We start from the raw sequence: 57671 nt of genomic DNA on the forward strand, positions 1-57671 counted from the left end.
GGCGCTCGCCGCCGACCCCGCCCAGGGGCGAGCGTTCGACGGCGGCCGGGAGCCCGCCGTCGAACGCGCCATCTGGTCCCTCATGCGGGCGGAGGCGGACATCGTGGGCGGCAGGTTCGAGGGCGCGATGCGCTCCGCGGGCGCGGTCCTGGCCCGGCCCGTGGAGGATGACGAGCACTATCCCCTCGAGGGGCACGCGCTCATGCGCTACCTGGTCGCGGCGATCCACGTGGGCGCCTGGGAGGCCGTCGACTCTGCCGTCGAGGCCTACGGGGCCGGGCGCACGTGGCCGGTCGTGGTGTGCGGCCCGGCCCTGTACACCGCCCAGGCCTACGCACTGGTCCGCCAGGAACGCGTCGACGAGGCCCTCCAGGTACTGCCCGAGATCATCGAGTGCCTCCGCGTCGGGGACCCGTACAAGCTCCTCGGCGTCACCCTCGCCCTCGCAGCCTATGCTGCGGCTGCCGCCGGGCGGACCGAGGATGCCCAGACGTGGCTCGAGGAGGCTGAAGCCGCGGCCAACGTGGGGCGCGCGCTGACCGGCTGGCTCGCCCGGCTGCACCGGATCGCCGCCGAGGTCCGGCTGGGGGTGCCCGATGCCGCGGGCCGCCTCGTCGAGTTTATCGAAACGCTGCGCCAGGACGGGCACGTCGGGATCGAGATGGCCGCGCGCGCGGTGGCCCTCGAACTGGACCTCGAGGCCGGCCACGGCCCCGATCCGCTCGAGGCCGCCGAACTGGCGCCCGCGTGCGAGGGCGGCTGGACGGCCGCGATGGGCGCCTGGGCGCGAGCGATCGTCACCGGCAAGCCCGAGGACCTCATGCAGGCCGGCGAGCTCCTGCGGGAGCTGGGCATCCTGGGACGCGCGCGGAGGGCCTTCGCCAGGGCCGCCGCGGCCTTCGACGAGGCAGGCGACCGCGCGAACGCGCGCCTCGCCGGCCAGGCAGCGCGCCGCTGCGAGGCCCCCGGCAGCCCGGCTCCTGCGGACGATCCGGGTGAGGCGGTGCTCGCTTCCTTCCAGCTCACACCCCGGGAACAGGACATCGTGGGGCTCGCGCTCGACGGACTCAGCGACCGGCAGATCGCCGAGAAGCTCCACCTGTCCGTGCGCACCGTCGAAGGGCACCTCCACCGCAGCTACGCCAAGCTCGGCGTGGCCAGCCGCGCCGAACTCGCGGCCGCTGTCGAGGACTGAGAGTCCCCCCACCGCGCCTCCGCGTAGTCGCCACGCCCATGAGTGGCTGACGCCGAGTGGTCCGCGTACCCCACCGAGGGGGCGTTCGAGTACCGTTCCGGGGTCCCCACGGGATACGCCCGGGTAATGTCGGGTACCCGCTACGGATGTGCTGCGTACAGCCCGGCGAGTGTACTGGTTGTGGGAATCCGCCGGCCGAGGCGACGACGCCGGCGGTTCCCGCCAAGTTCTCGCGGGGGCGAGCAGGACCGTACCCGCGTGAAGGAACCACTCGCAGCCAGAGGGGACCGCCATGTCGTCAGCCCCGGCCGGTGCACGCCACTCGACTCTCATGCCCACCGGCCTTCCCTTCTCCCGGGACCACGCCACTGGCCTCGGCGCCACCGGCCCGCTCAGGCGGGCCCTCCCACTCCATCCGGACCATGCGCGCATCGCGCGCTCGGCGGCGGCCTCGGCCTGGCCCCGCCGCTACGGCCTGGCACTGCGCGTGGTCGACACCGCCGTCGTCCTCGCGACCCTCTCCGTCGCTGCCGCCTCCGTGGCCGACAGCCCCAGCGCGCTGGCCCTGCTGGCCGCGCTCGCGGTCATCTGGCCCGTGGCCCTCGGTGCCTACCGCAGCCGCGAGCCCGCGGTCTTCGGGGCGGGGGCCGAGGAGTACCGTCGGGTCGCCACGGCGTCGGTCCACATCGTCGCGCTGCTGGCCCTCGTCGTCGTGCTCTCCGGGGTGGCGACGCCGCCGGCCCTCGTCGCGACGATGCTGCCCCTCGGCGTCGGGGGACTCCTCGCCGGACGGTGGGCGTCCCGCCGCTGGCTGACCCACGAGCGGGCCAACGGGCTGTGCCTCACGCCGGCCGTCGTCGTGGGGGAGCCCGAGGACGTCCGGTACGTGATCCGCCGCATCGCGGCCGCAGCCGGTGCCCCCTACAACGTCCTCGGAGCGGCGCTCCCGGGCGGCCGGCGCGGGCAGACCCTCGCGGTCGACGGCGAGCGCGTGCCCGTCCTGAGCTCGATCGACGACGTGGTGCGCACCGTCGCGCTGAAGAAGGCCGCGGCGGTCATCATCGCCGGACCCGTCCCGGGCGGGAACCAGTACGTGCGGGAGCTCGGGTGGCGGCTCGAGGAGCACGACGCCGAGCTCGTCCTCGCCTCGTCCCTGACCAACGTCGCAGGTCCGCGCATCCACTGGCGCCCCGTGCAGGGGCTGCCGCTCATGGAAGTGGACCTCCCGCAGTACTCCGGCGGCAAGCACCTCGTGAAGCGCGGCATGGACATCATCCTCTCCGCGGCGGCCCTCGCCGTGCTCGCCCCGGTCCTCGGGGTGCTCGCGCTCATCGTCAGGCTCGATTCGCCCGGGCCCGTCATCTTCCGCCAGGAGCGCGTGGGCCGCGGCGGCGCCCCGTTCACGATGCTCAAGTTCCGTTCGATGGTGCACGACGCCGAGGCCCGCCGCACCGCCCTGGCCCAGCAGAACGAGGGCAGCGGCGTCCTGTTCAAGATGCGCACCGACCCGCGGGTGACCAGGTGCGGCCGGTGGATGCGCAAGTACTCGCTCGACGAGCTGCCCCAGTTCGTGAACGTCCTCACGGGGGACATGAGCCTCGTGGGGCCGCGCCCGCCCCTGCCGCGCGAGTTCGGAGCCTACGAGTCGTACACGTTCCGCCGGATGCTCATCAAGCCCGGGATCACGGGGCTGTGGCAGATCAACGGCCGCTCGGACCTGGAATGGGACGACGCCGTGCGGCTCGACCTCTACTACGTCGAGAACTGGTCCCTCACCGGGGACCTCATGATCCTGTGGCGGACGCTCAAGGCCGTCATCACCCCGGTCGGAGCGTACTGAGGATGCGCTTCGGGCGGGCAGCCAAGGTGCCACCGGACCGGGTGGCGCGCAGCATGGGAGGCAGCATGGAGACTTCGCACCCTGTCCTCCATCTGCAGGAGCTCGAGGAGCGACTGCGGGTGGCCGTCATCGGCGCCGGCTACTGGGGGCCCAACCTCGCCCGGAACTTCCGGGCGAGCCCCGACTGGGAGCTCGCGGCGATCTGCGACCTCGACACCACACGCGCTTCGGCGCTCGCTGCCTCCATCGGCGGTGCCCGCGTCGTCGGGTCCCTGGACGAGCTGCTCGACACGGTCGAGGTCGACGCCGTCGCGATTGCGACGCCGGCCCGCACCCACCACGGGGTGGCACTCACGGCCCTGCGGGCGGACAAGCACGTGCTGGTCGAGAAGCCCCTCGCGGACAGCCTCCCGCGCGGGAGGGACATGGTCGCCGAGGCTGCCGCCCGGGGCCTCGTGCTCATGGCCGACCACACGTACTGCTACACCCCAGCGGTCCAGAAGATCCGCGACCTGGTCCGGGCGGGCGAGCTCGGCGAGATCCTCTACGTGGACTCGGTCCGCATCAATCTGGGCCTGGTCCAGCCGGACGTCGACGTCTTCTGGGACCTGGCTCCCCATGACCTCGCCATCCTCGACTACGTGCTTCCGGGTGGACTGCACCCCGCGGAGGTGTCCGCGCACGGCGCGGATCCCCTCGGGACGGGCCATGACTGCGTGGGGCACGTCACCTTCGCCCTGCCGGACGAGGCCATGGCGCACATCCACGTCAACTGGCTCAGCCCGACCAAGATCCGCCAGATGGTCCTCGGGGGCACGGAGCGGACCCTCGTGTGGGACGACCTGAACCCTCAGCAGCGCCTGAGCGTGTACGACCGGGGCGTGCAGATGCCCACTCGCGGGGCGAGCCGTCAGGACCGCCGTGCGGCCGCGATCTCCTACCGGCTCGGAGATACGTGGTCGCCGGCCCTGCCGGAGCACGAGGCGCTCTCGCTCATGGTCTCCGAGTTCGCCACATCCATCCGCCAGAACCGTCCCGCCGCCACGAGCGGGGCCTCGGGGCTGCGCGTCCTCGCCGTGCTCGATGCGGTGAGCCGCAGCGTGGTGGACGGCGGCGGCGTGGTCTCCGTGGACGACGGCGCGTTCGCACCGCCGGGGGCGCCCTCCGCGCAGACGGCGGCAGTGGGCGCTCCGGGTTCCCCGCCGCTCGCATCGCCGGCCGCGTTCGCCGCGGCGGCGGGGACGCTTCCGGCGCAGGAGGTGCTCAGATGAGCGTGCTTGCCGGAGCGGACGTCCTGGTCACGGGCGGGGCAGGGACCATCGGCTCGACCATCGTGGACCAGCTCCTCGACGCGGGCGCAGGGCGGGTGGACGTCCTCGACAACCTCGTGCGCGGGCGCACCCAGAACCTGTCCCGTGCCCTCGCGTCCGGGAGGGTCCGCCTCATCGAGGGGGACATCCGGGACCGCGACCTCGTCCACGACCTCACTGTGGGCAAGGACCTCGTGTTCCATGAGGCCGCGCTGCGCATCACGCAGTGCGCCGAGGAGCCGCGGCTCGCGCTCGAGGTCCTCGTGGACGCCACCTACACGGTGTTCGAGGCCGCGGCCCAGCACGACGTCGACAAGGTGGTGACGGCGTCGAGTGCGTCCGTCTACGGGATGGCGGACGAGTTCCCCACCTCCGAGCGGCACCACCACCACTCCAACGACACGCTGTACGGGGCAGCCAAGAGCTTCTCCGAGGGCCTGGCGCGCAGCTTCCACAGCATGTACGGCCTCGATTCCGTGGCCCTGCGCTACTTCAACGTGTACGGGCCGCGGATGGACGTCCACGGCCTGTACACGGAGGTCCTCGTGCGCTGGATGGAGAGGATCGACGACGGCCGGCCGCCCCTCATCTTCGGCGACGGGAGCCAGACGATGGACTTCGTCTTCACTGAGGATGTGGCCCGGGCGAACATCCTCGCCGCCGTCAGCGGCGTCCGCCACGGCGAGTACAACGTGGCCAGCGGCGTGGAGACAAGCCTCCTCGCCCTCTCGGTGGCCCTGCTCGGCGCCATGAAGTCCGATCTCACGGTCGAGTTCGGGCCCGAGCGGGCCGTGAACGGTGTCCAGCGCAGGCTCGCCGACACCGCCGGTGCCCGGCGGGACCTCGGCTTCGTGGCGCAGGTTCCGCTCGACGAGGGGCTCCGGAGGCTCGTGGAATGGTGGCGGCCGCTGCGCGAGGAGATCGCGGCGGCGAGAGTGCTGGCTGCCCAGTGAACGCCGCCCAGCCCGTGGACGCCGTCGAGCCCGTGGACGTCCCCCAGCCCCAGAGCTCCGGCGCCGAGCGCATCAACGTCATGAAGCCGTGGATGGGCCGCGAGGAGGGGGCGGCCGTCGCGGAGGTCATCGCCTCCGGCTGGGTGGCCCAGGGACCGCGTGTTGCGGAGTTCGAGCGGGCCTTCGCGGACTCGGTCGGCGTCGCGGAGGGCGTCGCGGTGTCGAGCTGCACGGCAGCCCTGCACCTCGCGCTCGCCGTCGCCGGTGTCAGGCCGGGCGACGAGGTCGTGGTGCCGTCCTTCTCGTTCATCGCCACGGCCAACGCCGCCCGGTACCTCGGAGCGCGCCCGGTGTTCGCCGACGTCGACCCCCTCACCGGCAACCTCACCGAGGCGAGCATCTCCGAGGCGATCAGCGGTCGGACAGCGGCGGTCGTCGTCGTCGACCAGGGCGGGATGCCCGCCGACGTCGGCCCCATCGCCGCCCTGTGCCGCCCGCTCGGGATCGCCGTGGTCGAGGACGCCGCGTGCGCGGCGGGCTCGCGCTACCGGGGGGAGCCGGTGGGGCGGGCGGCAGATGCCGCGGCATGGTCCTTCCACCCCCGCAAGCTCCTCACGACGGGTGAGGGCGGCATGCTCACGACGCCGATCCGCGCGTGGGCTGACCGTGCGCGGCGGCTGCGCCAGCACGGGGCCTCGGTGCCCGCGGACGTGCGGCACGCGAGCGTCCTCGCCCCGGAGGAGGAGTACGGCGAGCTCGGGTTCAACTACCGCATGACGGACCTCCAGGCTGCCGTCGGGCTCGTGCAGCTGGGGCGTCTGCCCGAGATGGTGGCGCGGCGCCGCGAGCTGGCAGCGGTGTACCGCGCCGCACTGTCCGACCTTCCGGGGCTGCGGCTCTCGGCCGATCCCCAGCACGGGCAGAGCAACTTCCAGTCCCTGTGGCTCGAGGTCCTGCCGGAGTTCCCCGTGGACCGGGACGGCCTTCTGGCCGCGCTCGCCCAGGACGGCATCTCGGCCCGGCGGGGGATCATGGCCGCGCACAGGCAGCCGGCGTTCGCCGGGATCGCTGCCGGGCCCGACGGCGGCGCGGCGCTGCCGCTGCCCAATACCGAGCGTCTCACCGATTCGACGCTCATCCTGCCGCTCTACCACGAGCTGCGCCGCGACGAGCTCGAGCGGGTCGTCGACTCGATCCGCCGGGCGGCCGCGTCTTCGCGGGGCCATACCCTCCGAAGGAGGACCGTGTGAGCGAGCTGCTGATGGTCGGGGCGAGCGGGCTCGCGCGGGAGGTCATGGCGTCGGTGAGGTCCGGGAGCGACCTCGACATCCTCGGACTCCTCGACGACGATCCCGCGAAGGAGGCCGCCGAGATCGACGGCGCCCACGTCCTCGGTCCTGTCACAGCCGTCACGCGGTTTCCCCTCGCGCGGGTCGTGCTGTGCGTCGGGGCCGGAATGGGCCGGGAGCGGCTTGCCCGGCGCCTCGCGGGTCTGGGGCTCGGGCACGACCGCTATGCGACCATCATCGACTCGTCCGCGCGCGTCCCGGAGGGATGCCACGTGGGTGCGGGCAGCATCCTCCTCGCCCACGTGACGCTGACCGCTGCGGTGCGGGTGGGCCGGCACGTCGTCGTCATGCCCCACGTGACACTCACACATGAGGATGACGTGGACGACTTCGTGACCCTCGCCGCCGGTGTCTCGCTCGGCGGCGGCGTCCGCGTGGGCCGATGCGCCTACCTCGGCATGAACTCATCGGTGCGCCAGCAGGTCGTGGTGGGCGACAACGCCGTCGTCGGGATGGGAGCCGCCGTGCTCGATGACGTTCCGCGCGGCGAGGTCTGGGCAGGTGTGCCGGCGCGGCAGCTCTCCGTGAGCGGCCCAGGCAGCAGCGGCTCGATCGGAAGGGAGGCGTCATGACGATCAGTGCGGCGCGTGCCACCCGTGCCTCTGTGCCGTTCGTCGACTTGGCGGCGCAGCACCGGGAGATCGCCGACGAGGTCCTCGGCGAGGTGCAGCGGGTCCTCGAGGAGGGCGCCTTCATCGGTGGCCCGGCCGTCGCGGCGTTCGAGGCCGAGTACTCAGCCTTTCTTGGGGTGCGCCACTGCGTGGGGGTGGCGAACGGGACGGACGCGCTCGAGCTGGCGCTGCGTGCCGTCGGCGTGAAGGCCGGGGGAGAGGTGATCCTTCCTGCGAACACCTTCGTCGCGACGGCGGAGGCCGTGATGAGGGCCGGTGCCCGGCCCGTGCTCGTCGACGTCGACCCGGTGCACCTTCTCATCGATCCGGGGGCTGTGGAGCGGGCCATGGGGCCTCGGACGCAGGCCATTGTCCCGGTGCACCTGTTCGGACAGACCGCCGCGGTGGAGCGGCTGGTGCCCGTTGCCCTGGAGCGCGGCGTGGCGATCGTCGAGGATGCAGCCCAGGCGCAGGGGGCGGGCCGCTTCGGCCGCGCCGCCGGGACGCTAGGGGATGCAGCGGCGACGAGCTTCTACCCCGGCAAGAACCTCGGTGCCGCAGGTGATGCAGGCGCCGTCACGACCAACGATGGCATCATCGCCGACGAGGTGCGGCTTCTGTCCGCCCATGGCAGCCGGACCAAGTACGTGCACGAGCGCGTCGGTGTGAACTCGCGTCTGGATGCGCTCCAAGCTGTGGTCCTCCGGGCCAAGCTGCGGCGCCTCGAGGCATGGAACGCACGACGGCGCGCGGCGGCCGAGCTCTACGGGCAGCTGCTCGCTGGGGTGCCCGGTCTCGTGGTGCCGCGGACCATGCCCGGCAATGAGGACGTGTGCCACCTGTACGTGGTGCGGGTGCTGGGGGAGGGGCGGCGCGAGCAGGTCCGGGCCGCGCTTGGTGCTGCGGGGATCGCGGCTGCCGTCCACTACCCCACGCCGGTGCACCTCACGCCGGCTTTCAGGTTCCTCGGCTACGGGGCCGGCACATTCCCCGTAGCCGAGGCCGCCGCCTCGCAGATCCTCTCGCTGCCGATGCACCCGCATCTGGCGGCGGAGCAGGTCGAGCGGGTAGCGGAGGCGGTCGTTCGGGCGGTGGGGCAGTGCTGAGGGCGGACTCGCGCCCGGCGGACCCGAGGTCGGTCGCCCGAGGCGCCCTTTGGAGTGGCGTGAACACTCTGGTCACCAAGCTTGCGACCATCGCGGTGACGATCTTCGTGCTCCGCATCGTCTCGCCACAGGACTTCGGGACCTTTGCCGTCGCTCTTGTCGTCTATACCGTGGTGAGTTCTTGCTCCGAGCTCGGCCTCTCGGCCTCCATTGCCCGGAGGGACCTCGACCCGCGCAAGATTGCTCCCGCGGTCGTCGCCCTCTCGATCTGCAGCAGCCTGATTCTGTCGGCCGCGATGTTCGCCTCCGCCGGACCGCTCGCCTCAATGCTGGGCGCGCCGGCGGCTGCCGACTCGATCCGAATCCTGTCCCTGTCCATCCTGTTCAGCTGTCTGACGACGGTGCCGACGGCGATGCTTACCCGCGAGTTCAGGCAAGGCCGGATCTTCACTGCCACGGCCGTGGCCTTTGTCCCGTCGAATGCCCTGCTGATCATCCTTGCGCTCTCAGGTGAAGGCGCCGTGGCCTTTGCGTGGTCCCGGCTTGCAGGGCAGGTCGTCGCTGGTGCAGTGGTCATCGCGTCGGTGCGGCCGTGGTTCTGGCCGCAATGGAACCGGGAGGCCGTGCAGCGCGCTCTGGCCTTCGGGCTGCCCCTCGCGGGCGCGAATCTCCTCAACTACACGCTCCTGAATGCCGACTACGCCTTCATCGGCGGACTGCTGGGGCCTGTCCTGCTGGGGGTCTACACTCTGGCTTTCAACATCGCTTCCTGGTCGACGTCGATCCTAGGGGCGGCGATCAACGGGGTCGGGATGCCAGCGTTCTCGGTCGTCAAGGACCAGCCTGAACTCGTAGGTGAGAAAGCGGCGCACTGGCTCGCGGTCGTCAGTCTCGTAGCATTCCCCACGTCGGCGCTCACGGCGGTGCTCGCGCCGGACATCGTCCACGTGCTCTACGGCGAGAAGTGGTCAGCGGCGGGTCCCGTCCTGTCCGCGCTCGCCGTCTACGGGGGCGTCTTCGTGGTGAGCCTCGTCGCCTCCAACATCCTCGTCGGAACGGGACACGCAGGTTGGGTCTTCATGATCCAAGCAGTGTGGCTCGGATTCCTCGTTCCCGCGGTGGTCCTCGGCGTCTCAGCCTTCGGACTGCTCGGAGCCGCCTATGCGCACGTCGCCGTGATCTGTCTCGTGGTGATTCCGGTCTACGGGTATGCACTCCGCCGGGTGATGACCAGTCCGTGGCGCACGTGCGCGGAGCCGCTGATCCGCCCGTTCGCGGCTGCGCTAGCGGGAGCCAGCATGGCGGCGCTAACCTCGCTCATCCTCCCGGCCGGCCTGCCGAGGCTCCTCGGCGCGGGACTTCTCGGTGTCATAGCTGTCACGTTTGCCGCCCGCCAGGAGATCCTCCGCCGCGTCCCGGTCCGTGCTCTCCAACGGCTGGCGCCGAAGGGCGGCCGGCATGTCCAGACCGCGGTGCTGGAGGGCCGGAGATGAGCACATACGACACTGGAAGGCCACCGCGCCTCTTGTGGTTCCGCAGTATCCGTCCCGGCCTACCGGCTTTTCTCGCAGGCCACCTTGCGGAGCAGGTCCGCACGATGTCGAGGTTCTTCGAAGTCCGCGTCGTTGACGCCTCAGGCGATTATGACGAGATCTGCGACCAGTTCGAGCCTGACCTCTGCATGTTCGAGTCCGGCGTCTACGCCGGCGAGCGGGAACTGCGGAACACCTCTGCGCATCCTCAGGTTCCCAAGCTCGGATTCCTGCATGCCGACGCGTTCGACGCATCCCGCGCGGCGTTCGTAACCGACATGGCACGGTGGGGAGTCTCCTCCTACGTCACCACGTCCATGTCAATGGGCGACTACACGCCCGAGATCGGGGAGCGACTCTTCGTCTGGCCCAACATGGTTGATCCGGGGATGTATGCCAATGTTCGCAGGCAGCACCTTGTGCCGGTGCTGCTGACCGGGAGTCGTGCCCGCCACTATCCGTGGCGAAACGCTGTATCCCGTGTACTCGAGGAGAACTTCACAACGATCTCTATGCCCCACTTCGGCTGGGCCGGTGAGCGGGGAACGGAACGCATGGCGTGGGGGCAGGACTATGCACGTCTGCTTGCCGCTGCGGCCTTCATCCCGACTTGTGGAACGGTGACGAAGGACCTCGTGCGCAAGCACCTCGAGATTCCCGCCGCGGGCGCCTGCCTGGTGACTCAGCGGACACCCGCGGTCGTCGCAGCGGGATTTCGCGACATGGTGAACTGTGTCTTCGCAGAGGCGGATGACGTCGTCGACCGGCTGGAGACCCTGCTGGCCGATCCGGACAGGCTGGCGGCCATCACTGAGGCGGGACGCGACTGGGTCCTCGAACACCACACTGCTGAACATCGCGACCAGGTGCTGCAGTGGTACCGGATCGTGTCCCATTACGGGCCCGGTACCGCGGTGACGCAGAGCTGGCCCGACGGGCGTCTTGCACCCGTCCCGAGCGAAGTCGGACCCTCCCAGCGCCTACTAGCCTCCGATGGGCTCGATCGCCACGACATCGCCGCCGGCTGGGAGGCCCTCAGCCGTCGGAATCCCGCCGCCGCCGAGCGGGCCTTCGGGCGCGCGTTGAACTATTTCTTCATCCCAGAGGCGGCAGTCGGTATGACGCACGCCTCTCTCCAGCGGGGGGACGTGCGCGCCGCGCAGGAATGGGTGTCCCGCCTCCTTGTCACCTCCCTTTCGCACTATGGCGCTCCAGAGCCCGACCCCGTGTTCTGGGCTTACCAGATTCGGGTCCACGTGTGTTCTGGCGATATGCCATCTGCGATGGAAGCGGCCGCTAGGTACCCGGCATTGCGCCACCCCGAGCTTGACCGCATTCGGGCCGCCGTCCTTGCGCGTCGTCTGGGGACTGCGGGCAGGACGGAGGAGCCTCGGGCCTCGGCGATCCGTCCGTCCATCGCCCCGCCGCCACCGGTCGACGAATCCGCGTGGATGCTGGAGCTCAAGGTGATGGTGAGCGCCTGCAGTCCCAAGCGCGTCGATCTGACCCGTGGAGTTCGTGCACTCGTGCCTGCCCTGCCGTCACCGGTAGCCGCGTCGTGGGGGCGCGGCCGCGTCGCGGCGCTCGCCTCCCGTCATGCCGCTGGGCGGGTGCGATCCGCACCAGTCGCGGCGCTGCGCGGACGACTGGCGCCGATCAAACGGCGCCTGATGAGCGACCCCGCGGCGCGTGAGGTCGCCGCGGTACTCGAGGACGAACCAGTGTCCTCCGCCGCCATCGTCGGGGCCGCACGGAGCCGAGTGTCCCGCGCGGTCAGAGAGGCGCTGACCGCCAACCCGCACGTGCGGCACATCCGTGACGACGGCCAGCTCAACCCCGCCGAGGAACGGCAGTTGGTGTTCGTCTCACGTGCTGGCTGGCCTCTCATTGGCGGGATCGGGCCGCTGCTCAACGCCAGAGTCGTGGTCCTCGAAGGCACTACTCGGCCGGATGCCGCCAGAGCGCTGGAAGACCTGATCGACCGCGGAAGGTTCGCCGTCGTAGTTCACGTGCCGCGGTACAAGGATGGCTGCGCGGTGCTTCGGCATCTGGATGTGCCGCGCGGGGCATCGGAGGTGGGCGGACCATGGAGCGACTGACCCATCCGCTGCGCGTCCGCCCAGTTCCCCTCAACGGCGCGCGAGCCGGCAGCCCGGAGCGGGTCTCCGTGGTGATTCCGTGCTTCAACTATGGGCGCTACCTGCCCGACGCGGTCTCAAGCGCCCTCGCCCAGGAAAGCGCGGACATCGAGGTCATCATCGTCGACGACGCATCCACCGACTCGAGCCGAGCGGTGGCCGAACGCCTTGCCGCGGCCAACGCGCGCGTCAACGTAATCGCCCACGCATCCAACCGTGGACCTGTTGCGACGTTCAACGAGGGGCTCGCCGCCGCCACCGGCGCGTACGTCATCCGTCTCGATGCGGACGACTTGCTGACTCCCGGCTCGGTTGCCCGCGCGCTCGCCCTCTTCAATGCCTTCCCCTCCGTGGGGCTTGTCTATGGCCACCCCGTACACTTCTCGGGACCGCGCCCATCGCGCTACAGGGCGCGCGTACGGTCATGGCAGGTCTGGCCGGGCAATGACTGGCTTGCCGGGCGGTGCGACTCGGCGAGGAACACCATCACCGCCCCGGAGGCGATCGTGCGTGCCTCGGCTCTCGACGGCGCGGGGCGGTGGCAGCGCGAGCTCCGCCACACTCACGATTTCGAGCTCTGGCTGAGGGTGGCGGCGGTAAGCGACGTGGGACACCTTGGGGGCGCCGACCAAGCCTGGCACCGGGTGCACGCAGGAAGCCTCTCGTCCTCCATAGAGCCGCTCGATGACCTCCACGAACGTTGGGCGGCCTTCCAGATGCTCTTCGGTCTGGACGGACGAGCGATCGCGGGCAGTCTCGCAATCGAAGACGGTCCCACGCTCTTGGCACGGGCGAAGATGGCGCTCGCTCGCGAAGCGGTGATGCTCGCCAGCCGCGAGTACGACCGAGGGGGTGGGAGCGTGACGGCGGCTGAGGAGTTCCGCAGGACGGCAATCTCGCTCGTTCGCGACCCCAGGACCATCCCCGGCTGGGGCGGCCTCACGCGCAGGATGAGGCGGAGACCGTCGTCCGTCTCCCCGTTCGCCCTTGCGCCGCGACTATCCCGGCGCGTGAACGCCCGCCTCCGAGAAGCCCAATGGCGGTACAGGGGGGTGAATTAGAATGGCACCCTCTCCACGTCCCAGACGACCACATCCCAGACGACTTTGCGTCGGAGGGGGAGAGATCATTGTCCTCTCAGCTGCGAACCGCTGGAATGGGATCCCGATGGCGGACCAGCAGCTCGCTGCAGCCCTTGCACGTCGGTTCCCGGTGCTGTACGTCGAGCCGCCGGAATCGGCTGCGACCCGCATCAGAAGCGGAGGGGCCAAGTGGGCGGTCCGCAGGGATCCTCTCGAGATTCTCGGACCGGGCCTGATCAGGTTCACTCCCGAGGGGCTTCCCGGCCTGTCCCGTCCAGGGATCGGAGCACTGAACGCCCGCTTGTCCGCGGTCCAGGTGCGTGCTGCCCTGAGGCGGCTCCGCGCTCGCCCCGTGGCCTGTCTCGAGGGAAATGTGATGGTGCCGGTCATGGGCCGGATCAGCGAGTGCGCCAAAGCGTACTGGGCCCAGGACGATGCGGAGGGGATGGCGCCCCTCATCGGCGGCAGGGTGCAGGCCTACGCCCGCGCAACCCGGAGGCTCGCTGAGAAGGCCGACGTCATCATCGCAGCGAACCCGGTGGTTGCGAAGTCACTCGAAGCCCCAGGTCGCACCCCTCTGCTCATCCCCTTCGGCTGTAACGCGGCTCATTTCTCCACAGCACGGGACGCGCTGCCCGCGGCCGAGATCCACCTCGCGCGCCCGTACGCCGTCTTCATGGGGCACCTCGGCGAACGCATAGAACTGCCGCTCCTCGAGCGGTTCGTCGACGACGGCGGACGCCTCCTTCTCGTGGGGCCCGTCCACCCGCGCGGAGACGCGGCCGCGTTCCACGCCCTCGCCCGCAGGGCTGGCGTCCAGTGGGTTGGAGCGGTCGGCTTCGAGCGCCTCCCCGCGTACCTCACGGGTGCTGCGGTCGGGCTCGTGCCGTACAACCGGTCCAGGTTCAACCTCGGCAGCTTTCCCCTCAAGGCCCTGGAATACCTGGCGGCGGGTCTTCCGGTGGTGGCGACCCCGCTCCCTGCCATGAGTTGGATCGGGGGACCGGATGTGCACATGGCTAACACGCCGGAGCTATTCTCGGCGGCTGTTCGACGGGCAATGACTGCCGGCCGCGACGACGCGTCAGATGAGCGACGGCGCTCTCTGGCACGTTCCCACAGCTGGGACGCGCGCGCTCTCTCGGTGCTCACGGCGATCGGCCTGACGGGTTCCGCGCGGCTCGGCTTCAAGGCTAAGGAGCCATCATGACGACGATCGACCACGTGCTCATGACCCGGTTCAACCTCCCGTCGCCCGGCTATGAGGAGACTGTGCGCACGCGCGACGGGTGGCTTGAAACACGTGTGGGGCTCTTCGAGCGGTACTGCCTTCCGTCCGTCCGCGCCCAAGAATGCCAGGATTTCGCGTGGGTCGTCTACTTCGATCCGGAGAGCCCCCCTTGGCTGAGGGACCGCATCGAGGAGTGGCGGGACACGCTCATCCCCATATTCAGACGCGAGGTGAGCCGCGACAGCCTGATGGAGGACCTCCGGAAGGCGGCCGGCGGAGACAACGACCTTCTGCTCACCACGAACCTCGACAACGACGACGCCATCGCTGCCTCCTTTACCGCCAGAGTCCAGAAAGCGGCGAGGAGGACTGCGGGCACTGCAACCGCGATCTATCTTGCCGAAGGACTCATTGCTGGCGGCGGCAGGCTCTACCGGAGGAGAGATCCTGCTAACGCGTTCTGCAGCGTCTCGGCCCCATGGACGGCCGGAAAGACCTGCTGGGCGGATTGGCACAACGAACTTGGTAGGAACATGCCTGTATCGCTGGACTTCGGTGACCCCGGTTGGCTCCAGGTGGTCCACGGAACGAACGTCAGCAACCGTGTGCATGGAGCCAGGACCAGTCCGTTATCGTACGCCCCGCTGTTCCCCGGACTTCTCGATCACCTTCCCGAGCCGGCGCTGGCGGACCGCGTGCTCGATTTGGCCGTGGCCCAGCCTCTCCGTCTGGCCCGTGATACGTGCCGCGAACTCGCCAAACGCGCGGTGGTCGCGGTGGCGGGCCGCGCGGCGTTGGACCGCGTCCGGTATCGGATGCGTCAGTGGGGACCCACTAGGGGACGTCTCCGGAAGGGGTAGTGGAACATGAAACTGAGGACGCTCGGACGAGCGCTACTGCGTCGATGGTATGTGGCGGTGGCGGGCCTTGCTGCGCTTGCGGGATTGTGCAACGTGGTCTACGGGATCGTCCCTGTCGACTACAAGACAAGCGGCAGTGTGGTCCTGCTCCCGTCGGCAGAGAGCATGGGGAAGGGCACCAACCCGTACCTCTACCTCACCGGCCTTGGACAGGCTATGGACGTGCTGACCCGGCGTATGGCGGCTCCAGATGTGGCGGCACGCCTAACGATGGGACACCCGAGCGCGTCGTACACGGTTCTCCCTGATGTGACATCGGGCAGCTCAATTCTCGTCGTGACTGTCAAGAGCCGCTCAGCGTCGGACGCGCAGACCACGATGGCGGCGGTCATCGATGCCGTGCCCGCCGAGCTTGCGGGCATGCAGGATGAACTCAAGGTCCCGGTCCCCTCGAGGATCTCGTCAATGCCCGTCGCTCAGCCCACCGATCCACTTGCGGATGGCAAGCCGAGGCTTCAGGCAACGGCCGGTCTTGGAGCAGCAGGCTTGCTCGGAGTCCTAGTCTTCACGGCGTTCCTAGACGGTCTGCTGCTCCGCAAGTCGCGTCGCGCCGGGCGGAAGGAAGCCGCGGCTCATTCCATAGGTCAGCCCGTCTTCGGCGCCCCAGGGTCAGACCCCGTCCGCAGCGTCGACAGCGCGGATCCCGACCGGATCCTGGTTCCGGCGTCGGCCGCGGACTCAGGGAGACGTCAAAAGCACCAGGTGTCCCGGTGAGCGCTGCCGATGTCCTCTTCTGTATGGCGCGGCGATGGTACTTCGTCCTCGCTGGCATCCTCCTGACCTGGGTCGGATGCGTGGCGACGGCCCCGGGACAGCACGTCTACTCGGCGAGGGCATCTGTGGTATTCCTGTGGCCTGGATCCGGGCCTGTGTCGCCGACGGACGACACGGCCGTCCCCGCCCTCGTGAACTTTGCCGCGATGGTACGCCTTGCAGTGCCCGCAATCTCGAGCGGTTCGACCGACGGCGGCGCATTTGGCGGGTCACTTGTGGGCTCCGAGGTCCGTCAAGGATACACGTTGATCCTGCCCAACTCGGGCGGCCAGTGGAGCCAGTCGTATAACCAGCCGATGCTCGCCATCGAGGCGGTGGACTTGACTCCCGAAGCGGCGGAACGACAGTTGACCTCAATCATGAGGCAGATCGACCAGGCGACCTCTGAGCTCCAGGCACGGCTGAACATCCCGATGCCTGAACGAGTAACCACCACCGCGGGCACAGCCAACATCGACCTGGTCGACGGCGGCGTGAACTCGGGTACACGGCTCCGCGGGGTGGCTGCGCTCGCGGGGCTCGGATCCTTCCTGACCATCGTGGCCACCGTCGTCGGAGATCATGCCCTCACGCGCTTCAGGAGGGCTTACATCCCTGTGCGAGCCGCAGTCGCTCGAGATGTTGCGGGAACCATGAGATGAGCGAATTCGCGGGCGCTGAGCCGCGCCACCTTGACGCGACCAGTGTCTTGACATTGTTCCTCTTGACGGGCGTCGTGCCGACTTCGCTCACCTTCACCGCCATCGGGGCCCTCGGACGGCCGATCATCCTGGTCTCGTTGGCGATGTTCGCGTGGTGGCTGGGGCACAGCATCCAACGTCCTTTCCGAGAGCAGACCGGGATGCAGCCCATGCGCTGGCCCGTCGGCGCCTTCGTCTGTGTCGTGGCTGCCAGCTATGCCGCGGCAATGTTGCGTGGCCTTCCAGGCACCGAAGTGAGCCCCGCCGATACGGCGCTTCTCCGCGTTGCGGCCTGGTGCGGGATCTTCCTCGTCGCCCACGACGGACTGAGCACGTGGGCAAGTCTCACCGCAGTACTCCGCCGTGTGGTTCTCACGGGAACGCTGATGGCGATGCTTGGCCTGGCTCAGTTCGCCACCAAGAACTCCCTCCTCGGATGGTTTGTCGTCCCGGGAATGAGCGGTGACGGGGTGGGCATTGATCAACGCGGCGGATTTGTGCGGGCGGCCGGCACTGCCTCCCACCCTCTGGAATACGGTGTCGTACTATGCGTGACGCTCCCGCTGGCCGTGGCGTTTGGGATGGCGGACCGGGATCGCGGAGTGGTCCGACGGTGGTTCCCTGCAGTGCTCATCGGTACGGCGTCGGTATTGTCGGTCTCGCGCTCTGCTCTGATCGCGGTAGCAGTGGCCATGCTAGTGCTCGCGGCATCGTGGACTCGGCGCCAGAGGACCATCGCGGGGATTGGCGGGGTGATACTCATGGCCGCGGTATATGTCGCGGTGCCAGGCATGGCGGGAACCCTGATCGGGATGTTCATGGGTGCCTCGCAGGACCCTAGTATCGCCTCGCGGGTCAATGGCGCCGATGTCGCCTTCGCGATGGCCGGACGGCTGCCACTACTAGGTCGTGGGTTCGGCACGATGCTGCCCACCTATGCGTACCTCGACAATCAATATCTCGGAATTCTCGTCGAGCTGGGATTCGTGGGGCTGTGTACCGTCATAGCACTCTTCGTCACGGCCATCGTCCTGGCCTGGCGTGGACGTCGGTTGGCGGCGGCGCCCCTCTCGTCGAAGCTTGGCGCGGGTTTGGCGGCTGGGATCTCCTCGGCTGCGGTGACCTTTACGTTCTTCGATGCACTATCGTTCCCGCTTTCCGCAGCGTTCATGTTCCTCATGCTCGGCGTTGCGGGGGCCTACTGGAGACTCGTCAGGACTCAAGCCCTGGCTCCGGACGGGCTAGCGTCCACGACTGCGCCCACCACCGCATCGTTCGACTCTGGGAGGGACTGATGCCCGCCAAACGCCCCATCAGGAATCGTCGAGCGCCGCTACGCTCCGCGAGAAGCGCGTCGCGGTATCTCGTTGCTCTCTTCAGCGCGATCGTCGTGCTTATCCTCCCGACGAGCGGGTCAACGCCCGACTGGGCCGGTGAGAGCACGTTGCTCACCCTGCCACGGGTGCCTTGGGAGGGAGGGCCCGCCTATTGGAAGCAATTCCCTGCCGCCGATGCGGCGGGCTGGTCCAGTCCCGACTTCTTCCCGATTGTCGCCTGGTATAACGGGATCAGTTCTGACGGTGAGGCGCAGTATGACAAGGCCCTTGGGATCAACACCTACATCGGAATGGATGCGTCGACGCCGTACAGCCTGTTTGCGGACAATGGCATGTACTGGATCGGCCCTGCTCTCAACGACACGTTTACGAGTGGGAGCAAGAACTGGGTCGGAGCATTCCTGGACGATGAGGTCGACGGCAGGTATACCCCTGAGGAGGGAAGGGCGCATCTGCGCGAGCTTTCCCACGCGGCCGGGAAGGACGGCCGGTTCTCCTATGCCAACTTCACTCAGTCGGTGCTCAGCAAGGACATGCGTCCGGCAGACGCGGAGGCATACCTGAACGATTTCACCGACGTGGTATCCGTAGACATGTACTGGTACACCGTGCCGTTCTGCAGTGCGGTCCCGTATCGCGAGAACTACCTCGCAGCGATCCCGCAGAACGGATGCCGTTCCTCGGCAAGCTATGGGACTGCCTTGACGATGCTCAGGGAGCGGGACGCGGCCGACGGCCGGCTCCAGCCGCTGTGGCAGTTCGTCGAGGACCTCAACGGCGGACCGGGGGACCAGCCCTTCACTGCGAACATCACGCCGGCGCAGCTGGAGGGGGCGGTGATGAGTTCCCTGATCGGCGAGGCGCGGGGCATCGTCTACTTCAATCAGAGCCTCAGCGGACCGTGTCAAGGCGGGAGCGTCCTCCGGCTCTCCCAAGTGGAACAGGACTTCTGCGGCGCCGGCCAAGCATCTGCGGTTGGACGGATCGACGCCCTCATCAAACAGCTCGCCCCTGTGTTGAACACTCAGTCCTTCGCCTATTCCTTTGGTCCCAACCTGAGGACCATGTTCAAAGTCTCCGGCGACTCGGCTTACATCTTCTCGATGATGGGTGCCGGAACGTCCGCAGGGCAGCGCTCGTTCCAGCTGCCCGCCGGGGTCACGGGCAGAGCGGTGGAGGTCGTTAACGAGAATCGCACCATCCCGGTGGGCGCCGGCGGTGCGTTCTCCGACAGTTTCGGTAGCGAGGCCGACTACCACGTCTACCGAGTGCGCCTCTGACTAGCGTGCAGCGGCCGCGACGAAGACTGCGCCTTCAGGGATCGTGAGCAAGAGCGCATTGCCGTCGATCTGCGGTGTGGCGGCCTTGCCTACTCCGTCCGCGTCCGGGGACGCCACCGTGAGGGTGGGTGCGGAGAGCTGCGCGGCACTTGAGGTGACACGGAGGTGCGCGGCCGTACCGCTGTGATTGATTCCGACTACCGTTACGCGGCCATCCGCGCTCAGGAAGGCCTGCACGTCGACCCCTGCCTCTCCGCCCGAACTGGAGGCGGCCGACGCGATGTGCACGGAGCCAGGGGGAACTGCAGTGAGGAAGAGGGAGAAGACATCGAAGGTGCGGCGAGGCGCGTAGGTGCCCGTCGCGGCGTCGTACTTGAGCGCACCCCAGTAGCCCAGCGACCGGTGGTGCTCGTAGTAGCCGTCCCACCCGTCGTAGAGCTGGGCTCCCGTGACGCCTTGGCTGATGAGGGAGAGAAGGACCCTGGCCATGGACTGCGCGTGGTCCCAAGTGGCCGAAGGCTGTGTGCCGGTATCGCATCCGTCGCACCGCGCGTTGAACTCGGTGGCCCACACTCCCTTGGAGGCGGCGCTGCCTTGGGCCACGAGGTCCGGTACCGAGCCCGCGCTTCCGTCATAGCTATGGATGCCGATTCGCGCGGTCTTGTCGAGAACGAACGGATTAGCCAGGACCGCAGGCAGGTATCTGGTGCGGGCCTCCTCGGGACTCGACGTGTCGGGGACCACGAACCGGACATCGCCCATTCCGAGGGAGTCCAGCCGGTGGCCGAGGCTGTCGAGGAGCCGGGTGAGCTGCTGGGGGTCGGACTTGGGCCCTTCGGTGCCATTCCAGTCGGACTCGTTGACCGGGCTGATGAGATTCAGGGTGAGGTGTCTCTCGGTCCGGCCATACATCAGGAGCGAGGCGATCATCCGCACCCAGTAGGCCTCCTTGCTGGACTGGATGGACGTGCCGCCCATCCAGTCGGGGACGCCGCCCATTACGCTGAGCGAGACGGTCTGGCCGGGGAACGATTCAATGTACGAGACGGTGTCCCATAGGTCCTGCATCTTTGGGGTCTCGAAGAGTCGTCGGTAATAGGCAGCATCAATGATGTTTGGGTCTCCAACCTGTTCCGTCTCCCAGTCTGCTTTCTCGATGATGACGCGCCACGTCAGGGGTCCGAGGACGGCGTAGCGTTGGATCGCAGGCTTGAGTTGCCCGTTATTCCAGCTGTGTACGTTGGCGTTGATGCCCAAGCCGGTCATCGTCTGTTCAGTCCGTCCTGGATCCACGAACACGTCGTAGGACCCGGTCGTCGTGCCTGCGGAGGCCGAGATGGGCGCGCGACCAGCGTCGCCCACCCCATCCCGCACGCACCCGGACATGAGTCCCAAGGCCAAGGCCAAGGCGGCGGACGTCCGGAGACGTCTGCGCCTCGGATGGGCCGCTGTCACGAGGCGTTGAATACGACGTCTACCCAGTAGTTCGTCGCGTTGTAGCTGCTGGAGGGGAATCCGGAAGAGCCGTATCGGTACAGGCCATTCAGATGGCCTGTGGTGCTCTGCAGCCCGTGCAGCGGCGGACTATCGGCCGAGGCGGTGAAATAGGCGCCGTTCGCCGAGTAGCCGCCGTTAGGAGCGAAGTATGACACGACATACGTCGTATTCGCCGATACGGCAACCGCGCTGGAAAGAGTCGCCGTCTGCCAGCCGCTCATGGTTTCGCCGCTGAACGTCACGGTTGCGAGCAGCGTTCCGGCTGCCGTCCAGAGATGTCCGACATGAGTGCCCGTGTTCTGAGCGCCCTTGTAGAACTTGATGGCAGTGACCGAGCCTGCGACGTCCGACGTGAACTGCATTCCGAGCTCAACCGCATTGGGGTCATTCACGTTCGGGTTGGCAGGCACCGTCGAAGCGCCGAAAACGCTGCAGGGGCATGAGTATCCGGCCGGTCCGGTCGTGAAGCTCCAACTGACAGTGGACGGCATCGCTTGACCGGTTGAGCTCTTCACCCCGGACACCGAAGCGGTGTAAGTCGTACTGCCCGTCAGAGAAGCGCTCGGCGTGAAGGTGTAGGTGCCCGTTGCGCTCACATTGCCTGTGCTGCCGGCCACCGCGGGTCCGCCGCTCGGTGCAAGCGTGAAGGACGCGCCCGAGGGATCCACGGCTTGATCGAATGTTGCCGAGACCACCGTCGTCACCGGGACCCCCGTAGCAGCTTGCGCCGGCGAGGTGCCCAGGATCTTGGGCGCTGCGGGCGACCCAGGGTTGAATACCGCGTCGACCCAGTAGTTCGTCGCGCTGTATGTGCCGGTCGGGAACGAGGACGAGGCACCGTATCCGTACACGCCATTGCCGCCCGAGGAACCGCTCGCCAGACCGTAGATGGGCGGCGCTCCTTGCTGGCTGACCAAGCCGTTCCCTGTGTACGCATAGCCGCCATTCGGCGCGTAGTACGAAACCACGTAGGGTGTGCCTGCAGAGACGGAGACCGGCGTCGAGAAGTAGGCCTGCTGCCATCCGGACGCGGACTCATTGACGAAGGTCACTGTCGCGAGCTTGGTGCCGCTCGCCGACCAGAGGTTCCCCACGTGCGTCCCAGTGTTGAGATTGCCCTTGTAGAAGCGCACGCCTGTGATCTGGCCGGCGGTATCCGTCTGGAACTTCATGCCAAGTTCGACGCCGCTAGGGTCGTTGGCGCTCGCCGTCGCCGGCGTCGCGCCCGTCGGGAATACCGTGCAGGGGCAGGAGTAGGCCGGAATGGTGGTGAAGCTCCAGCTGTACGGCGACATCGTCTGCCCGCTCGAGTTGGTTGCGCCGCTCACGTTGGCTGTGTACTGGGTGCTGTTGGCGAGGGCAGACGACGGCGTGAAGGTCGCCGTCCTGGTCGAGCTCGAGTAGGAAACAGAGCCTGCCACGCTTGCTCCCGAGGGGTCCTTCAGGGCGAACTGGATCGACGAGGCAGAGACGTCTTGGTCGAAGATCGCGCTCACCGTCGAGCTCACGGCGACTCCAGTCGCGCCGGCAGCAGGACTTGTCGAGCTGACATTCGGTGCCGCGGGGGCCACTGCGGTGGTGAAGCTCCACGAATACGGGTTCGACATAGTCTGGCCTGTAGAGTTCGTCGCGCCGCTGATGGTGGCCGTGTAGGTCACGTTGTACGACAGCGCCGACGACGGCGTGAAGACTGCCGTTGTCGCGTCCGCACTCAGGCTTGTGGAGCCCGCGATACTCGCACCGGTGCCGTCCTGGAGGGTGAATGTCACGGACGACGCAATGACTGCCTGATTGAAGCTCGCGCTCGGCGTGGTGGACACCGCGACGCCTGTCGCGCCGGAGGCGGGCGAATTTGAGGTGACGGCGGGCGCAGGTGGCGGTGCCGCTGTCGTGAAGGTCCAGGAATACGGGCCGGACATGCTCTGCCCCGTCGAGTTTGTAGCACCACTCACCGTGGCCGTGTACTGCATGCTGTAGGCGAGGGCGACCGACGGCGTGAACGTTGCCACTGTGCCGTTGCTGCCGAGGGTCGTGGTGCCGGTGACACTGGCGCCAGTAGCGTCCTTGAGCGAAAAAGCGACCGAGGCGGCGGTGACGGTCTGGTTGAACGTCGCCGTGGGCGCCACGGTTTTGGCAACACCGGTCGCTCCGGAGCCGGGAGTGGTGCCCGTGACCGCGGGAACGGGATTGGCGGCGGGCGCGAACACAGGGTCCACCCAATAGTACTCAGCGTCGTATATCTGGTTCGGGAAGGCTGAGGTTGAGCTGTACGCGTAGAATCCGTTGGGTGTCCCCGGGAGGCTTCGAGTGAAGTGCAGCGGTGGCGCATCAACCGAACCCGATCCGGCTGGCGGCGGCGAGGGATTGTTGTAGAAGTAGCCCGTTGTCTGGGTGTAGTGCCCCTTCGGAGCAAAATAGGAAATCACGTACTTTGTCCCAGCCGTAATTGACACTGGAGATGAGAACGTAGCCGATTGCCAACCGGAGGCCGTCTCGCCTGTGAAGGTGACGCTCGCGAGTTTGGTGCCCGAGGCTGACCACAGGTTTCCGATGTGGGTTCCGGTGTTGGTGCCAGCCTTGTAGAAGCGCACCCCGGTCACCGTTCCGGCAACATCTGAGTAGAACAGTGCACCTACCTCCGTCGAACTGGGGTCTCCCGCGTCCGCGACGGCCGGCTTGGCAGCGGTTCCGGACAGTGAGCACGGGCACGAGGCGGAGACCGACACTCCCAGGCCTGGCGTCTCGAGGTTTCCGGAATCGTCTACGGCGCGGCTCCGGATGGTGGTTGAGGGGCTGCCATGGGCAATCCACGAGTAGGTCCAATTCGCGGTCCCGGACGCCGGATGCCAGGTGGTGCCGCCATCGGTCGACACCTCGACGCCGGCGACGACGCCCCCGCCCGCATCGCTGGCAGTCCCCTTGATGGTCACGGCGGTGCCATCAGCGATCGCGCTGCCCGCGGCAGGCGACGTGATGGAGGACGACGGCGGCAGGGAGTCGCCCGATGATGTCGTTGCCACCAGCCCCGCGAGGAGCGTTGCGGGCTGTGCTCCCATGTCCGCAAAGAGATTGACGGTGGCCTGTTGCATGGTGGGATCGGGGCTCTTGCCGGTGGTGAAGCCGTCGAGGCCCCACGACCACTGGACCGTTCCCGCGCCGAAGACGAGGGCCCCGCTCGCGGCGCGGTACTCGGTCAGGTTGTGGGTGGCCGTTTGGTTGTTGACGATGCTGCTCCCGTAGTCAGTGAAGACTTGGGCGGAGCCGTATACGGTCGAAGAGAGGTCGAAGAGGCCCGCCGGACGGAAGCCGTTGTCTGCATCCAGGTCCCATTCGTAGCCGAGCGTCCCGAGGCCTGCACCGAGCGTCGCGGACTGGGAACCAGTGAGGCTCGCGACGGGGGTGTTCCGCCAGAGCCTCAGCTTGGAGTATTGGGCAGGGACGGTGATATCGGTGGTGCCAGCGTTGACGTTGAAGAACTGGCCGCTGAGGGCGTTTTGCGCGTTCCCTGCGCCGCCGGCAGTGCCGAACCGTGGGTCGGCGTAGGTGCCGGTCCAGGTCACTGGATCAGTAGGCGTATTGAAGTGCGTGTCCTTATAGCAGACCAGAGTGCGCCCCGAGGTGCTCGGGCCGGCCTGGCTGGCTTCCCACCGTGTTCGCCAGAAGATCTCGTTCCCGCTGAACATCGCGATGTTCACGCCCTTGTCCCGTGCCGCCTCAATGTTGGCACGCTGGTCATAGGAGACATACTCGTCGTGCCCGGCGGTTACGAATATGCGGTGGTTGAGCAGGAGGGAACCCCGGCTTGCCGTATCGAGCCCGGACTGGTAGCTCAGGTCGTAGCCGTTGGCCTCCATAAAACGAATCATGGGGATCTCGGTGGACGTTATCCATGAATGGCCACTGTCATCGAGTGCCGTGTGGAATGGGCGGTTATAGGAGACCTTGAAGGCGCCCTTGTACGCGGCGGGGTTTCCGGGCGGGCAGGCCACCGTGCACTGGTAGAGGCTGTTGCCGCCGTACGAGTTGTACGCTTGCCACGTCTCGTCCGAGGTCTGGAACAGGATCGAACCCTTCGACGCGTCATTGCGGACCACGAAGGTGATCCAGCTGCTTCCCCCGGTGTCGTTGCGGACGAGGTGCGCAACGTACACGCCGGACACGGCCGTAGCCGGAACGCTCCACGATGCGGAGACCGCCCAGTTTCCGCAGTCGATGAGTCCTGTGTCCGAGAAGGTCTGGCAGGCGGGCTGGCTCTGCGGCAACGCGGCACTTGGAAGCAGGTTCGAGGCGACCTTCCGTGCACCGTTGCCCTGGTAGTAGCCGAGTCTGAGGACGTCAAAATGGTACGCCTTGGCGTTGGTGCTGATCTTGAACTGGACCGTCTCGCCGACGTTCACGCTCATTTGGCTCGCGTAGCCCTGGATGGTCGAATCACCGACCCCGGAAATCATCCAGTCGCTTTGCGGCGTCCCGGGGAGAGTGTTCTCACACGCAACGGCGCTTGAGACGGGTGCATCGCACGGCGCAGCGGAGGCTGGTGGCGCCGATGCGACCGGCTGGATCGCGACGAGCGCGGCCGCGACCAGGAAACCTGAGACCCACCCCGATACCCGCCGGGCGAAGGCCCGGGCGCTGAACCATCGGGAGGGGGAGGTCGCTGCTGGCTTGCCCACGGTGACTCCTTGCTAGGGACGGAGCGGAGCTCTCTGACTCGTCAGCTCTGCTCCTGGCGAGCTGACCTGGTAATCGGGTCCCAGCACCCGTGCTGCAGTCCGCCGGATCATCGCCGGCTGCTCTCGTCCCGCTCCCAGCGGGACACGCCGCGAGCGGATGCGGACTGCCTCCGGCCCATCAGGGCGAAGGAAGCGTAGACGGCCGCGTCGGCCAGCGAGACCGGCCCCCGCACCGAGGCGACGAGCCCGCGCAGGGTGCGTGCCGGCGTCGCCCGCTGGCCCGATTCGGCCGGTGCGCGGTATACCCGGTGAAGGGTGGAGAGGAGCGAGCCCGCCGTCCTGGGGGGACGTACGACGACGGGCTCGCAGTCGAGGAGGACCTTCTGCTCGGCACTGAACAGGGTGTCCACGTAGAAGTCGTCGGGTGCGCCGTCGGGGAAGGCCCCGAGAAGCTCGTGCCCGGCTTCGGTCATGGCATAGCAGCCGGCTCCCCACAAAGCCTCGTGGGTCGCGGGGACCCGCACGCGCGCCCGGTAGTAGGCACCGACGAGCGGCCCACAGCCGGAGGTGTCGTACCGGAAGTCGGGCCGGCCGGCCAGGTACCGCCCACGGCCCAGTTCGGTGAGCACGCTCCTGAGGGCTGCGGGCGGGATCTCGATGTCGGCGTCCAGGTACACCCGCGGCCAGCGCGTCGCCACCGCGTCAGCGGCGTTGAGGGCGTTGGTCTTGCCGGGTGCGGCCAGGTCGAGGACCCGCACGCCGGGAACGTCGGCGGCGATCGCGGCCGTGCGGTCGGTGCACCCGTTGCACGCGACGATCACCTCCACCCTGCCGCTCTGCAGCGCGGGCCGCAGGCCCCCGAGCGTCCGCCCGATGACAGCTTCCTCATTGTGGGCCGGGATGATCACGCAGCCCTCGGGATGCTCGGCGCCGTCGTCGGTCGCACCCTCGGCGGGCCGCACGGCATGCGGCAGCTCCCCCCAGGTCCACGGCGCCAGGAGGGTCGCGAGCGTCTGGCGGTGGCCGGCGTCGCCCGCCCTCAGCATCTCGCGCACGACGACGGCGCCCGCCCCGAGCGCGGCCCGCGCCGGAGTCGCGTGCTTGCGCAGGTACCGGACCTTGTTGACGGCCATGAGGGCCGCGAGCTTCCCGGAGGAGCCGGACCCGGCGCCCGCGTGGCGCACGCGCGCGGCCGGTTCGAACCAGACCTCATACCCCAGGTGCCGCAGCGCCCGGCAGTAGTCCGTCTCCTCGGAGTACATGAAGTACCGCTCGTCCCAGGGCCCGGCCGCGGCTGCGGCGTCGGCGGAGACCATGATCGCCGCGCCGGTTGCCCAGTCGACGGTGTGCGCGTGGGCGTAGCTCTCGTCGTGGTAATCGGTCTCCGCGCACCACTGCGGCCGCCCCGGGAAGCGGGAGCCGAAGAGCGCGTCGCCCCACGCCCGTGCGGCCGTGGGTTCGCGCCGCAGCGAGGGGTACCGCTCGCCGTCGTCCGTGAGCATCAGGGGCACGACGGCGCCCGCCCCGGCCCGCAGTCGCGCGAGCATCGCGTCGACAGCGCCGGGCAGCACCGTGGTGTCCGGGTTGAGCACGAGGTATCCCTCGGCCTGGCCCGCCGCGGCCATCGCCGCGTTGATTCCTCCCGCGTACCCGAGGTTGCCGCCGGTGCCGAACGCGACCACGTCGGGATGCGCGGCGAGCGCCGCGAGCGTCGAAGGATCCGGCGAGTTGTCCGCGACGACGACCCTCAGCCGGACGCTCCGCGCGGCCCCGCGCAGGGAGTCGATAAGGGGGCCGAGTGCGTCGGCGCTGTTGTAGGCGACGATCAGCGCCGCGACGTCGGCCGGCTCCTCCACCGGAATGAAGCCGCCGCCGGGCCGGGGACGGGGGCTCCCGGGCTCCAGCCCCCGCCCCGCGGGATGGGCCGCCCGCGACGCATCGCGGGCGGCCGCCGCTCGGGCCGCCGCCGTCAGCGCGACCGTGCCCGGGGCGCTGTTCCGCCGCAGGCGCAGGTAGGCTTCGGGCCCCTGCACCAGATACCGCTCGGAGAGCCGCGCCGGCTCGAGGGCGAGCCTCCACGCCCACTCGAGCCCGTGGTCTGAGACCCACACGGGGGCCCTCCGTATGCGTTCGGCGAGGAAGTCGACGACGGCTCCGAACGCGAGCAGGACACGCGCGCTCGTCTCGGCGCCGTGTTCCGCGATCCAGAGCTCCTGACGCGGCTTGCCGAGCCCGACGACGAGGACGTCCGTCCCGGCTTCCGCGATCCGGCTGGCCACGGCGCGGGACATCCGGGGATCCTCGAGCTCCCCGCGGCTGGGGCCCCAGAACCCCGCGATGCACAGCGCCGGCCGCTGCTCGGCGAGGCGGCCGCGCAGGCGCTGGTGCGCCTCCGGGAGGCCTCCGAGGAAGCCGACCCTCAGCCCGTCCGCCTCGGCCCGGTCGAGGAGCGGACCGATGAGGTCGCTTCCGGCGAGCCGGGGCCACTGCTGGCCCGTGATGCGCTCGGCCGCCGAGGCGAGGGGAGCGCCGTCGAGCAGGGTGAGCCACTCGAGGCCGTCCACCGCATCGAGGGTGCGCTCCCAGCGCCCGCCGGAGCCGAAGTGGTAGACGTGGTCGAGGTTCGCCGACACGACGCCGAGCGGCACCTCGCGCTCGAGGCACCCGCCCAGGATGGACTCGACGGCCTCGCCGCTGTCCAGCAGCGTGACCGTGGTGCCTCCGAGCGTGACGTCGAGGCTCCTCGCGCCTGTCGGGTGGATCCGGGCCATTCGTCCTCCCATGCCGGGTACCACTGCAGGGGCCTGCGCCCCTGGTTCACGGTCGCCGTGGGGGAGGATGCGGGACAAGGAGGATGGGCCGAAACGCGTCCCGACAGGCGTGGAAACGAGTGGTCAGGCCGGGGGCCTGCGTGGGGGACGAGTACGTGCCGCGGAGTGGCCCAAGTAGTGCGGAGGCGCAAGCGGGTGGCGAATGAGTACCCGGCAGGCTTGGGCTACTGGGGGTCCCGCTGGAACACGTCCGGGATGCCGTCGCGGTCGGCGTCGACGAGCTCCGCCTGCTCGACCAGGCGGTAGTGGCGGTTCCGGAGGCGGAGCACGACGGCGGCGAGCAGCGCGGCGGTGAGGGAGCCGGCGAGGATGGCCGTCTTGGCGTGCTCGCCGTGGGGGCTCGACCCGAAGCTGAGCTCGGCGATGAGCAGCGAGACGGTGAAGCCGACACCGGCCAGCAGCGCGATGCCGAACACGTCGACCCACTTCAGGTCCGGGTCCAGGCTCGCGTGGCGGGTCTTGGTCACGAGCCAGGTCGATCCGAAGACGCCCACGGACTTGCCGACGACGAGCGCGACGGCGATGCCCACCGCGATCGGATCTGTTGCAGCGGCCGCCATCCCCTCCCATCCGCCGAGGGCGACGCCTGCGGAGAAGAAGGCGAACACCGGAACCGCGATCCCCGCAGAGAGCGGGCGGACCCTGTTCTCGAGGGTCTCGGCGAGGCCGGGGCCGGCCTCCGGTCCTCCGTTCTTGGCGCTGCGCAGGACGGGGACGGTGAAGCCGAGGAGGACTCCGGCCACGGTCGCGTGGATGCCCGAAGTGTGCACGAGCGCCCACGTGGCGACGGCCAGGGGCAGGAGCAGGTACGACGCATGGATGCGCTTCTGGACGAGGAACGCGAAGAGCCCGAGCGGGACGAGGGCGAGGCCGAGAAGGCCTGGCTGCACGCCCGTGCCGTAGAAGAAGGCGATGATCGCGATCGCGATGAGGTCGTCCACCACGGCGAGCGTCAGGAGGAAGGTGCGCAGGGCCGCCGGCAGGTGGGTGCTGATCACGGCGAGGACAGCGAGCGCGAAGGCGATGTCGGTCGCGGTGGGGATGGCCCACCCCTTCAGGCCGTCCGAACCGGTCCCGAGGATGATGCCCGCGTAGATGAGCGCGGGGAGCAGCACGCCGCCGCAGGCAGCGACGATCGGGACGGCCGCGGTCGAGGGCCGGCGCAGGTCCCCGGCTACGAACTCGCGCTTGAGCTCGAGCCCCGCGACGAAGAAGAAGATGGCCAGCAGGCCGTCCGAGGCCCAGTGGCCGACGCTGAGTTCCAGGTGCCACGGCTCGTAGCCCACGCGGAAGTCCCGCAGGGCGAAGTAGGCGTCTCGGGCCGGAGAGTTGGCCCAGACGAGGGCGGCCACCGTGGCGAGGAGCAGGAGCGCCCCGCCGACCGTCTCCTTCCTCAGGATCCCGGCAATGCGCTGGTACTCGAGGTAGCTGCCACGGGCGAGAGTCCAGCGGTGGGTGACCGGGCCGGGTGGGCCCGCGGGTGTTTGGCTGCGGCGCTCCATGGGAATCCTTAACGTCGAAGAAGAGGTCCCGAAGGGTCCTCGAGGACAACGCCGACCAGACTTCCCGGCACACCGGTGACCAGTCTACAGGCGGTTTTCAGGGCCTTCGAAGATTACGAAATGGTAAAGTTGACAGCCTATGCAGATGGTGACGACGACTTCACGGGGCCCACAGGAACGCGAGCAGAGCCTGCGGGCGCGGGAGGGAACCCCGGGCGCTCCGCCCTCGTCACGGCTCGCTTCGCTTGACGGGCTGCGCGGCGTGGCCTCTCTCGTCGTCCTCGTCTGCCACACGCTGCTGACCGTGCCGCGGCTGGCCGAGACCGGCTTCCAGTTCGGCAGCGCCACGCCGGGCTCGTGGGAGTGGTGGCTCGTCGCGACGCCCCTGCACGTGCTGTGGGAGGGCACCGGCGCGGTCTACCTCTTCTTCGTGCTCTCCGGCTTCGTTCTCACGCTGCCGTTCACGAAGCCTGCGGACCGGCTGCCGTCCTGGCGCTCGTACTACCCCAAGCGACTCGCCCGACTCTACCTGCCCGTCTGGGCGGCCGTGGCGTTCGCCGCGGCGCTCTGGGCCGTCGTCCCGCGCCCCAAGACCGGAAGCGGCTGGATCGACGCGATGGGGGCCGGGGTCACACCCGAGCGGATCCTCGGCGATGCGACGCTCCTGTTCACGGACGGACTCGTGGTCCCGCCCCTGTGGTCGCTGCGCTGGGAGATGTGGTTCTCGCTGCTGCTGCCCGCCTACGTGCTCGTCGCCGTCGCCCTGCACCGCGCCGCACGGGTCCACTGGATGCCCTGGGCCCAGTGGGCGGCCGCCGCCGCGCTGATCGGCGTCGGCACCACGACGGTGAACGGGTTCGTCCGCGACCTGCCCCTGTTCCTGCTCGGCGCGCTGCTGGCCGCGCACCGCGAGGAGCTCGCGGCCACGGTGACACGCCTTCCCAGCTGGACGATGCCCGCCCTCGCCGCCCTCGGCGTCGTCGGCCTGTGGCTGCCCTGGGTCGTGGGATCCGGCTCTCCCGCCGCCCACATCTCGCTGTCGGCAGCCGCGGTCGCGCTCGTCGTCGTCGCCCTCCACTGGCGTCCGGCGGTCCGGGCGCTCTCCGGCCGCGCCGCGGCCTGGCTCGGCACTGTCTCCTTCAGCCTCTACCTCACGCACGAGCCGATCGTGGTGGCCGCGTACCACCTCATCGGCCCACTCCTGCCCGCTCGCACGCCCATCGGCCCAGCCGCGCTGTGGGTCTCCATGCCGGTCGGCCTCGTGCTCTCCCTGGCCGTCGCCGCCGCGTTCCACTGGATGGTCGAACGCCCCAGCCACCGCGTCGCGCAGTGGCTGGGGCGCCGGTTCGCCTGACGGCCGCTCCTAGGAGACGAGCGCCCTGACTCCCACGATCGCGACCGCGACCCCGAGGGTCACCGAGATCGCAACGAGGAACAGGTGGACGGTCAGGAACCGCGTCGGGCGGCCCTGCTCGTCACGCGCCCGCGGATCCTTCATGACCCGGCGGAGGAACTGCGGCCACACCACGAGGTTCCATGCGCCGGCCACGATGAGCAGCCAGGACAGGGCGACGGGGAGCTGCATCAGACGGTTTCCCCGGCCAGCCACGCCTCGGCCTGGGTCGCCTGGATGTTGAGGGCCTTGCCGACCATGGGCTCGGCGGCCGAGGCGATCTTGCCGCCCAGGAGCGGGACGGAGGAGCTCACGGTGCCGTTCAGCTCGACGCGGGTGGCCCCGCCCTCGGCGGCGAGGCGCTGGACGGCGGCGACGTCCACCGGGGCGCCGGCCACCTTGACGGTGATGTCCGCCTGGCGAGAGCCGTCGGCTTCGGGCGCCGCCCAGGTCTCGGTCTGCGTGACGTTGACGAACTCGCCGACGACCTTGCGGGCGATCTCAGGCAGGCGCTGGGTCGGGAGCTGGCGGACCACGGTGGCGGTGAAGGCGCCGGCAACGTCGCCATCGAGCGTGAAGGACTCGAGGCGGCCGCCCACGAGCTCGCTCACGTGGCGCTGGAATGCCTCGTCCGCGAACACGGCAGCAACGCGGTCGACGGGGTAGTTCAGGGTGGTGCTGGCTGAGAGTGCCAAGGTGGTCCTTCCTAGAGAGGCTGGGGCCGACCGGGCGCTCGCGGCGCACCGGTCGCAGGGGCGCGAGGAGCGCCGAAGACCATCCTAGGGCCGTGCGGGAGTGCTGTCGGACCGCCCAGCGGGCCTCGGCGCCGTCGGCCTGCGGCGCACGACGGCGACCGTCGCCAGAGTGCCGAGCAGCGCCCCGATCGTGTTCGCGGCGATGTCCGCGAAGGACGCGGTCCGCTCGGCCAGGAACAGGAACTGCGCCGCTTCCGCAGCGCAGGACGCCGCGAAGCCGCCCAGGACCGCGGCCCACGCCCGGAACCCCAGCAGGACCGCGAACACGCCGAACGGGACGAAGAAGGCCACGTTCGCCAGCCACTCGAACTGCCCGTACCCGAACCAGCCGGGAACGCCGTGGCGGTGGAGCCAGCTGAACATCCGGGCGAGGCTGCCCGCCGCGGGACGGTCCACGGGGGCAGGCCAGAGCACGACGGCGGCGACCCCGGCCAGGTACGCGAGGGCTCCGGCCCAGAGGGCGGCCCGACGGCGCGCGGCGCGGGCGGCCGGCCGGACAGCACGGGAAGGAGGCGTCTCCACGCGTCCCATGCTAGGCCGCCGGCCCTGCCATTGCCTGTGGAGTTGGCTAAGCTGGGAACACCCCCGGCCTCAGCGAGTGTCGGGGTTGTTGTGCTGTCCTGCTGTCTTCCGTGAGGAGCCCACCGTGACCGTCGACGTCCTGCGTCCCTCAGGCCTCGAGGGCCTGCCTGCCCTCGACGGGCTCCGACGCGCCGTGGGCGAGGACGCAAGCCTCGCGCGGCTGCGGGAGTACGCCTCCAAGCCCGCCGCGCGGCGCAGCCAGGACCTCCAGGTGGCCGCACCGGCCGGCCTGCGTCCGGTGATCGTCGCGGAGGTGCTGGAGAGCCTTCCGGAGGTGGGCGGCGTCGTGCTTGCCGTGACCGCCACCGAGCGGGAGGCGGAGGACCTCGTCGCGGCGCTCGGCGCGTACCTGCCGGCGGGCGCGGTCGCGCTGTTCCCGAGCTGGGAGACGCTCCCGCACGAGCGGCTCTCGCCGCGTTCGGACACCGTGGGCCGCCGCCTCGCCGTCCTGCGCGCCCTCTCGCACCCGGAGACGCATGCTGGGCAGCCCCTGCGGGTCGTCGTCGCCCCCGTGCGCGCCGTCCTGCAGCCGCTCGTCGGAGGCCTGGGCGACCTCGCGCCCGTCTCCCTCGCGATAGGGCAGGACGCGCCGTTCGACGACGTCGTGCATGCGCTGGCGGACGCGGCCTACGCGCGGGTGGACATGGTCACGCGCCGCGGCGAGTTCGCCGTGCGCGGCGGCATCATCGACGTCTTCCCGCCCACCGAGGACCACCCGGTGCGCATCGAGTTCTTCGGCGACGAGGTCGAGCAGATGCGCTGGTTCGCCGTCGCCGACCAGCGCTCGCTCACCGGGCCCGGCATCCACCACCCCACGTCCCTCTACGCCCCGCCGTGCCGCGAGCTGCTCATCAGCCCGGCCGTCATGAGCCGCGCGGCCAGGCTCAAGGACCGCCTGCCCGCAGCGGCGGAGATGCTCGAGAAGATCGCCGGCGGCATTGCGGTGGAGGGCATGGAGTCCCTCGCTCCGCTGCTCGTGGACCGCATGGTGCCGTTCATGGACGAGCTGCCCGAGGGCTCGCTCGCGCTCGTCATGGAGCCGGAGAGGGTCCGCGCCCGCGCGCACGACCTTGCCGCGACCAACGAGGAGTTCCTCGCCGCGGCGTGGGCCACGGCGTCCGACGGCGGCGCCGCGCCGCTCGATGTCAGCCTCGCCGGCGGCGCGGGGTCGGGGGACGACGCGGAGCACGCCGGGCGGCTCGAGGACGCCTCGTTCCGCACGCTCGCCCAGACGCGCGCCGACGCGCAGGGGCACGGGGTCTCATGGTGGTCGATCACCTCGCTGGGGGTCGACGAGGAGACGGTGCTCGACGTCGACGTCGTCACCATCGCCGCGCGGGAGCCCCGCGGATACCAGGGCGACGTGGCCGAGATGATGGAGTTCATCGGCTCCCGGGTGCGCGACGAGTGGCGGATCGTCGTCGCGACCGACGGCCCGGGCCCCGCCCAGCGCCTCGCCGAGCTGTTCCACGACGCTGGCATCCCGTGCAGCCGAGTGGAGGGCCTCGACCGCGGGCCCGAGCCGGGCATCATCGAGATCACCAAGGCCCCCACGGGCAAGGGATTCGTCCTCGACGGGCTCAAGCTCGGGCTCCTCACCGAGGCGGACCTCCTCGGCCGGGCGAGCGCCGCCGGTACCCGCGACATGCGGAAGATGCCCTCGCGGCGGCGCAACGCCGTCGACCCCCTCTCGCTCCACGCCGGGGACTTCGTGGTGCACGAGCAGCACGGGATCGGGAAGTTCGTGGAGCTCGTGCAGCGCAAGGTGTCCGGCGGCGCGCCCGGCGCGGCTCCGACGCGCGAGTACATGGTCCTCGAGTACGCGCCGGCCAAGCGCGGCGCCCCCGGGGACCGGCTCTTCGTGCCGACGGACCAGCTCGACCAGGTGACCCGCTACGTGGGCGGGGACGCGCCGTCGCTCTCCAAGATGGGCGGCGCGGACTGGGCCGCGACCAAGTCCAAGGCCAAGAAGGCCGTCAAGGAGATCGCGGGGGAACTCATCCGCCTGTACTCCGCCCGGATGGCCTCGCGGGGCCACGCGTTCGGGCCGGACACGCCGTGGCAGCGCGAGCTCGAGGAGGCCTTCCCCTACATCGAGACGCCGGACCAGCTCACCACCATCAACGAGGTCAAGGCGGACATGGAGCGCGAGGTGCCCATGGACCGCCTCGTCTCGGGCGACGTGGGCTACGGCAAGACCGAGATCGCCGTCCGCGCCGCCTTCAAGGCGGTCCAGGACGGCAAGCAGGTGGGCGTGCTCGTGCCGACCACGCTACTCGCCCAGCAGCACTTCGAGACGTTCTCGGAGCGGTTCTCCGGCTTCCCGGTGCGGGTGCGGGCGCTGTCCCGGTTCCAGACGGCCGGCGAGGCGAAGGAGACGCTGGAGGGGATCAAGAACGGATCGGTCGATGTCGTGATCGGCACGCACCGGCTCCTGTCGAAGGAGGTCGGGTTCAAGGACCTCGGACTCGTCATCATCGACGAGGAGCAGCGCTTCGGCGTGGAGCACAAGGAGGCGCTCAAGAAGATGCGCACCAACGTGGACGTCCTGGCGATGTCCGCCACGCCGATCCCGCGCACGCTCGAGATGTCGCTCACGGGCATCCGCGAGACGTCCACGCTCGCGACCCCGCCCGAGGAACGGCACCCCGTGCTCACCTACGTGGGCCCGTACACGGACAAGCAGGTCTCCGCCGCGATCCGGCGCGAGCTCATGCGCGAGGGGCAGGTCTTCTTCGTGCACAACCGCGTGTCCTCGATCGAGAAGCAGGCCGCGGCGATCCGGGAGCTCGTGCCGGAGGCCCGGGTCGAGGTGGCGCACGGGCAGATGTCCGAGTCCCGGCTCGAGAAGATCATCGTCGACTTCTGGGAGAAGCGCTTCGACGTGCTCGTGTGCACCACGATCATCGAGACCGGTCTGGACATCTCCAACGCCAACACGCTCATCATCGACCGGGCCGACTCCTACGGACTCTCGCAGCTGCACCAGCTGCGCGGGCGGGTGGGCCGCGGGCGCGAGCGGGCCTACGCCTACTTCCTGTACCCGTCCGAGAAGCCCCTCGGCGAGGTCGCGCTCGAGCGGCTCAAGGCCGTCGCGGCGCACAACGAGCTCGGCGCCGGCATGCAGCTGGCCATGAAGGACCTCGAGATCCGCGGCGCCGGCAATCTGCTCGGCGGCGAGCAGTCGGGCCACATCCAAGGCGTCGGGTTCGACCTCTACATCCGCCTCGTGGGTGAGGCCGTGGCCGACTACCGCGGCGAGGGGGAGGAGAAGGTGGCCGAGATGAAGATCGAGCTGCCCGTCAACGCCCACCTCCCGCACGACTACGTGCCGGGGGAGCGGCTCCGGCTCGAGGCGTACCGCAAGCTCGCCGCCGCCAACGACGACGCGGCGATCGCCGAGGTCATGGAGGAGCTCACCGACCGGTACGGCGAGCCGCCCGCACCCGTGGCCAACCTGGCAGCGGTTGCGCGCTTCCGGGTGCGTGCCCGCGCGGCTGGCCTCACCGATGTCGCCCTCCAGGGGAACATGGTGCGGTTCGCGCCCGCGGACCTGCCCGAGTCCAAGCAGATGCGGCTCACGCGCATGTACAAGGGGGCCCAGTACAAGCCGGCGCTCAACGCGGTGCTCATCCCGAAGCCCAAGACCGCCCCCATCGGCGGGCACGACCTCGCCGACGGCGAGATCCTCGACTGGGCCGACCAGGTGGTGGAGGCCATCTTCACCCCCTGACCGTCTCGGGTACGCCAAACCCGTCCTCACACCGTCTCGGGTACGCGAATTCCTGCTGAATTGCGTCTCGGGTACGCGAAATCCTGCTGAATTGCGTCTCGGGTACGCGGAATCCTGCTGAATTGCGTCTCGGGTACGCGAAATCTCAGGGTTCGCCACCGAGGGATCCAGGAGTTCAGCCCCTGTAGCCGTGGGCCCGAAGTGCCTCGCGGACCTTCGCGACGACGTACGCCTCGCCCTTGGCCATGTCCTCCTTGGTGATCTTCACCTGGAGCCACCCTGCCGCGCGCGTGCGCCGGTCGCGGACCGCATCGAAAACCTTCTGCTGATCGGTCAGGTGGTGCTCGCCCTCGTACTCGACCGAGACACGGAACTTCGGGTTTCCGAGATCGACCCAGAGGGTCACTCCCCAGGGGTCCGTCACCGGGCAGTTCGGGATGAACAGGGGAAGCCCGGCCCGCTCGAGCATCTGGCGCAGGTAGGACTCCTGAGGCGAGTCGACACCGACGGCCAGGATCTCGAGAGCGACGCGCGCCCGCCCGAGCCCGACCACGCGATGCCGGCTCTCCACGAACGAACGGAGCTCGGCAAGAGGCACGACCGCGGTCCGGGGGTAGTAGGCGCGCTCGTGCTCCGACACGAGGTACTCGCCGGCTGCAATGACGTCGTCCATGGTCAGACGCCGGACTGAGCAGAGGTCCAGCCACGTCCTCGACGGAGTCGTGATGCGGGTTCCCTCCAGCGCCATGACCTCGTCGTCTTTCAGCCGCAGACGGTGCCCTCGGATTTCTGCACGCCGGGGCTGGCCCAGGCGTTCGTGCTTCGGGTCGTCGGGCGTGCCCGCCCGCGAAAGGTCCAGGAGCGTCGCGTCCTGCGCCCATGCCGGGAGCGGGATCCTGTGCGCCATCGCGGCGCTGAGGTGAGTGAGCGCCGTCGTGCGGTGGAGCGCGGTGTACGGCCTCGCCCGCTGGAGGAGGGTCTGCCGGGCTAGCTCGGGGGTGCGAATGCCGCGGCTTGGCATGAACAGGTCATCGCCGCTCAGCCTTCGCCTGTCGACGCCGAGGCTGAGCGCCTCGTCCGCCGTGAACGACGCGGCGGCCAAGGACGGCGGCAGGGGCTCAAGAGGCATGGGCTCATTGAGCCACAGACGCCCCGACGGCCGCAGAGGTTATCCACAGGACTCGCTTTTCGGGTACGCGAACGTCAGCAGGCAATCGATGGGGAGACGCGAATGCCCGACCGGACATTGGCCCGGCCAGGCATTTCGCGTACCCGAGACGCCGTGGGTGGGGGTTTGGTGTACCCGAGACGCCGTGGGTGGGGGTTTGGTGTACCCGAGAGGTCAGCGGTGGTCTCCGCCGGCGTCCGAGCGGCCGAGGAACGTCATCGGGATGAAGTACGCGAGGGCGAAGAGCAGGATCAGCGCCGCCATGGGCCACACGCTGGTGAAGTCGAGGAACTGGACGAGGTACAGGCCGAGGATGAACACCACCATGAGGACGGCGAAGATCACGATGCTCCCGCCGAGGTTGTTCTCATTCTCGAGCGGGCGCTTCTTCGACTCGTTCATCTTCTCTCCCTCTTCGGTGCGACTAGTAGCCCCCGGCGGCAGGCTGGCCGGAGACGATGGCCACGCCGGAGCTGGCTCCGATCCTCGTGGCACCAGCAGCAATCATAGCCCGAGCATCGTCGGCGGTTCGCACACCGCCGGACGCCTTGACACCGAGGTCGGGACCCACCGTGGCGCGCATGAGCCTGACGTCCTCGACCGTCGCGCCGCCGCCGTTGAAGCCTGTGGACGTCTTCACGAAATCCGCACCCGCCTCCACTGCCGCTTCGCACGCGAGCACCTTCTGCTCGTCCGTGAGCAGCGAGGTCTCGATGATCACCTTGAGGATCGACGAGCTTCCGTGCACGGCCTCCGCGACGGCCTGGATGTCCTCGACGAGGGCGCCGCGGTCATTGGCCCGGGCGGCGGCGATGTTGATCACCATGTCGACCTCGTCCGCGCCGTCCAGCGTCGCGCCGCGGGCCTCGAAGACCTTCACGTCGGTCGGCGTCGCCCCGAGCGGGAAGCCCGCCACGGCGCACGTGAGCACGCCTGAGCCCCTGAGGGCCTTCGTCGCCGTCTTGACCCAGACCGGATTCACGCACACCGACTTGAAGCCGAACTGCACGGCCTCGCTGCACAGCTTCAGGATGTCGGCCTCGCTCGCCTCCGGCTTCAGGAGGGTGTGGTCGATGTAGCCGGCGAGGTCCGCGGGGCTCAGCTCAGGCTCGGAAGACACGTCTGCGTCCTTTCCGTCGGGGTCGTACAGGGCGTACCGGTGCACCCCATACTGGCACACCGCGCCCCGCGCCGACCCCTAGCCCACCACGCGCAGCCGGTACCCCCGCTTCACGACCGTCTGGATGAGCTCCCCGTCCGGCAGGGAGGCGCGCAGCCGGTTCACCGCCATGTCGAGCGCGTGGTTGGACGCGGTGGTCGAGACGAGCCGCGCGAGGGTCTCGCGGGGCACGACGGCGCCGCCGGCGTCGAAGAGCGCGCGGAACAGGAGCATCGCGGCCGGGGGGAGGATGAGCTCGTCCCCGGCGATCGCCATGGTCCGCCCGCGCAGCTCGACAGGACCGGCCGTGGTCTCGAGGCGCCGTACCTTCCGTCGGGACAGGTTGTCCGTGACGAGCTTGATGAGCGCGCCCATCCGGAACCGGTCCGGCACCCAGGGCCGCAGTCCCGCGGCCTCGAGCGGGGCCGCGGTCACGGGCCCGACGGCGGCGGTCGCCACCCGCTGCCGGAAGGCGGCCAGCAGCTGGGCGTGGACCCCGAGTTCGTGCGCGGTGCTGAACAGCGCGTCGACCGCCGGCGCGCTCGTGAAGGTGACGACGTCGAGCTCCCCGGCGCAGACCGCCGCGATGAGGGCCTCGAGCCGGTCGCCGCCCTCGGGCCGCACCCAGCGGTACGGGGTGACGGTGATGAGCTCGGCGCCGGCGTCCCGCAGCCTGTCGAGCTGGACGCGGTCCGTGTAGCCGTGCAGCTGCATGACGACCGTCTGCCCGTCGAGCCGGCCGCCCGCGTCGCGCAGGACCAGGTCGACGAGGGTCGCCGTGGTCTCGTCGTGGGAGATGCCGACATCGGCGAGCCCGGCCGCGCGCACGGCCCCCCGGGCCTTGGGCCCGCGCACGTACAGCCGGGCGGCACTGAGCGTCTCCTGGAGCTCGTCGCCGAGCCCTGCGGCGTCGGCGACCTCGAGCCAGCGCCGCATCCCGTACGCGGTCGTGACGATGCACAGGTCGGGCCTGGCGGCGATCGTGCGGTGGGTGTCCTCGATGACGCCGAGGTCCTGGTCCACGGGTGCGATCGTCAGCACGGGGGCGTGGAGCACCTCGGCGCCGCGCCGCTCGAGGGCCTGGATCAGGTCCTCGGCGCGGCGGTGCGAGGTGACGCCCACGCGGAAGCCCTTGAGCGCCGTCGTGAGCTCGGTCCCGACCTCGGATTCAGACGCCACTGCCACTGCTCCGTCCATGTGCCTCACCTGCGCGTGCCTGACGACGATTCCATCATGAACGCGGACGCGAGCCCCTCGAGGTCCTCGCGTGTGACGCCGCCCGCGAGCCCAGTCGCCGCCGCGGCCCGCACGACCTCGCCGACCACGATCACGGCGGGGTTGCCGCACGCCGCCGTGTCGGGCTCGGCGGTGCCGAGCTCGGTCACCGTGGTGCGCTGGCCGGCCTGGTGCCCGCGCTCGACGACGGCGAGCGGGGTGGCGGGGGAGAGCCCCGCCCGTCGCAGCCCGGCGGCGAGGTGCGGGAGGTTCGCGACGCCCATGAGCACGACGACGGTGCCCCCTGCCGCGGCGAGCCCGGCGAGGTGGAGGTGCTCGGCGTCGGTGAGGGGAGCGTGGCCGGAGATGACGGTGAACGAGTGGCTCACGTTGCGGTGCGTGACCGGGATCCCGGCCGCGGCGGGCACCGCGATCGAGCTCGAGATGCCGGACACCACCCGCACGGGGACGCCGGCCTCGGCGCAGGCCGCGGCCTCCTCGGCGCCGCGGCCGAACACGAACGGGTCCCCGCCCTTGAGCCGGACCACGTTCGCCGGCCGCCCGTCGACGCCGTAGAGCGCGTAGTCGACGAGCAGCCGGTTGATCTCGTCCTGGGGGACCTTGTGGTGGCCCGGGAGCTTGCCGACGTCGACGAGCCGCGCCGTCGTGAGGCCCTCGAGCTCGCGCCAGGGGGCAAGCCTGTCGAACAGGACGACGTCGGCGTCCCGCAGGGCCTCGACGGCGTCCACCGTGAGCAGGCCGCGGGAGCCCGGGCCGCCGCCCACGAGCGTGACGTGCCCGCGCGCGCCGGCCGCGGGCTCGCTGACCTGCGGCACCCCGAGCGCGCGGTAGTGGTCCAGCACGGGCGACCAGTCGCCGTCGTGCGTCCCGCCGTGGCCGTCGGCCCCGCCCACGACGGCGACCAGGGCCGGCCGCCCGGGAAGGGCTACCGCGGCCCTGTAGGCCTCGGGCGAGTCGAAGAACGCGATCTTCGCCCCCGCCTTCCGGTAGCGCGCGAGGGCCTGGCGGGAGGCGTCGGCGCCGCCGAGGACGACGACGGGCAAGCCCCGGAGGGAGAGGGAGAGGCTCAGGTTCAGCTGCATGTCAGCCCTCCTCGGATGCGGCGCCGGCGACGGCCGCGGCGCGGAGCGGGATGGTGGCGCCGAGGGAGACCTTCTCCTGCACCGTGGCCGGCCGGATCTGGTCGCGCTCGGCGACGTGGACGATGGACTCGTCGGCGGCCTCGGGGGCGTTGACGAAGGAGCGGAACCGGCGCAGGCGCTCGGGGTCCTTCAGGGTCGCGGCCCACTCGTCCTCGTAGTGCTCGACGTGCGTGGCCATGGCGGCCTCGAGCTCCGCCGCGATGCCGAGGGAGTCCTCGACGACGACCTGGCGCACGTGCTCGAGCCCGCCGTCGAGCTCCTCCTGCCAGCGCGCGGTGCGCTGGAGGCGGTCGGCGGTGCGGATGTAGTACATGAAGTAGCGGTCGATGTACTTGATGAGCGTCTCGTCGTCGAGGTCCTTGGCGAGCAGCTGGGCGTGCGCGGGGGTCGCGCCGCCGTTCCCGCCCACATAGAGGTTCCAGCCGTCGGCCGTGGCGATCACCCCGACGTCCTTGCCCCGGGCCTCGGCGCACTCGCGGGCGCAGCCGGAGACGCCGAGCTTGAGCTTGTGCGGGCTGCGCAGGCCCCGGTAGCGCAGCTCGAGCTGGATGGCCATGCCCACCGAGTCCTGCTGGCCGTACCGGCACCAGGTCGAGCCGACGCAGCTCTTCACCGTGCGCAGGCTCTTGCCGTAGGCCTGCCCGGACTCCATCCCGGCGGCGATGAGCTCGGCCCAGATGTCGGGGAGCTGCTCGAGGCGCGCGCCGAACATGTCGATGCGCTGGCCGCCCGTGATCTTCGTGTACAGGTTGTACTTCTGTGCGACCGCGGCGATGACGCCGAGCTTCTCGGGCGTGATCTCGCCGCCCGGGATGCGCGGGACCACCGAGTAGGTGCCGTCCTTCTGCATGTTCGCCAGCGCGCGGTCGTTGGTGTCCTGGAGCGTGCCGCGGCCGGCGTCGAGCACGTAGGCCGAGTGCTGGGAGGCGAGGATGGACGCGATGGTGGGCTTGCAGATGTCGCAGCCGGCGCCCGTCCCGAAGCGCGACATGATGTCCTCGAACGAGGTCAGCTGGGCAACGCGGATGTGGTCGAACAGCTCCTGGCGGGACAGCGAGATGTGCTCGCACAGCGCCTTCGAGACGGTGACGCCGGACTTGGTGAGCTCGGCCTCGAGGAGCTTCTTGATCATCGGCACGCAGGAGCCGCACTGCGTGCCGGCGCGGGTGCAGGCCTTGAGGCCGGCGACGTCCTGGACGGGGTCCTTCCCCTCGCACGTCCCGCACCCGTTCACGGCGTCCCGCAGCGTCCCCGCGGCGACGTTGTTGCACGAGCAGAGGACGGCGTCGTCGGGAAGCTCGGTCTCCGGCGCATCGCCGCCGCCGGCGGCGCTCAGGAAGGCGCCCGGCTCGGCGGGGAGCTCGCGGCCCAGGAGCGGGCGGAGGCTCAGGTAGGGGGAGGCGTCCCCGACGAAGATCCCGCCGAGGAGCGTGCGCGCGTCGTCGGTCGTGACGATCTTCTGGTAGACGCCGCGGGCGGGGTCCGCGTAGACGATCTCGAGTGCGCCCGGTGCGGCCGCGAACGCGTCGCCGAAGCTCGCCACGTCCACCCCGGAGAGCTTGAGCTTCGTCGCGGTGTCGAAGCCGGGGAAGGTCGCCCCGCCGCCGTGGAGGCGGTCCGCGACGATCTCGGCCATCGTGTTGGCGGGGGCCACAAGGCCCAGGCACATGCCGCCGAAGCTCGCGACCTCGCCGATCGCCCACACATTCGGCGCGCCGGTCGCACAGGTCTCGTCGATCACGACGCCGCCGCGCGGGCCGAGCTCGAACGGCGCCGAGCCCTCTCCCGAGGCGCCAGCCTCCTCGACCGCGGCGCGGACCAGCTCGTCGCGGGGACGCACCCCGATGGCGACGACGACGAGGTCCGCGGGGACCACGCGATCGTCGGCCATGAGCACCCCGGTGACCAGCCCGGCGTCATCCGTCAGCACTTCCGAGGGGAACACACCGCCGTGGACGGTGAAGCCCTTGGCGGCAATCAGCCGGGTGAGGGCCTGGCCCGCGCCCTCGTCAAGCTGCCTGTTCATGGGCCACGGAGAGCCGTCGATGATGACGGCCTCCGCGCCGAGGGACTTGGCGCCCGCCGCCGCCTCGATGCCGAGCAGGCCGCCGCCGATGACCGCGACCCGCGCAGGGCGGCCGAGGGACTCGCCGAGCCTGCGGATCTCCGCACGGAGGAACCAGACGTCCTCGAGCGTGCGGTACACGTACGAGCGGTCCGCGCCGGGGATGGGAAGCCTGGCGGCGTTCGAGCCGGTGGCGAGCACGAGCTCGTCGTAGGGGTGCGCCTCGTGCTCATCGCCGCTCCGGGTGAGGACCGTCCTGGAGGCAGCGTCGACGCGGACGGCGCGCGCACCGGTCCGCAGGGTGATGCCGGGCGTCTCCCACAGGGAGGCGTCGCCGAGGGTGAGGTCGACGTCGGCGGGGTCGCCGGTGAGCGCCTTGGACAGGGCCACGCGGTCGTAGGGGAGGTGTGCCTCCTCGGTCAGCACGGTGACGTCGAAGCGGCCGAGGCCGCGGGAGGCCATCGCCTCCACGAACCGGTGGGCGGCGGGTCCACCGCCCACGACGACGACGCGGCGCTTGGCGGGGACAGAGCCGGAGGTGGGGGTCTCGATCGGGCTGGTGCTGCTCACGGTCGGTGCCTTCCGTAGAGAGGGGGCCGGGCGGTCCGGCGGGATCAGGGGAGCTGACATCAGCCTAGGAACTGGCGATTTCACCTCAGTTGCCCCCGTGTAACGGCCGATTAACTTCACTGTCACGGGCATGTTTCGCTGGCGGTGAGCGCGGTTTTACGCGGCCGTGACACGGCTTCAACCCGGGTGAAACGCCCCCGTCCGTAGCGTTGAGGGCATGACGATCACAGCACCTGCCCCCCTTGATCTCCGCGACGCCGACTTCGGAGCGGAACCCGACGGCGCGGCGTGGCACAGCGTGTGCAGCCTGCACGACCTCGAGCCCAACTGGGGCGAGGCGGCGCTCGTGGCCGGCCGTCAGGTGGCGCTCTTCCGCCTCCCGACGGACCAGGTCTTCGCCGTCGAGCAGCGCGACCCCGCGACCGAGGCCCACGTCATGGCGCGTGGCATTGTCGGCTCCCGCGGCGAACGCCACACCATCGCCTCGCCGCTCCACAAGCAGGTCTACGACCTCGCGACCGGCGAGCGGCTCGACGCCCCTGGCGCCCCGATCGCCGCGTTCCCGGCGCGCGTGGTGGACGGGATCGTCCAGATCGCGGCCTGAGCCCTTCGTGTCAGTCTGGATTGACACAGCTGCTGTGTCAACGTAGACTGACGGGCGTGGACGACCAGCAGCTCTCGCGCTCCCTCGACTCCGACGATCCCGCAGTGGGCCTGCGCGCGGTCGGCGCGCTGCACCGGCTGGCCGAGGTGACCGAGGCCCGGTATGTCGCACTCGCCCGCGAGCGCGGCTGGACCTGGGAGCAGATCGGGGATGCCCTCGGGGTGTCGCGGCAGTCCGTCCACGTCAAGCACGGCAAGGCCCGCTGACGCGCGCCGAGCCTGAGACGAAGGGACGGATGGGATGTTCGAACGATTCGCCGCTGCTGCGCGCAGCACCGTCACCGAGGGAATCCTCGAGGCCGAACGCCGCGGAGACCGGCGCATCGGCACCCAGCACCTGCTCCTGGGACTCCTGCACGACCCCGAGAGCGCCTCCGCCCTCGGGACCAGCCTCGCCTCGGCCCGTGCCGCCGACGAGGACCTGGACCGCATGGCACTCGCCGCGGTCGGCATCGACCCCGGGAAGGCTCCCCTCGCGGGAACCGTGGGCAAGGCCGGCCGGCTGCCCTTCACCTCCGCGGCGAAGGACGTGCTTGCCCGTTCGGCACGGCAGGCGGCCGCCGAGAAGTCCCGCACGATCACCGGGCGGCACCTGGCACTGGCCCTGCTCGAGGGCGCCGAACCGGATCCCGCCGCGACGCTCCTGTCCCGCCTCGGGGTGGACGCCCGGGCCGTCCGGGACCGCCTGGGCCAACAGGGCCAGCAGGAACGATAGCGGGCGGGGCCTCAGAGCCCCAGGGCCTCCCGCAGGTCCTCGAGGGCAGCGTCCATCGCCTCGCGGGCGGCGCGCCTCGCCTCGGCGAGCTCGGCCGAGCTGTCCACCGGCCGGATGACCTCGAGGTAGCACTTGAGCTTCGGTTCGGTCCCGCTGGGCCTGACGATCACGCGGGTCGAGTCCCGCGTGGTCCACGAGATCCCCTCCGTGGGCGGGAGGGACTCGGAGCCGAGCGAGAGGTCCACCGCGGACTCCACCGGGGACTCGGCGAAGGCCGTCGGAGGGTTGTCCCTCAGCCGCGTCATCATCGCGTCGAGGAGCCCGAGGTCGGCCACGCGCACGCTCAGCTGGTCCGTGAGGTGCACGCCGTGGAGCACGTGCAGGGCGTCGAGCCGGTCGAAGAGCGTCTCCCCCTGGGCCTTCGCGTCCGCGGCGAGCTCGGCGACGAGGAGCGCGGCGGAGAGTCCGTCCTTGTCCTTGACCAGCTCCGGCGCGACGCAGTAGCCGAGGGCCTCCTCGTACCCGTACACGAGCCCTGGGACGCGGGAGATCCACTTGAAGCCCGTGAGGGTCTCGGCGTGGGCCACCCCGGCGGTCTGGGCGATCCTGCCGAGCAGCCGTGAGGAGACGATCGAGTTCGCGAACACCCCGGTGGGCTCGGGGGAGTGCTCGTCGTCGAGGCCGAGCCGCCGCACCACGTGCGCCCCGAGGAGGGCGCCGACCTCATCGCCGCGCAGCATGCGCCACTCGCCCGTCTCCGGGTCGGGGAGGGCGACGGCGCAGCGGTCGGCGTCCGGGTCGTTGGCGATGACGATGTCCGCCCCGGCCTCGCGCGCGGCCTCGAGCGCGAGGTCCAGGGCGCCCGGCTCCTCGGGGTTCGGGAACGCGACCGTCGGGAACGCGGGGTCCGGCTCCGCCTGCGAGCCCACGATCGAGGCGTCGTCGAACCCGGCGGCCTTCAGCACGCCCAGGAGCGTCTCGCCGCCCACCCCGTGCAGCGGCGTCAGGACCGCCTTGAGGCGGCGGGACGGGAAGAGGTCCGGCCGCGCGAGGCGCACGACGGCGTCGCGGTAGTCCGCGGCGACACTCGCCGGAAGTGTGGCCCACCCGTCCTCGGCGAGAGGGATCTCGTCCACGGGCCCGACCGCGGCGATGAGCCCGGCGATCTCGGCGTCGATGGGGGCGACGATCTGGGCGCCGCGGCCGGCCTCGTCGACGGCCCTCCCGCCGAGGTACACCTTGTACCCGTTGTCCTGGGGCGGATTGTGGCTCGCGGTGACCATGACGGCGCCGTCGCAGTCCAGCGCCCGGAGGGCGTACGCGAGGACGGGCGTCGGGAGCGGGGACGGCAGGAGGCTCGTCTCGATCCCGGCCGCGGTGAACACGGCAGCCGTGTCGCGGGCGAACACGTCGGAGTTGGTTCGCGCGTCGTAGCCGACCACGGCGCGCGGCGCCGCCCCGGACCCCGGCGAGCCGGCGCCGTCGTGCGCTGCGACGCGGCGGCGCAGGAACTCGGCGAAGCCGGCCGCGGCGCGGCGGACCGTCACGCGGTTCATGCGGTTCGGCCCGGGGCCGAGGGCGGCGCGCAGGCCCGCGGTGCCGAACTGGAGGGTCCCGCAGAAGGCATCAGAGAGCTCCTGCAGGGCGGCGGGCTGCCCCTCGGCGGCCTGGGCCACCGTGAGGCGGAGCTGGGCGGCGGTGTCGGGGTCGGGGTCGGCGGCGGCCCAGGCCTCGGCGCGCGGCCGGAGCTCATCGAGTGTGACGGGGGAGATGCTCATCGGGTGGTGTCCTTCTCGAAGACTCTCAGATCGCTGCGATCACGTCGGCCAGCAGGCGGGAGATGCGCGGCCCCGCGGCCCGGCCCGCCGCGAGGACCTCCTCGTGGCTCAGCGGCTCGGGGCTGATGCCGGCAGCCAGGTTCGTCACCAGGGAGATGCCGAAGACCTCCAGGCCTGCGTGCCGGGCGGCGATCGCCTCGAGCGCCGTGGACATGCCGATGAGGTCGCCGCCGATCCGCTTCGCGTACTGCACCTCGGCGGGCGTCTCGTAGTGCGGGCCGGGGAACTGGACGTACACACCCTCGGTCAGGCTCGGGTCCACCGACTTCGCGAGCGCTCGGAGGCGGGCGGAGTAGAGGTCGGTGAGGTCCACGAAGGTCGGGCCCTCGAGCGGGGACGTGGCCGTGAGGTTGATGTGGTCGCTGATGAGCACCGGAGTCCCGGGCGCCCACGCCGGGTTGAGGCCGCCGCACCCGTTCGTGAGGACCACGACCCGACAGCCCGCCGCCGCTGCGGTTCGCACGCCGTGGACCACGGCGCGGACGCCCCGGCCCTCGTAGTAATGCGTCCGGGCCCCCAGGACGAGCGCCCGCTTGCCGTCCGCGGCGCGCACCGAGCGGATCGTGCCCACGTGGCCCTCGACCGCAGGCGCCGAGAAGCCCGGAACTTCGTGGGCGGGGAGGGTCGCCGTGGTCTCGCCGATGAGGTCCGCGGCACCGCCCCAGCCCGAGCCGAGGACCAGGGCGAGATCGTGCTGGGCGACGCCCGTGGCGCTGGCGATGTGGTCGGCGGCGGCCTGCGCCAGCGCGAAGGGCTCGGCGGACTGAGCGGTTGTCGTCACAGATAGAACCTACCAACCTGCACCCCCTGTGGCACGCGCCGCAGTGTGCCGTGCAGCACACCACGCCGCTGAGTGGCGCCCACGATGGCACGGGTGCACGCAGGGAAGGCAGAATGGTACTCCGTGACGATGAACCCTGATTTCGCGGCCCCCCACATCGCAATCCTGGGCGGCGGCCCCGGCGGCTACGAAGCCGCCTCGGTCGCGGCGTCGCTCGGAGCCCAGGTCACGATCGTGGAGCGTGCCGGGCTCGGCGGCTCGGCCGTGCTGACCGACGTGGTGCCCTCCAAGACCCTCATCGCGACCTCCGACCTCATGACCCGCGTCGAGGAGGCTGCCGCCGCCCTCGGCCTGCGCTTCGACACGGACAACGGCGCGCCCCTCACGCGCTCGGCGCTCCGCGCGGACCTGAAGGTGGTCAACGACCGGCTCCTCGGCCTGGCCCGCCAGCAGTCGGCGGACATCCGGGCCGGGCTCGAGGGCCAGGGCGTGCGGATCGTCCTGGGCTCGGGCAGGCTCGTGGACCCCCACACCATCGAGGCCCTGACCGCCGAGGGCACCGAGCGCATCGTGGCCGACGCCGTCATCGTCGCCGTCGGTGCCCACCCGCGCGAGCTGCCCACCGCCCGCCCCGACGGCGAGCGGATCCTCAACTGGGCCCAGATCTACAGCCTGGACGAGCTCCCCGAGGAGCTCATCGTCGTGGGATCCGGCGTGACGGGCGCCGAGTTCGCCTCCGCCTACAACGGCCTCGGCTCGAAGGTCACGCTCATCTCCTCGCGCGACCGCGTGCTCCCCGGCTCCGACACGGACGCTGCGGAACTGCTCGAGAAGGTCTTCGAGCGCCGCGGCGTCCGGGTCCTGTCCCGCTCGCGCGCCGAGTCGGTCGAGCGCACGGGCGACGGCGTCGCCGTGACCCTCGGCGACGGCACGAAGGTGACCGGCTCGCACTGCCTCCTGTGCGTCGGCTCGATCCCCAACACCGACGGCATCGGCCTGGAGGAGGCCGGCGTGGCGCTCAGCGAGAGCGGGCACATCAAGGTCGACGGCGTCTCCCGCACCTCGGTGCCCAGCGTCTACGCGGCGGGCGACTGCACGGGCGTGCTCGCGCTCGCCTCGGTCGCGGCCATGCAGGGCCGCATCGCCGTGGCGCACATCCTCGGCGACCAGGTCACCCCGCTCAACCTCGACCACGTGGCCTCGAACATCTTCACCTCGCCCGAGATCGCCTCGGTGGGCGCCACCGAGGCCGATGTCGCGGCTGGGAGGATCGCGGGCGACGTCGTGACCCTGCGCCTGAAGAGCAACGCGCGCGCCAAGATGCGCAACACGACCGACGGGTTCGTCAAGATCATCTCCCGCAAGGGCTCCGGGACGGTGATCGGCGCCGTCGTGATGGGCTCCAACGCTTCCGAGCTGATCTTCGGCCTGGCGATGGCCGTGGAGCAGAAGCTCCACGTCGACGACGTCGCGAACACGTACGCCGTCTACCCGTCGCTGTCCGGCTCACTCGCGGAGGCCGCGCGGCGCCTGCACGTGCACATGTAGGGGCTGCCGGGAGGGAGGACCATCAGCCTCGGGCGCTGGCAGGCCCTTCGCCCCTTGAGCCGCCGGTGGCGGGGTTCGATGATGGGCCCATGGCACACGGGCATGCAGACCACGAACTCCATTCCGACGACGAGGCGCTGGCGGCCATCGAGCACCACCACGCGCACATGCTCGAGCGGGTGACGGCCCTCGCCGAGGCGATCGTCGCTGCGGTGGAGGCCGGCGACGTCGGCACCGCGCACGACGAGAAGGCGAACCTGGTCGAATGGTGCGAGAACGACCTGATCCCGCACGCCGTCGCCGAGGAGGGGCCGCTCTACGGGGGCGCCGGACGGACGGACAAGGGACACCTGCTCGTCGAGGGCATGCTCCAGGACCATCAGGCGATCATCGGTCTCGTCGAGGAGCTCAGGGCAGCCGAGGGCGCCCGGGCGGCCGCGCTCGGCTTCGCCATCGCCCGCGCGTTCCAGCTGCACCTGCGCAAGGAGAACGGGCTCCTCTTCCCGTACATCGCCGCGCACCCCGATCTCTCGCTCGCCGAGTCGGTGCGGGGGCTCGAGGAGATCGTCGGCTCCTGACGCGCCGTCTCTGATGCGGTGGGTCCTGCCCGATTGAGACGCCGGACGAATCGGCTCATATCCGCGCTTTCCGCTACCGTGGCCCCCGTCACAGTGAAGGGGCGGCGATGAGCAGCACGGCACGGCAGCGGGCACAGCGGACCGGCGCGGCAGGGCAGGAGCATGCGGCAGGGCAGGAGCATGCGGCGGAGGCCGGGAACCGGCCCGCCGAGCGCCGCGGCATCCTCCGGGCCACGTCCTTCTCGGCCATCGCGGCGGGGTTCATCGCCGTCGCCGTCTCCTACGCCGGCCCGATGGTCGTGGTCCTGCAGGCCGCCCAGGCCGCGCACCTGAGCGCCGAGCTCACGACATCGTGGGTCAGCACGATCGCGATCGCCAGCGGCATCACGTGCGTGGTCCTGAGCCTCATGACGCGCCAGCCGGTCGTCGTGGCCTGGTCGGTCCCGGGGGCTGCCCTGCTGCTGACCGCGCTCGGCCAGTACTCGTACAGCGACGCCCTCGGCGCCTACCTCGTCGCGGCCGGGCTAGCCGTCGTGCTCGGGGTGACGGGGCTCTTCGGCAGGATCATGGACGCCGTCCCCAAGCCGGTCGTCGCGGCGGTCCTGGCCGGAGTTCTGCTGCCGTTCGTGCTCAAGGCGAGCGCCGCCGTCGTGCAGGCGCCCGTGGTGGGCGGCGGCCTGGTCCTGGCGTTCCTCCTCGGACGCCGGTTCGCCCCGCGGTACGCGGTCCTCGTGGCGCTCGCGGCCGGGGTGGGGCTCGCGGCCGCGACCGGCCGCCTGACAGCGCCGACGCTCGCGTGGGAGTTCGCGGGCCCCGTCTGGACCACCCCGACCTTCGGCCTGCCGGCCATCATGGGCATCTCGGTGCCCCTGCTCGTCGTCACCATGGCCGGGCAGAACGCCCCCGGGCTCGCCATGATGCGCCAGCTCGGCTACACCGCCGGCGACCGCCTCATGGTGGGCGGGGCATCCGTCGCCTGGCTCGTCTCGGTGCCCTTCGGCGGGCACGGGATCAACCTGGCCGCCATCACCGCCGGGATCTGCGCCGGCCGCGACGCCCACCACGACCCTGCCCGCCGCTACGTCGCCGGGATCTCGTGCGGCGCCTTCTACATCCTCTTCGGCCTCTTCAGCACCCCGGCGGTCGCGCTCGTCGCCGCCGTCCCGGCCACGCTGCTGACCGTCCTGGCAGGCGTCGCGCTCCTCGCGGCGACCCAAGGCGCGATCGTGGACGCCGTGAGGCACGACGCCGCCTCACCACACGCCGTCGAGGCCGCCGTCATCACGCTGGCCGTGACCGCGTCCGGGGTGAATGCCTTAGGGGTCGTGTCGGCGTTCTGGGGACTCCTCGCCGGCGCGGCGGCCTATGCGCTCCTCGGCCTGCTCAGGCCGCCACGGCCGCGAAGTGCCGCTCGATGACGTCCCGCACCCCGTCTCGGCAGCCGCCACAGCCCGTTCCGGCGCGCGTGGCCTTCGAGACCTCCTCGACGGTCGAGCAGCCCCCCGCGACGGCTGTGGCCACCTCGCCCTGCGTCACGCCGGCGCAGCGGCACAGCGTCGACTCGGGGCGGCCCACGGACGCGGCGGGGGAGAGCGCGGCCTCGGGCCCGTCGAGGCGCAGGATCACCGAGCGGTCGGCGGGCAGCTCGGCGCCCGACTCGAACAGGAGCGTCAGCTCGGCGGCCGCGCGTGGCATCCCCAGCGCGACGAACCCGGCCAGGACGCCGCCCCGCGTGGCCATCTTGACGTAGCCCCCGTGCTCGGGGTCCGCCCACAGGGAGACCTGCAGCGGAGCCCGCCCGTGCGCTGCGCAGTCGCCGCCGTCGAGGGCGAACACGTCCCACGGGTCGGCCATGACGTCCCCGGCGACGGCCAGGTTGATGCCGCGGGCCTTGAGCAGGATCACGCCCGGCTTCTCCGCCGCGAGCGGGGCCGGCTCGGCGTCGCCGAGGAGCTCGTGGCGGAAGCGCGCCGCGAGCCAGTCAGCCTGCCGCCAGCCCGGGGCGATGAGGCCGCTCGGGGCACCGGTGCGCCCGTCCGCTGCGCACCCCGCGCACAGCGGGTCCGCGCAGCGCACCTGGGCGCAGTCGCCGATCGCGAAGACGTGCTCGGTGTGGTGGGCGCGCAGCCCGTGGTCCACGAGGATGCCCGCATCGACGGCGAGGCCCCCTCCCTCGGCAATCTCACGCCGCGGCCGCGCCCCGCATGCGAGCAGGAGCAGGTCGCCGTCGACCGCGGAGCCGTCGTCGAGCAGGAGCGCCCGGAAGGCGCCGTCGTGCCCGGTTTCGATGCCCGTGGAGCGCGCGTTCCCGGCGATCCGCACGCCTTGGCGGCGCAGCGCGGCAGCGAGCGTCGCGCCTCCGGCGCGGTCGATCGAGCGCCCCAGCGGCCTGTCGCCGTGGTGGACCACCGTGACGGTCGCGCCCTCCTCGCTCGCCGCGAGCGCGGCTTCCAGGCCAAGGACGCCCCCGCCGAGCACGACGACGCGGCGCCGCCCGGCCACTGCCTCGGCCAGCCGGGCGGCGTCGGCCAGGTCGCGCAGGGCGGTGACCCCCGGTGGCAGGACGGGGTGGAGAGGGTCCGGGTTCATGCCGATGAGGTTGGGCACGACGGCGCGGGCGCCTGTCGCGAGGACGACGCGGTCATAGGGCAGCGCCGTGCCGTCGGCGAGGACGACGCGGCGTCGTGCGCGGTCGAGGCGCGCGGCCCGCGTCCCGGTGAGCACGCGCACGCCGTCCGCGGCGAGCTCATCCGCGTCGGCGAGGCTCATCGCGCCCAGGCTCGTCCGCCCGACCCCGAGGTCTGCAACGAGAACCCGGTTGTACGCGGCCTGCTGCTCCTCGCCCACCACGGTGAGCTCGACGGCGCCGGCCGCCGCGGCCGGGCGGAGCTCGTCGACGAAGCGCGCCGCGACCGGGCCGAAGCCCACGACGACGATCCGCGGCCGGCCTTCTCCTGGTGCGGTCCTGCTCTCGGGCTGCTGGGGCTGCTGGGCCGGGGCAGTCATGGTCACTGCTCCTCTCGGTGGGAGGGGACGGCGGAGGCGAGGAGCGGCGGACCCGCGACGGCTGGCTCGACGACCGCGGGTTCGACGACGACGCGCGTCGTCTTGAACTCGGGCATCCCGGAGATGGGGTCGGTGCGCTGCTCGGTCACCCGGTTCGCCGCCGCGAGGCCCGGGAAGTGGAACGGGAGGAAGACGGTGTCCGGGCGGATGCCGGAGGTGAGCTCCGCCCGGGCCAGCACCACCGGCTCGGGCCGAGCGCTGGGCCCGGGGAGGCCGGCCCCGGCGACGGCGCGCTCGCGGCGGACGCGCACCCACGCGCCGTCGGCGATTCCGAGCTGTGCGGCGGCCGCGGGGTGCAGGGAGAGCCGCACCTCGGGCTGGGCCGCGGTCAGGGCCGCGACGCGGCGCGTCTGCGCGCCGGACTGGTAGTGCTCCAGGAGGCGGCCCGTCGCGAGTGTGAAGGCGCCCGCGGTCGGGACCGCCGGCAGGGGAGCGGGGGTCCGGACGGCGACCAGGCGGGCGCGGCCGTCCGGGTGGGCGAAGCGCTCGGCGAAGAGCCGCGGCGTCCCGGCGTGCGGCGGGGCGCCCGGGGCGGCGTCGGGGCAGGGCCAGTGCAGGGCCTCGCCGGCGTCGAGGCGCGCGTAGGTGATGCCGGAGTAGTCGGCGAGCCCTCCCGCAGAGGCCAGGCGGAGCTCCTCGAAGACCGTCTCGGGGTCGTCGGGAAAGCTCGACGGCGCGTCCAGCAGCGCCGCAAGCCGGTGCATGATCCACAGCTCGCTGCGTGCGCCGGCGGGCGGGTCCACGGCGCGACGGCGCCGCAGCACGCGGCCCTCGAGGTTGGTCATGGTGCCCTCTTCCTCGGCCCACTGCAGCACGGGGAGGACGAGGTCCGCCTCGCGGGCCGTCTCCGAGAGGAAGAAGTCGCACACCACGAGGAAGTCCAGCGCTCGCAGCCCCTCGCGCACCGCGGTGACATCGGGCGCCGACACCACGACGTTGGCCCCGTGCACGAACAGGCAGCGCACGCCGCCCGGCTTCTCCGGGGACGCCGGCCTGCCCAGGGAGGCCAGAAGCTCGACGGCGGGCACCCCCGGACCGGGGATGGCCGCTTCGGGCACGCCCCAGACCCGGGCCATGTGGGCGCGGGCGCCCGCATCGGTGATCTTGCGGTAGCCGGGCAGCTGGTCCGACTTCTGGCCGTGCTCGCGCCCGCCCTGGCCATTGCCCTGCCCGGTGAGGGTGCCGTAGCCGCCGCGCGCCGAGCCGGGGAGGCCCAGGAGCAGCGCGAGGTTGATCGCGGCGGTCACAGTGTCGGTGCCGTCGGCGTGCTGCTCGATCCCACGGCCGGTGAGGATGTAGCACGAGCCGGTGCGGGCGGACTGGGCGAGCCGTCCCGCCGTCTCCCGCAGGAGGGTGGCCGGCACCCCGGTGGCGGCCTGGACGCGCTCGGGCCACCAGGGGGCAACGGAGCGGGCCACCGATTCGAGGCCTTCGGTGCGCCGGGCCAGGTACGAGCGGTCCAGCAGCCCGTCGTTGAGGACGACGTGCGCCAGGCCCAGCAGCAGGATGAGGTCCGTGTGCGGGGCGGGCGCGAGGTGCGTGCCGGCGCCGTCGGCCGTGAGCGCGGCCGTGGCCGAGCGGCGGGGGTCGACGACGATCAGGCCGCCCGCGGCGCGGGCCCCCGCGAGGTGCTGCACGAAGGGCGGCATGGTCTCGGCGACGTTCGAGCCGAGAAGCAGGATCGTGTCCGCTGCCCCGAGGTCCTCCACGGGGAAAGGCAGGCCCCGGTCGACACCGAAGGCCCGGTTCCCCGCGGCTGCTGCAGAGGACATGCAGAACCGGCCGTTGTAGTCGATGCGCGAGGTGCCCAGGGCGAGCCGGGCGAACTTGCCGAGCAGGTACGCCTTCTCGTTCGTCAGGCCCCCGCCGCCGAAGACGCCCACCGCGTCCGGTCCGTGGGCGGCCTGGGCCTTCCGCACCTCTGCGGCTGCCCGCTCGAGGGCCACGTCCCACGAGACGGGGCGGAGCTCGCCGTCGTCCCCGCGCAGGAGCGGCTCGATGAGGCGTTCCGGGTGCGTGAGGAGCTCGGCGGCGGTCCAGCCCTTGCGGCAGAGCCCGCCGCGGTTGGTGGGGAAGTCGCGCCCGGCGACCTTGAGCGCGGGGCCACTCGCCCCCGACGCGGTGGGGCTGAGCGACATCGCGCACTGGAGCGCGCAGTACGGGCAGTGGGTGGCGGCGGGCGCCTGGGTGCGTGGAGTCATGGGGTCAGGCCTTGGAGGTGGCGACGAGGCTGCCCTTGCGGAGGTAGCAGAAGGCCGTCACGGCGAGCATGAGGACGTACGCGGCCACGAAGCCGAAGAACGCGGGCACGTAGGAGCCGGTCGCCGAGCTGGACGCCCCCAGCACCTGCGGGATGAAGAAGCCGCCGTAGGCGCCGATCGCGGAGATCAGGCCAAGGGCCGCGGCGGCCAGCTTCGCGGTCTGCGCCGGGGCCGCGCCGGAGCGGGCGGCCCGGCTGGAGGTGCTGAAGATGACGGGGATCATGCGGTAGGTCGCGCCGTTGCCGAAGCCGCTGGCCGTGAAGAGGGCGAGGAACAGGACGAGGAAGAGCCAGAAGTTCTTCAGCGGCAGGGTGGCGATGACCAGGAGCGTCACGACCGCCATGGCCGCGAACGCGGCGACGGCCATGCGGGCCCCCCCGAACCGGTCGGCGAGCCTGCCGCCGTAGGGGCGCGCGAGGGAGCCCACGAGCGGGCCGAGGAACGCGAGGGAGAGCGCGGCGGCGCCGACGGCGAACGACGAGTACGCGGGGAAGAAGTCCTTGATGAGCTTCGGGAAGACCCCGGAGAAGCCGATGAACGAGCCGAACGTCCCGATGTAGAGGAAGGCCATGATCCACAGGTGCGGCTCCTTGAGCGCCGCGACCGAGCCGGCCAGGTCGCCCTTGGCGCTCGCGAGGTTGTCCATGTTGCGGTACGCGCCGACGGCGGCGACGAGGATCAGCGGGACCCAGAGGAGCCCGGCGACGCCGAGCCCCGCCCCGGAGACCACCGACGCCGTCAGGCTCACCGCGATCGGGACGACGAGCTGGGCCACGGCGGCGCCCAGGTTGCCACCGGCGGCGTTGAGCCCGAGGGCCCAGCCCTTCTCGCGGGCGGGGTAGAAGAAGGTGATGTTGGCCATCGAGCTGGCGAAGTTGCCGCCGCCGAACCCGGCGAGGGCCGCCACGGCGAGCAGCACCGGGAACGGGGTGGCGGGGTTGGAGACGCACACCGCCAGCCCGATCGAGGGGATGAGCAGGAGCATCGCCGAGACGATCGTCCAGTTGCGGCCGCCGAACTTCGGGACCATGAACGTGTAGGGGATGCGCAGGGTCGCACCCACGAGGCTCGGCATCGACAGGAGCCAGAACGTCTCGGACGTGCTCAGCTGGAAGCCCGCGCCCGGAAGCTGCACCACGACGATCGACCACAGCTGCCAGACCACGAAGCCGAGGAACTCCGCGAAGATGGACCAGCGGAGGTTCCGGCCGGCGATCGCCTTGCCCTCGGACTCCCACTGCTCGGTGTCCTCCGGGTTCCAGTGCTCGATCCAGCGGCCCTTGCGCGTGTCGAGGCGCAGGCCCGTGGGTGGGGCTGTCGTGGGCTGGGCCGTCGTGGCCGGCGGGGTCTGGGGTTCAGTGCTCACGGTTCCTCCTGGAGGGGGACGGGATCTGGGATTGGTTCCACGCTAGAAATCCCGCGTTTCGCCCGTGGGCGTCAGCTGTAAACACGCTGTGACATCTGGCTCTCCCGCCTGCAGGCGAGGCCGTGAGCGCGGGGCGAGCACCGCCGTCGTCCGCCGCCCGTCTCACATAGTGAACTCAATGTCCGATCTTCGGACCCCCGAGGCGTAGGATGCCCTGTACTCAAACCCCGGACCGGATGTCAATCCACGGTCCAGCATGTGAAAGCGAAACCATGTCCACCTCTTCAGCGGTGACGGAGCCCTCAGCCGGCAAGGCGGCGAATACGAGGGGCCGAGTCATCTTCTCGAGCCTCATCGGCACGACCATCGAGTTCTTCGACTTCTACGCCTACGCCACGGCCTCGGTCCTGGTGTTCCCGAAGCTCTTCTTCCCGAACTCCTCCGACATCAACGCGATCCTGTCCTCGTTCGCGATCTTCGGGGTCGCCTTCGTCGCGCGGCCGGTCGGATCGGTCCTGTTCGGGCACTTCGGCGACAAGCTGGGCCGCAAGGGCACCCTCGTGGCATCCCTGCTCACCATGGGCCTCGCGACGTTCTTCATCGGCCTCCTCCCGCCGGCCACGACGTCCGGCTGGATCGTGCTCGCGCCGCTGCTCCTCGTGCTGCTCCGCTTCGCCCAGGGCCTCGCGCTCGGCGGCGAATGGTCCGGGGCCGCGCTGCTCGCGACCGAGAACGCGCCGGCGAACAAGCGCGCCGTGTGGGGCACCTTCCCGCAGCTCGGCGCGCCGATCGGCTTCATCCTCGCCAACGTGCTGTTCGTTGTCCTGGACCTGTTCCTCGACGACAGGCAGTTCATGGACTTCGGCTGGCGCATCCCGTTCCTCGCGAGCATCATCATGGTCGCGATCGGCCTGTACGTGCGCCTCAAGCTCGTCGAGAGCGTCTCCTTCCAGAAGGTCGTCAAGGAGGAGAAGGTCGCGAAGGTCCCGATCGCCGCGACGTTCAAGCACCACTGGCGCGCGGTCATCGCGGGCACGTTCATCATGCTCGCGACCTACGTGCTCTTCTACCTGACCACGAGCTTCACCCTCACGTACGGCACTGCGACCGACAAGGTCGAGGTCGCCAGGGCTGCGGCAGAGAAGGCCGGCAAGGCCTTCGACCCGTCCACGTTCGTGCCCGGCCTCGGGATCGACCGCAGCGAGTTCCTG

At 70.6% G+C, this 57671-nt stretch carries 43 protein-coding genes (2 of these 43 cut by a window edge); 25 read left to right on the forward strand and 18 right to left on the reverse strand.

Annotated features, from left to right (window positions below; genetic code table 11):
- The 16 genes from ABD298_RS10410 to ABD298_RS10485 all read left to right on the forward strand — a co-directional run.
- Nucleotides 1-1195 carry the 3' end of a helix-turn-helix transcriptional regulator gene (locus tag ABD298_RS10410; protein ID WP_344299617.1) on the forward strand. 1550 nt of this gene lie to the left of the window's left edge, so only the last 1195 of its 2745 coding nucleotides appear in the window; its start codon lies beyond the left edge, outside the window; its stop codon occupies nucleotides 1193-1195.
- Between the two features lie 292 nt (nucleotides 1196-1487).
- Nucleotides 1488-3035, forward strand: coding sequence for a sugar transferase (locus ABD298_RS10415; protein ID WP_344299618.1), 1548 nt, complete (start codon nucleotides 1488-1490; stop codon nucleotides 3033-3035).
- Between the two features lie 65 nt (nucleotides 3036-3100).
- Nucleotides 3101-4306: a Gfo/Idh/MocA family protein gene (locus ABD298_RS10420; RefSeq protein ID WP_344299619.1), complete on the forward strand. Its 1206-nt coding sequence runs from the start codon at nucleotides 3101-3103 to the stop codon at nucleotides 4304-4306.
- A complete protein-coding gene (locus tag ABD298_RS10425) occupies nucleotides 4303-5298 on the forward strand; it encodes an NAD-dependent epimerase/dehydratase family protein (RefSeq protein ID WP_344299621.1) in 996 nt (331 codons plus the stop codon). Before ABD298_RS10420 ends, ABD298_RS10425 begins: the two co-directional genes overlap by 4 nt.
- Nucleotides 5299-5378: 80 nt before the next feature.
- Nucleotides 5379-6548 carry a DegT/DnrJ/EryC1/StrS family aminotransferase gene (locus ABD298_RS10430; protein ID WP_344299787.1) on the forward strand — a complete coding sequence of 390 codons (1170 nt, stop codon included), beginning with the start codon at nucleotides 5379-5381 and terminating at the stop codon, nucleotides 6546-6548.
- Nucleotides 6545-7219 carry a NeuD/PglB/VioB family sugar acetyltransferase gene (locus ABD298_RS10435; RefSeq protein WP_344299622.1) on the forward strand — a complete coding sequence of 225 codons (675 nt, stop codon included), beginning with the start codon at nucleotides 6545-6547 and terminating at the stop codon, nucleotides 7217-7219. The genes ABD298_RS10430 and ABD298_RS10435 overlap by 4 nt, the downstream gene beginning before the upstream one ends.
- Nucleotides 7216-8364: a DegT/DnrJ/EryC1/StrS family aminotransferase gene (locus tag ABD298_RS10440; RefSeq protein WP_344299623.1), complete on the forward strand. Its 1149-nt coding sequence runs from the start codon at nucleotides 7216-7218 to the stop codon at nucleotides 8362-8364. The genes ABD298_RS10435 and ABD298_RS10440 overlap by 4 nt, the downstream gene beginning before the upstream one ends.
- Complete coding sequence (locus ABD298_RS10445; protein WP_344299624.1) at nucleotides 8358-9857, forward strand: oligosaccharide flippase family protein; 1500 nt, start codon at nucleotides 8358-8360, stop codon at nucleotides 9855-9857. Before ABD298_RS10440 ends, ABD298_RS10445 begins: the two co-directional genes overlap by 7 nt.
- A 104-nt stretch (nucleotides 9858-9961) precedes the next feature.
- The gene (locus ABD298_RS10450) at nucleotides 9962-11995 is read left to right on the forward strand and encodes a glycosyltransferase family protein (protein ID WP_344299625.1); all 2034 of its coding nucleotides are present in this window, start codon (nucleotides 9962-9964) and stop codon (nucleotides 11993-11995) included.
- On the forward strand, nucleotides 11983-13095 hold the full coding sequence (locus ABD298_RS10455) for a glycosyltransferase family 2 protein (RefSeq protein WP_344299626.1): 1113 nt from the start codon (nucleotides 11983-11985) through the stop codon (nucleotides 13093-13095). The genes ABD298_RS10450 and ABD298_RS10455 overlap by 13 nt, the downstream gene beginning before the upstream one ends.
- Nucleotides 13096-13504: 409 nt before the next feature.
- A complete protein-coding gene (locus ABD298_RS10460; RefSeq protein ID WP_344299627.1) occupies nucleotides 13505-14326 on the forward strand; it encodes a glycosyltransferase in 822 nt (273 codons plus the stop codon).
- The gene (locus tag ABD298_RS10465; RefSeq protein WP_344299628.1) at nucleotides 14323-15207 is read left to right on the forward strand and encodes a glycosyltransferase; all 885 of its coding nucleotides are present in this window, start codon (nucleotides 14323-14325) and stop codon (nucleotides 15205-15207) included. The genes ABD298_RS10460 and ABD298_RS10465 overlap by 4 nt, the downstream gene beginning before the upstream one ends.
- 6 nt (nucleotides 15208-15213) lie before the next feature.
- Nucleotides 15214-15981, forward strand: a complete 768-nt coding sequence (locus ABD298_RS10470) for a hypothetical protein (protein ID WP_344299629.1) — start codon at nucleotides 15214-15216, stop codon at nucleotides 15979-15981.
- Nucleotides 15978-16682, forward strand: a complete 705-nt coding sequence (locus tag ABD298_RS10475) for a hypothetical protein (RefSeq protein WP_344299630.1) — start codon at nucleotides 15978-15980, stop codon at nucleotides 16680-16682. Before ABD298_RS10470 ends, ABD298_RS10475 begins: the two co-directional genes overlap by 4 nt.
- Entirely contained in the window at nucleotides 16679-18016 is a 1338-nt protein-coding gene (locus ABD298_RS10480; RefSeq protein WP_344299631.1) for an O-antigen ligase family protein, read from the forward strand. Before ABD298_RS10475 ends, ABD298_RS10480 begins: the two co-directional genes overlap by 4 nt.
- Nucleotides 18016-19338, forward strand: a complete 1323-nt coding sequence (locus tag ABD298_RS10485) for a hypothetical protein (RefSeq protein ID WP_344299632.1) — start codon at nucleotides 18016-18018, stop codon at nucleotides 19336-19338. The genes ABD298_RS10480 and ABD298_RS10485 overlap by 1 nt, the downstream gene beginning before the upstream one ends.
- On the opposite strand, the gene ABD298_RS10490 is transcribed toward ABD298_RS10485, so the two are convergent.
- From ABD298_RS10490 to nhaA, 4 genes are all read right to left on the reverse strand, one after another.
- A complete protein-coding gene (locus ABD298_RS10490; RefSeq protein ID WP_344299633.1) occupies nucleotides 19339-20406 on the reverse strand; it encodes a glycoside hydrolase family 30 beta sandwich domain-containing protein in 1068 nt (355 codons plus the stop codon).
- 383 nt (nucleotides 20407-20789) lie between these two features.
- Nucleotides 20790-25508, reverse strand: coding sequence for a DUF4082 domain-containing protein (locus ABD298_RS10495; protein ID WP_344299634.1), 4719 nt, complete (start codon nucleotides 25506-25508; stop codon nucleotides 20790-20792).
- A gap of 107 nt (nucleotides 25509-25615) precedes the next feature.
- Nucleotides 25616-28279 carry a WecB/TagA/CpsF family glycosyltransferase gene (locus tag ABD298_RS10500; RefSeq protein WP_344299635.1) on the reverse strand — a complete coding sequence of 888 codons (2664 nt, stop codon included), beginning with the start codon at nucleotides 28277-28279 and terminating at the stop codon, nucleotides 25616-25618.
- 224 nt (nucleotides 28280-28503) lie between these two features.
- Nucleotides 28504-29841: a Na+/H+ antiporter NhaA gene (gene nhaA / locus ABD298_RS10505; RefSeq protein ID WP_344299636.1), complete on the reverse strand. Its 1338-nt coding sequence runs from the start codon at nucleotides 29839-29841 to the stop codon at nucleotides 28504-28506.
- A gap of 145 nt (nucleotides 29842-29986) precedes the next feature.
- Here nhaA and ABD298_RS10510 point away from each other — a divergent pair, with 145 nt between their 5' ends.
- Nucleotides 29987-31195, forward strand: coding sequence for an acyltransferase family protein (locus ABD298_RS10510; protein ID WP_344299637.1), 1209 nt, complete (start codon nucleotides 29987-29989; stop codon nucleotides 31193-31195).
- A 9-nt stretch (nucleotides 31196-31204) separates the two neighbouring features.
- Here ABD298_RS10510 and ABD298_RS10515 read toward each other — a convergent pair whose 3' ends face one another.
- From ABD298_RS10515 to ABD298_RS10525, 3 genes are all read right to left on the reverse strand, one after another.
- Nucleotides 31205-31426 (reverse strand): SCO4848 family membrane protein, encoded by a 222-nt coding sequence (locus ABD298_RS10515; RefSeq protein ID WP_344299638.1) that lies wholly within the window; start codon nucleotides 31424-31426, stop codon nucleotides 31205-31207.
- Nucleotides 31426-31929, reverse strand: coding sequence for a DUF2505 domain-containing protein (locus tag ABD298_RS10520; RefSeq protein ID WP_208712069.1), 504 nt, complete (start codon nucleotides 31927-31929; stop codon nucleotides 31426-31428). Before ABD298_RS10520 ends, ABD298_RS10515 begins: the two co-directional genes overlap by 1 nt.
- Before the next feature lie 84 nt (nucleotides 31930-32013).
- On the reverse strand, nucleotides 32014-32511 hold the full coding sequence (locus ABD298_RS10525; RefSeq protein WP_344299639.1) for a VanZ family protein: 498 nt from the start codon (nucleotides 32509-32511) through the stop codon (nucleotides 32014-32016).
- Nucleotides 32512-32518: 7 nt separating this feature from the next.
- Between ABD298_RS10525 and mfd the strand changes: the two genes are divergently transcribed.
- Complete coding sequence (gene mfd, locus ABD298_RS10530; protein ID WP_425564374.1) at nucleotides 32519-36304, forward strand: transcription-repair coupling factor; 3786 nt, start codon at nucleotides 32519-32521, stop codon at nucleotides 36302-36304.
- A gap of 175 nt (nucleotides 36305-36479) precedes the next feature.
- Here mfd and ABD298_RS10535 read toward each other — a convergent pair whose 3' ends face one another.
- The 6 genes from ABD298_RS10535 to nirB form a co-directional block, all read right to left on the reverse strand.
- Nucleotides 36480-37433: a hypothetical protein gene (locus ABD298_RS10535; protein WP_344299642.1), complete on the reverse strand. Its 954-nt coding sequence runs from the start codon at nucleotides 37431-37433 to the stop codon at nucleotides 36480-36482.
- A gap of 213 nt (nucleotides 37434-37646) precedes the next feature.
- Nucleotides 37647-37874 (reverse strand): hypothetical protein, encoded by a 228-nt coding sequence (locus tag ABD298_RS10540; RefSeq protein ID WP_344299643.1) that lies wholly within the window; start codon nucleotides 37872-37874, stop codon nucleotides 37647-37649.
- A 22-nt stretch (nucleotides 37875-37896) separates the two neighbouring features.
- Nucleotides 37897-38592, reverse strand: a complete 696-nt coding sequence (gene deoC / locus ABD298_RS10545) for a deoxyribose-phosphate aldolase (protein WP_208712073.1) — start codon at nucleotides 38590-38592, stop codon at nucleotides 37897-37899.
- Nucleotides 38593-38670: 78 nt separating this feature from the next.
- A complete protein-coding gene (locus ABD298_RS10550) occupies nucleotides 38671-39828 on the reverse strand; it encodes a uroporphyrinogen-III synthase (protein ID WP_344299644.1) in 1158 nt (385 codons plus the stop codon).
- A 5-nt stretch (nucleotides 39829-39833) separates the two neighbouring features.
- A complete protein-coding gene (cobA, locus tag ABD298_RS10555) occupies nucleotides 39834-40937 on the reverse strand; it encodes a uroporphyrinogen-III C-methyltransferase (RefSeq protein ID WP_344299789.1) in 1104 nt (367 codons plus the stop codon).
- 13 nt (nucleotides 40938-40950) lie between these two features.
- A complete protein-coding gene (gene nirB / locus ABD298_RS10560) occupies nucleotides 40951-43536 on the reverse strand; it encodes a nitrite reductase large subunit NirB (RefSeq protein WP_425564388.1) in 2586 nt (861 codons plus the stop codon).
- Between the two features lie 325 nt (nucleotides 43537-43861).
- On the opposite strand from nirB, the gene nirD reads away from it, so the two are divergent.
- Genes nirD through ABD298_RS10575 form a run of 3 tightly spaced genes read left to right on the forward strand, consistent with a single transcriptional unit; the run spans nucleotide 43862 to nucleotide 45022 of the window.
- Nucleotides 43862-44248: a nitrite reductase small subunit NirD gene (nirD, locus tag ABD298_RS10565; RefSeq protein ID WP_344299646.1), complete on the forward strand. Its 387-nt coding sequence runs from the start codon at nucleotides 43862-43864 to the stop codon at nucleotides 44246-44248.
- Nucleotides 44249-44304: 56 nt separating this feature from the next.
- On the forward strand, nucleotides 44305-44514 hold the full coding sequence (locus ABD298_RS10570) for a helix-turn-helix domain-containing protein (RefSeq protein WP_208712078.1): 210 nt from the start codon (nucleotides 44305-44307) through the stop codon (nucleotides 44512-44514).
- A gap of 34 nt (nucleotides 44515-44548) precedes the next feature.
- Nucleotides 44549-45022, forward strand: coding sequence for a Clp protease N-terminal domain-containing protein (locus tag ABD298_RS10575; protein ID WP_344299647.1), 474 nt, complete (start codon nucleotides 44549-44551; stop codon nucleotides 45020-45022).
- Nucleotides 45023-45033: 11 nt separating this feature from the next.
- On the opposite strand, the gene ABD298_RS10580 is transcribed toward ABD298_RS10575, so the two are convergent.
- Together ABD298_RS10580 and ABD298_RS10585 are read right to left on the reverse strand one after the other, a co-directional pair.
- Nucleotides 45034-46800, reverse strand: coding sequence for a phospho-sugar mutase (locus tag ABD298_RS10580; protein WP_344299648.1), 1767 nt, complete (start codon nucleotides 46798-46800; stop codon nucleotides 45034-45036).
- A gap of 25 nt (nucleotides 46801-46825) precedes the next feature.
- Nucleotides 46826-47641 carry a purine-nucleoside phosphorylase gene (locus tag ABD298_RS10585; protein WP_344299649.1) on the reverse strand — a complete coding sequence of 272 codons (816 nt, stop codon included), beginning with the start codon at nucleotides 47639-47641 and terminating at the stop codon, nucleotides 46826-46828.
- A 123-nt stretch (nucleotides 47642-47764) separates the two neighbouring features.
- On the opposite strand from ABD298_RS10585, the gene ABD298_RS10590 reads away from it, so the two are divergent.
- The 3 genes from ABD298_RS10590 to ABD298_RS10600 all read left to right on the forward strand — a co-directional run bounded on the left by ABD298_RS10590 (nucleotide 47765) and on the right by ABD298_RS10600 (nucleotide 51185).
- Nucleotides 47765-49189: an NAD(P)H-quinone dehydrogenase gene (locus ABD298_RS10590; RefSeq protein ID WP_344299650.1), complete on the forward strand. Its 1425-nt coding sequence runs from the start codon at nucleotides 47765-47767 to the stop codon at nucleotides 49187-49189.
- Between the two features lie 89 nt (nucleotides 49190-49278).
- Nucleotides 49279-49767, forward strand: coding sequence for a hemerythrin domain-containing protein (locus ABD298_RS10595; RefSeq protein WP_344299651.1), 489 nt, complete (start codon nucleotides 49279-49281; stop codon nucleotides 49765-49767).
- Between the two features lie 107 nt (nucleotides 49768-49874).
- The gene (locus tag ABD298_RS10600) at nucleotides 49875-51185 is read left to right on the forward strand and encodes a benzoate/H(+) symporter BenE family transporter (protein WP_344299652.1); all 1311 of its coding nucleotides are present in this window, start codon (nucleotides 49875-49877) and stop codon (nucleotides 51183-51185) included.
- On the opposite strand, the gene ABD298_RS10605 is transcribed toward ABD298_RS10600, so the two are convergent.
- Genes ABD298_RS10605 through ABD298_RS10615 form a run of 3 tightly spaced genes read right to left on the reverse strand, consistent with a single transcriptional unit; the run spans nucleotide 51151 to nucleotide 56460 of the window.
- Entirely contained in the window at nucleotides 51151-52773 is a 1623-nt protein-coding gene (locus ABD298_RS10605) for an FAD-dependent oxidoreductase (RefSeq protein ID WP_344299653.1), read from the reverse strand. The two genes, ABD298_RS10600 and ABD298_RS10605, sit on opposite strands and share 35 nt — an antisense overlap.
- Nucleotides 52774-52775: 2 nt before the next feature.
- Nucleotides 52776-55034, reverse strand: a complete 2259-nt coding sequence (locus ABD298_RS10610) for a molybdopterin oxidoreductase family protein (RefSeq protein WP_344299654.1) — start codon at nucleotides 55032-55034, stop codon at nucleotides 52776-52778.
- A gap of 4 nt (nucleotides 55035-55038) precedes the next feature.
- Nucleotides 55039-56460, reverse strand: a complete 1422-nt coding sequence (locus tag ABD298_RS10615; protein WP_425564375.1) for an MFS transporter — start codon at nucleotides 56458-56460, stop codon at nucleotides 55039-55041.
- Between the two features lie 272 nt (nucleotides 56461-56732).
- Here ABD298_RS10615 and ABD298_RS10620 point away from each other — a divergent pair, with 272 nt between their 5' ends.
- Nucleotides 56733-57671: the 5' portion of an MFS transporter gene (locus tag ABD298_RS10620; protein ID WP_344299655.1), read on the forward strand. It continues 468 nt past the right edge of the window; the window shows 939 of its 1407 coding nt (coding positions 1-939); it begins with the start codon at nucleotides 56733-56735; the stop codon falls past the right edge of the window.

Source organism: Sinomonas flava (genome assembly GCF_039531875.1).
GTDB classification, from domain to species: domain Bacteria; phylum Actinomycetota; class Actinomycetes; order Actinomycetales; family Micrococcaceae; genus Sinomonas; species Sinomonas flava.

Bases quoted from the DNA above. Each gene is read 5' to 3' on its own strand.
- ABD298_RS10415 (WP_344299618.1), top strand. From the start codon at position 1,488: ATGTCGTCAGCCCCGGCCGGTGCACGCCACTCGACTCTCATGCCCACC.
- ABD298_RS10420 (WP_344299619.1), top strand. From the start codon at position 3,101: ATGGAGACTTCGCACCCTGTCCTCCATCTGCAGGAGCTCGAGGAGCGA.
- ABD298_RS10425 (WP_344299621.1), top strand. From the start codon at position 4,303: ATGAGCGTGCTTGCCGGAGCGGACGTCCTGGTCACGGGCGGGGCAGGG.
- ABD298_RS10430 (WP_344299787.1), top strand. From the start codon at position 5,379: ATGAAGCCGTGGATGGGCCGCGAGGAGGGGGCGGCCGTCGCGGAGGTC.
- ABD298_RS10440 (WP_344299623.1), top strand. From the start codon at position 7,216: ATGACGATCAGTGCGGCGCGTGCCACCCGTGCCTCTGTGCCGTTCGTC.
- ABD298_RS10450 (WP_344299625.1), top strand. From the start codon at position 9,962: ATGTCGAGGTTCTTCGAAGTCCGCGTCGTTGACGCCTCAGGCGATTAT.
- ABD298_RS10455 (WP_344299626.1), top strand. From the start codon at position 11,983: ATGGAGCGACTGACCCATCCGCTGCGCGTCCGCCCAGTTCCCCTCAAC.
- ABD298_RS10460 (WP_344299627.1), top strand. From the start codon at position 13,505: ATGGGCCGGATCAGCGAGTGCGCCAAAGCGTACTGGGCCCAGGACGAT.
- ABD298_RS10465 (WP_344299628.1), top strand. From the start codon at position 14,323: ATGACGACGATCGACCACGTGCTCATGACCCGGTTCAACCTCCCGTCG.
- ABD298_RS10470 (WP_344299629.1), top strand. From the start codon at position 15,214: ATGAAACTGAGGACGCTCGGACGAGCGCTACTGCGTCGATGGTATGTG.
- ABD298_RS10480 (WP_344299631.1), top strand. From the start codon at position 16,679: ATGAGCGAATTCGCGGGCGCTGAGCCGCGCCACCTTGACGCGACCAGT.
- ABD298_RS10485 (WP_344299632.1), top strand. From the start codon at position 18,016: ATGCCCGCCAAACGCCCCATCAGGAATCGTCGAGCGCCGCTACGCTCC.
- ABD298_RS10490 (WP_344299633.1), bottom strand. From the start codon at position 20,406: ATGCAGGACCTATGGGACACCGTCTCGTACATTGAATCGTTCCCCGGC.
- ABD298_RS10500 (WP_344299635.1), bottom strand. From the start codon at position 28,279: ATGGCCCGGATCCACCCGACAGGCGCGAGGAGCCTCGACGTCACGCTC.
- nhaA (WP_344299636.1), bottom strand. From the start codon at position 29,841: ATGGAGCGCCGCAGCCAAACACCCGCGGGCCCACCCGGCCCGGTCACC.
- ABD298_RS10510 (WP_344299637.1), top strand. From the start codon at position 29,987: ATGGTGACGACGACTTCACGGGGCCCACAGGAACGCGAGCAGAGCCTG.
- ABD298_RS10515 (WP_344299638.1), bottom strand. From the start codon at position 31,426: ATGCAGCTCCCCGTCGCCCTGTCCTGGCTGCTCATCGTGGCCGGCGCA.
- mfd (WP_425564374.1), top strand. From the start codon at position 32,519: ATGCTAGGCCGCCGGCCCTGCCATTGCCTGTGGAGTTGGCTAAGCTGG.
- ABD298_RS10535 (WP_344299642.1), bottom strand. From the start codon at position 37,433: ATGCCTCTTGAGCCCCTGCCGCCGTCCTTGGCCGCCGCGTCGTTCACG.
- ABD298_RS10540 (WP_344299643.1), bottom strand. From the start codon at position 37,874: ATGAACGAGTCGAAGAAGCGCCCGCTCGAGAATGAGAACAACCTCGGC.
- ABD298_RS10550 (WP_344299644.1), bottom strand. From the start codon at position 39,828: ATGGACGGAGCAGTGGCAGTGGCGTCTGAATCCGAGGTCGGGACCGAG.
- nirB (WP_425564388.1), bottom strand. From the start codon at position 43,536: ATGGCCTCCCGCGGCCTCGGCCGCTTCGACGTCACCGTGCTGACCGAG.
- nirD (WP_344299646.1), top strand. From the start codon at position 43,862: ATGACGATCACAGCACCTGCCCCCCTTGATCTCCGCGACGCCGACTTC.
- ABD298_RS10575 (WP_344299647.1), top strand. From the start codon at position 44,549: ATGTTCGAACGATTCGCCGCTGCTGCGCGCAGCACCGTCACCGAGGGA.
- ABD298_RS10580 (WP_344299648.1), bottom strand. From the start codon at position 46,800: ATGAGCATCTCCCCCGTCACACTCGATGAGCTCCGGCCGCGCGCCGAG.
- ABD298_RS10595 (WP_344299651.1), top strand. From the start codon at position 49,279: ATGGCACACGGGCATGCAGACCACGAACTCCATTCCGACGACGAGGCG.
- ABD298_RS10600 (WP_344299652.1), top strand. From the start codon at position 49,875: ATGAGCAGCACGGCACGGCAGCGGGCACAGCGGACCGGCGCGGCAGGG.
- ABD298_RS10605 (WP_344299653.1), bottom strand. From the start codon at position 52,773: ATGACTGCCCCGGCCCAGCAGCCCCAGCAGCCCGAGAGCAGGACCGCA.
- ABD298_RS10610 (WP_344299654.1), bottom strand. From the start codon at position 55,034: ATGACTCCACGCACCCAGGCGCCCGCCGCCACCCACTGCCCGTACTGC.